This window comes from Ignavibacteriota bacterium (assembly GCA_016218045.1).
In the GTDB taxonomy this organism is placed as follows: domain Bacteria; phylum Bacteroidota; class Ignavibacteria; order SZUA-365; family SZUA-365; genus JACRFB01.
This window is the reverse complement of record JACRFB010000021.1, coordinates 1-47,319: the sequence shown is the minus strand read 5'-3', so window position 1 is coordinate 47,319 and position 47,319 is coordinate 1. Positions and strand designations below refer to the sequence as shown.

Genomic DNA, 47,319 nt, shown 5'->3' with positions numbered 1-47,319 from the left:
GGTTGATCGTCAAACGTGGGCTGTGTACGTTGCTGCATAGCAAGCCTCCGCGAGGTGTGGATGTTTTTGGGCAAACAGAAATCTAAACACCACGTGCGAGGCTTGCTATGTTAAACATCGGGTCTCTCCCGCTGTCCCGCTACGGGCTGAGGGTGCAGATGGCGAGTACGGGAAAATGATCCGAGGGCCAAAGCATGCCGCAGGAGCTGCGGATGATCTGCGCGGCGTGTGCGCGGATGTGTGGTGAGGCAAGGAGGAGATCGATGCGCTGGCTGCGCTCCTTGCCGCTGTATGCGTGATAGGTGCCGCTTGTCTCGTCCGGATGCAGGGACGCGTACATGTCGTACAGCAGCGGATCGGCTGTGCCTGGAACGCGCGCGGCCAGTATGGACGTCACTGCCGCGTTGGCGGGTCCGGCGTTAAAATCTCCGGCGACGAGCACATGCGCGGCGCTTCCGCGTCGCGCGATGCGTGCGAGCAAGGCGGCTGCGCTTTTCTCGCGCGAGGGCTGCGATTCGTGGTCGAGATGCACGTTGTACACGGTGATGTCGTTGTCGCTCTGCTCGTCGTGCAGGAGCACGAATGTGCAGATGCGCGGAATGCCGTTCCCCCAGTGCTTCGAGGCGGGCACGTCGGGTGTGTCGGAAAACCAAAAGGTGCTGTCGAATCGTTTTTCGAAACGCGCACTGCGGAACAGTATGGCCGCGTACTCCCCTTCCGTCTTGCCGTCGTCGCGTCCCACGCCCGCTTCCGCGTACTCGGGGAAGGCCGCGCGGATTTCGTCGAGCTGTCCGCGCAGCGCTTCCTGCAGACAGAGTATGTCGGGCCGTGTGTCGCGCAGCACGCCGAACAAACAGTCCTTTCTGTTCCACCACGACTGCTCTCCGTCCGGCGCAGTGCCGTAGCGGATGTTGAAAGTCATTATTCTGATGCTGTCTGCTTCGAATGAGGGTGCGTGTACTGGCACGGTCGGCGTGAGGAGACAGGAGGATGGAGACAGGAGACAGCTTGACAGACTGGCATGATGCGCGCGTGCGGCGCTTGGATTGTTGTGCGCCACGGAGCAGTGATTATTCCGGGCTGCAGGACTCACAGACAGCAGCACCACGAGCAGTACAGGTATGATAATGGAGTAACGCATCCTGTTATCCTATTCTCATTGAGGGTTGCTCAGAAATGTATGTTTACCGAGCTGAAATGCATCTAACACCCAAGGGACAGATGTGAATCAAGAAATCAATCCTTCAGTTTGTCTCCTATCTCCTATCTCCTGTCTCCAGTCTCCAGTCTCCTATCTCCTGTCTCCAGTCTCCTTTCTCCTGTCTCCAGTCTCCAGTCTCCTATCTCCTGTCTCCTCACAGGATCAATATCAACACCGTGCACTCAATCCTTCAAAAACACAACGGTCACGCCGGTCGATCCTTCATTCCACTCGCCGAGGCGGTAGTCGGCCACGAAGGGAAGATCCTTCAGATAGTCGTGCACGCGTTTGCGCAGCGCGCCCGTGCCCTTGCCGTGAATGATGTCCACGCGTTTGAAGCCGGCGGAGTACGCCTCGTAGAGATAGGTGTCGAGCGCGCGCACGGCGTCGTCGCCATACTGGCCGCGCAGATCGATTTCGTTGCGCGGACGCGATTCGGGCATGGCCGTGGCCACACGTTCACCGCCCTTCTTTTCCTCGACGGCAACGAGTGAGCGCAGTTCCACACGCATCTTCATCATGCCGAAAGCCACGGTCGCATAGCCGTCCTTCGGCCGGTCGAGCACGGTTCCGCGCGACGAGGGATTGTCGCGCATCGCGACGGTGTCGCCCATCTGTATCACACCCGCGCGCTGCGGCGCTGCGGACTTCTCCTGTTTCTGCTGCGGATCGGGCGCCGGTTTTTCGGCTGCGACACGTTCGCGAAATGTCGCAACACGTTCGCGGGCCTGTCGCACGGTTTCCTTTTCGGCCTGCGATTCACGGATGTCGCGCACGGCGCTCTCGATGGCCGCGTTCGCGTCCTCGAGCAGGGTCTCGGCCTCCTCGAGCGCGGCCTGTTTCACGCGCCGCGCCTCGGCCTTGAGCGAGGCGACTTTGTCCTGATATTCGGTCAGCAGGGCCTCGTACTTCTGTTCGGCGCTGCGTGCCGCGCGAAGATGCTCGTGGAGTTCCTGCGACTTCTTCTCGACCGCGCCGAGCAGATGCTCGAGCGCGTCGCCGCGCGTGCCGAGCAGTTCACGCGCGCGTTCGATGATACGCGGCTCCATGCCGTGCCGCCTCGTGATCTCGAACGCGTAGCTCGAGCCGGGCAGTCCGGCATGAAAGCGGTACGTCGGTTCAAGCGACTGCATGTCGAATTCCATCGCGCCGTTCACCATGCGCGGATGTTCATGCGCGAAGGCCTTGAGCATGCCGTGATGCGTGGTCGCGATCACATGTGCGCCGCGCGCGGTGAGCGCCTCGAGTATGGCCGCGCCAAGCGCGCTTCCCTCGGCGGGATCGGTGCCCGTGCCTATTTCGTCGATGAGCACGAGACTGCGCGCGTCGGCCGCCGCGGTGATGGCCGCAAGACGCCGCACATGCGAGCTGAACGTGCTGAGGTCGTTCTCCACCGACTGTTCGTCGCCGATGTCCACATACACGCCGGAATACACCGGGAAGGCGCTGGTCTCGTCGCAGGGCACGGGAATGCCGCACTGCACCATCAGCGCAAACAGTCCCACGGCCTTCATCGCGACACTTTTGCCGCCCGCGTTCGGTCCGGTGATCAGCAGTGTCGTGGCCTCGTGGCCGAGTTCGAGATCGAGCGGCACAACGGCGTCGTGTTTTTTGTGCAGCATGAGAATGGGATGGCGTCCGCGGCTCACGACCAGTGGACCGCCGGGCGACACGCTCGGGAAGGACGCCTGCACTGCGATGGCATACCGCGCGCGCGCATTGATCGCGTCGAGCTGCCCGAAAATCACGAGCGCGTCGAGCATCGGCGACGACTGCGGACGAAGCCGGTCGGTGAGTTCGGTGAGTATCTTCGCCACCTCACGCTGCTCGGCGAACTGCAGGTCGCGTATCTCGTTGTTGAGATCGAGTGTTTCGGTCGGTTCGATATAGACGGTCTGCCCCGTCGCCGATGTGCTGTGGATGAAGCCCTGCACCTGGCGCTTGTGTTCAAGCTTGACGGGCAGAACCATACGTCCGTCGCGCAGGGTCACAAGCTCTTCCTGCACGAGTTCGTCCTCCGACACGCGCTTGAGTATCACCTCCATGCGGCGTCGAAGTTGTCCCGTCTTGTCGATGATGTCGCGGCGGAGCTGGCGCAGTTCCTTGCTGGCCGTGTCCTTCACGCCCCCCTCCTCGTCGACCACGCGGTCGATGTGGAATTCGAGCACCTTGTCCACCACGAGCTGCGCGGCGAGCGCCGCAAGCATGGGCGCGCGTTCGGCGCGGCGCGTCTGGAAGATGTTCAGCTCGCGGAAGGCGGTGAGCGCCTGCAGGATCTGGCGCAGATCCTGCGAGGGGATGCTGCTGCCCGGAATGCCGGCGCGGTGCAGCGCGGCGCGGCAGTCCTCGATCTCGGCGAGCGGCGGCGGATCGTCGGCGTCGAGCAGCGCGCGGTATTCGCGCACACGCTCGAGTTCGTCGTACACTTCGGCGGGGATGGGTGAGGGTTCGAGCGCGGCCACAGCCTCGCGGCCGTACACCGTGCGGGCACCCGCGGCGATTTTCTGGAGAATGAGATCCAGTTCGAGTTTTGCGGCCGCGTCGCGGTACGGATGTGTGTCCGGCACTACACGCCTCCGAGCAGGCGCCGTATCATGGCCTGCACCGCCGCGCCGTCGGCACGTCCCTTCACGGATTTCATCAGCGGACCCATCACCTTGCCGAAGTCCTTCATATCGGCCGCTCCCGCGGCGGCGATCGCCTCCTTCGCCAAGGATTCGAGTTCCTCGCTCGTGAGCTGCTGCGGCAGGTAACGGACGATCACCTCCAGCTCGGCCTTCTCCTGCTCCGCAAGATCGTGCCTGCCCGCGCTGCTGTACGATTCGATCGCCTCGCGCCGCTTCTTTGCGGCGGCGGTCAGCACGGCCAGTTCATCGTCCTCACCCAGCACGGTGCCGATCTTTTTCTTTTCCACCTCGAGTATCGCCGCGCGTATCGTGCGCAACGTTTCGAGTTCCGTCTTGCGACCGCCTTTTAATGCGGCTTTCATATCGTCGTTTATCTTTTCTGAAAGGGTCATTGGAGGAGCTGGGAGATAGGAGTTCGGATCTGGTAGAAGGATCTAGGAGATAGGAGTTAGGATCTGGTAGAAGGATCTAGGAGATAGGAGTTAGGATCTGGTAGAAGGATCTAGGAGATAGGAGTTAGGGTATAGGAGTGTCTGGAAGGGAGCATTGTCACGCTGAGCTTGTCGAAGCGCGACGGGACTGGGGACTGGGAACTGGGTAATAGGAACTGGGAACTGTGTAATTGGAACTGGGAACTGGGTAATTGGAACTGGGAACTAGGGAGCGGAACAGCCACGCTGTGTCACGCTGAGCTTGTCGAAGCGCGACGGGACTGGGAACTTGGGACTGGGTAGTTGGAACTGGGAACTGGGGACTAGGGACTGTGTTCAACATTCAGCCTTCGACACTACTATCTCCTATCTCCTTCTACCAGATCCTAACTCCTAGATCCTAGCTCCTGCCTCAGCGTTGTCGAGGAAGGATTTGACGGCGTTGGAATACATCTGTGTGATGACGCGGGGGCGTGTGATGGCCGAGCCGACAACGACGGCATGGGCGCCGACGTGCAGTGCGTGGACGGCGTCTTCGGGCGTCCAGATACGGCCTTCCGCGATCACGGGGATGATGAGCGACATCGAGAGTTCGTGAATGAGCTGGAAGTCGGGCGTGCGATAATCCTTCACCACGGTGCCGGGCGTGTAGCCCGAAAGTGTGGTCGCGATAAAGTCGGCTCCGGCCTCGGCGGCCTTGACCCCTTCACGGAACAGCGCAACATCCGCCCAGAGCGGCTGATGGAAACGTTTGCGCGCCTCCTCGAAAAACACGAAGCCGTCCATGCCGTTTGGCCTGCGGCGCTTGGTGGCGTCGATGGCCACGATGTCGGCGCCGGCAGCGAACAGGGCCTCGACGTCGGGGAAATCGGGCGTGATGAGTTCGGCCTGATCGCCGTACTCGCCCTTCGTGTACGCGATGATCGGGAGCGACGTGCGTTTGCGCAGCGCGCCCACGGTCGCGGCGCCCTCGACGCGCAGCGCCGTAGCTCCGCCCTGCTCCGCGGCCTTCGCAAAGGCGAGCATGAGATCGAGCGGCGCGAGCGGATCCGATTCGTCCACGTGCACCGATACGATGAGGCCGTGTGGCAGCAATTCCCGCGCGTCTCTCATGGCAACACTCCACCGAGCAGTTTTCCGCAAAAAAACACAAGCGCCGCGACTCCCGCAAGCACCGGCAGCACACCCGCGGCCGCGCGTGCCGGACCTATGCCGTACACACCCGGCGCGCGCACGAGCAGCGCGGCCGACCAAAGCAGAAAGGCGCCCTCGAGACCGAGAAGAATCCAGAAGGCCGCGGGCTGCAGCATCCACGGGTAGGGATTGGCGGAGAAGAGATACCGCCCGAAAATGCCGAGCTGCACGGGCAGCAGCACCAGCGCCGACAGCGCGGCGGGAAACAGCGCGTATGCCACCAACGGCATCAGCGCGCGGAAACGCGCCTTCGGCAGCGCGCCCTCGGGAAGCAGCAGGCGTAGGACGTACGTGGCGGCCGTCCACAACAGCATGCCGAGCGGGGGTCCGGCGAGGAACACGCCGAGAAAGAGCAGTCCGAAGTGCAGGTCCGTATCCCCCGCCCCGGCGGCCGCCGCGGCGCCGGCGAGGAATAACGGACCCGTAGCTCCGAATATTCCGACCACGTAGTTCTTCTGCTCGCTGCGCGCCACACGCAGGAAGGCCTCGCGCGGACTCTCGATCACGGCCCACAGGGTCGCGAAGAGGTTCAGCGCGGGCACGCGGTCGCGCACGTACGCGCCGCACGCGGCACAGCGGAGCGCAAGCTCCGAATTGTCGGCACCACACACGGCGCAACGCACGGTGTATCCTCCGGTCTCAGCCGCCGCGGCGCATGGTCACTCCGCGCCGTGGCATTTTTTGTACTTCTTGCCGCTGCCGCAGGGACAGGGGTCGTTGCGGTCGGGCACCTTTTCCTTGCGCACGGGCGCGCGGCGTCCGGCCTGCGCCTCGGGGGCTTCGAGCTGGCCGGGCATCGCCTCGCGGTTGCCGCTGTAGCCCATGCCCGTCGTCTCCTGATGCGAGGTCACCAGATCCTGCGCGCGCGGCGCGCTGGGGCGGCGCATCATCGGTTCCTGACTGACGGGATAGAGGCGGAACACCATGCCGAGCACTTCCTGGTTGATCATCGCGGTCATCTGCACAAACAGCTCGAAGGCCTCCTTCTTATACTCGATGAGCGGATCCTTCTGGCCGTACGCGCGCATGTGTATGCCTTCCTTCATGTCGTCCATCTCGCGGAGGTGCTCCTTCCAGCGGATGTCGATCACCTGCAGCATGGCCATGCGCATCAGACTCTGCATCAACTGCGGACCGAGATCCTTCTCCTTGCGCGCGAGGAAATTCGCGGCCTCGGTGCGGATGATCTCCTGCAGTCCCGCCTTGCCGCTCACGTCCAGCTTGTCGCGGTCGAAGGGCAGATCCACCACGAGATTGCGGCGCACTTCCTCGCGGCACTCGTCGAGCGTGCCCTCGTCGTAATGCCTCTCGGCCAGATCCTCGGCGTACTGGTCGAGCATGTCGAGGATCTCGTCCTTGAGGTTCTCGCCGATCAGCGCCTGGCGCCTGCGCGCGTAGATCACGGTGCGCTGCTGGTTCATCACGTTGTCGTACTCGAGCAGCCGCTTGCGGATGCCGAAGTTGTTCTCCTCGACCTTCTTCTGCGCGCGCTCCACCGACTTGGTGATGAGCGAGTGCGAGATCACCTCGCCCTCCTGCACGCCGAAGCGGGTCATGGTTTTCGCGATGCGCTCGGATCCGAAGAGACGCATGAGATCGTCCTCGAGCGAGATAAAAAAGATCGACGCACCCGGATCGCCCTGACGGCCCGAGCGGCCGCGCAACTGGCGGTCGATACGCCGCGCCTCGTGGCGCTCGGTTCCGACGATCAGCAGACCGCCCGCCTCGCGCACGCCCGGACCGAGCTTGATGTCGGTGCCGCGGCCGGCCATGTTGGTGGCGATGGTGACGGCGCCGGGCAGACCCGCGTTGGTCACGATCTCGGCCTCGCGCTGATGCTGTTTGGCATTGAGCACGTTGTGCGGGATGTTCTTGCGCTTGAGCATGCGCGAGATCGTCTCCGACACTTCCACGTTGGTGGTACCCACGAGCACGGGCTGCCGGTTCGCGCGGCGGTCCTCGATCAGATCGATCACCGCGTTGTACTTCTCGCGCTTGGTTTTGTAGACCTGGTCCTCGTCGTCCCTTCTCACGATGGGTTTGTTGGTGGGGATCACCACCACGTCGAGTTTGTAGATCTCATAGAATTCGCCCGCCTCGGTTTCGGCGGTGCCGGTCATGCCCGCGAGTTTTTTATAGAGACGGAAGTAGTTCTGCAGCGTGATGGTGGCGAGGGTCTGCGTGTCGCCTTCCACCTTCACGTTCTCCTTCGCCTCGATGGCCTGATGCAGGCCTTCGGAATAGCGGCGGCCCGGCAGGATACGTCCGGTGAACGTGTCGACGATCATGATCTTGCCGTCCTGGATCACGTACTCGACATCCTTCTCGTAGAGGCAGTAGGCCTTGAGGAGCTGATGCACGGTGTGGATGCGGTCGCTGCGTTCCGCGTAGATCTTCTGCAGGCGGTCGCGTTCGCGCTGGAATTCCTCGGTGCTGAGGCCCTTGCCTTCGAGCATGCTCAGTTCGGTGGCGAGATCGGGCAGCACGAAGAAGTCGCTGTCCTCCTTCGACGGCGCGAGGAACTCGCGTCCCTTTTCCGTGAGGTCGACGGTGTGGTTGTTCTCCTCGATGGCGAAGTAGAGTTCCTCGATGATCTCGGGCATGCGCCGCGCGTTGTCGGAGCGGTAGAAGTTCTCGGTGCGCTGCGTGAGGGCCTTGTATTCCGGCTCGCTGAAGATCTTGAGCAGTTTGCGGTTCTTCGGCAGGCCGCGCTGCGCGCGATACAGCAGCACGCCGGCCTCCTCTGTTTTACCCGCGGCCAGCAGGCGCTCGGCCTCGGCGAGGATTTTTGCAACGAGGGCGTTCTGCGCGTTGACGAGGCGGTCGACACGCGGTTTCATTTCGTCGAACTTGTGATCGGTGTCGCCGATTGGACCCGAGATGATGAGCGGCGTGCGGGCCTCGTCGATGAGCACGGAATCGACCTCGTCCACGATGGCGAAGTGATGCGGCCGCTGCACGAGGTCGATGGGATCGATCACCATGTTGTCGCGCAGGTAGTCGAAGCCGAACTCGTTGTTCGTGCCGTAGGTGATGTCCATGTTGTAGATCTCGCGGCGCTGCTGCGAGTCCATCCAGTTCTGGATGCAACCGACGGTGATGCCGTGGAAGTTGAAGATCGGGCTCATCCACTCGCTGTCGCGTTTGGCGAGGTAGTCGTTGACGGTCACGACATGCACGCCCTTGCCCGCGAGCGCGTTGAGGTACAGCGGGAGCGTGGCGACCAGAGTCTTGCCCTCGCCCGTCGCCATTTCGGCGATCTTGCCCTGATGCAGCACGATGCCGCCCACGAGCTGCACGTCGAAGGGCACCATCTCCCACAGGAGTTTGTGACCGACCACGTCGAACTCGGTGCCCACGAAGCGGCGGCAGGTCTCCTTGACGACGGCGTAGGCCTGTGTCAGGATGTCGTCGAGCGTGTCCTGAATGGTTTCGTGCAGATCCTTGTCGAGTTGTTCGATGCGGTCGTGCAGGGCGCCGCGGTCGAGATCGGCCGAGTCGTCGCTCTGCAACTGCGCGCGCAGCGCGGCGATTTCCTCCTCGATCTCACGTGTATCCTCGGCGATGCGTGCGCGGAACTCGGCGGTTTTGCCGCGCAGTTCATCGTCGGTGAGGGACTGGTATTCTTCGAAATAGGTATTGATCTCGTCGACGAATGGTTCGATAAGCCGGACGTCGCGATCGGATTTTTTCCCGCCAAACATCTTGGCGATGAAATCGAGCATGGCGAAATTCCTCTAAGAAAAAGAGTGACGCAGGGAACGTGAAAGACGGGGTGTCTGCTGCAGAGGAAACGCTATGCGGATGCGGGCGCGCGAATCGGGCGGCAGGCCAGCGCCGCCTCGCGGAACTCCCGTGCCGGCGCCTCGACCACGGAATAGCGGTCGATATGCGGCTTCGGAGCCGTGTCGTGCGCGGGGCGCGGCGGTATCGCCACATTGTGCGAGCCCGATCGGAGCGGCAAGATGCGGCGCAGCAGTGCTGTCGCCTCCACACCATGACTGGCCTCCTTCAACACGAGCAATCCGGTCACTGCCAGCGGCTCGCCCTGATGGGCGGCGCTGCAGAGAAGGGACAGTATGAAGAAGAGATTCGTCATGAGGATCGATGCCGTTTACCGTAATTGTGGAAAATACTGCTCATTGCGGTTGGAACAAAACGTGTCACTGTGTCACCGTGTCACAAAGCACAGGAGGAACGGAGGAAACGGAGGTTTTATAAACGCGTGTTGCCTCTCTGCCGTTACGCCACGTGCCGTTCCCGCGGGCCGCGCTGTCGGTACGTGTTACGTGGATACGTGTTACGTGTCACCGTATCACAAAAGCACAGGAGGAACGGAGGAAACGGAGGTTTTATAAACACGTGTTGCCTCTCTGCCGTTACGCCACGTGCCGTTCCCGCGGGCCGCGCTGTCGGTACGTGTTACGTGGATACGTGTTACGTGTCACTGTGTCACTGTGTCACAGCACAGGAGGAACGGAGGAAACGGAGGTTTTATAAACGCGTGTTGCCGATGTGCCGTTGCGCCACGTGCCGTTCCCGCGGGCCGCGCTGTAGGTACGTGTTACGTGGATACGTGTTACGTGTCACTGTGTCACTGTGTCACTGTGTCACAGCACAGGAGGAACGGAGGAAACGGAGGTTTTATAAACGCGTGTTGCCGCTCTGTCGTTGCACCACGTGCCGTTCCCGCGGGCCGCGCTGTCGGTACGTGTTACGTGGATACGTGTTACGTGTCACCGTGTCACAGCACAGGAGGAACGGAAACGGCGTACACGCGGTACTGCCCGGCATGCTCGAGGACTGTCGGGCCGAGGCCTAGCGCAGCACTATAAAAGGGATGCTCTTCGACCCCGATTCGGTCTGCAAAACCAACCGGTACGATCCGCCGGAATACTCGTGTGTTGAAAACACGAAACTGCGGTGCGATTGCGCCAACTCGCCGTTGTATAGAACAGCGACCTCCCGCCCGAGCAGGTCATGCACCGACACACGGACGTGATCCCCGGTGTTGGTTGTCATGGTGATCCGCGCTGAGCCGTACACCACACTCGGCGAGATTTCTATTTGGCTGTCAGTTGGACTTGGCGAAGTTTCATCCGCGGTCGAGACACGCCCATCACCCGCGACATGTGTGTAATAGACATCCCAGTCATTTTTTCCTTTATGCCCATCACCCCACAGGACATGTGCTCCTCCGTTCGCGTCCGACACAGCAAATACGGGTTCCTGGTCTCCTTCAACATCACACAAGGGGCGGGCTTCTGCGCCCCATAACTTCCTCCCATTTCCGTCGAGCCGCTGCATGTAGATGTCGGATTCGTACACAACAGAATCTTTTCGTGCGTATCCGGTGTACCAGAGAACAATGACACCGCCTTCATTGTCTCGCACCAACTGCGGCCGTCCGTTCCACAGACCCATCCACCCGGACGCGAGCTGAATTCCACCCGCTCCCCAAAGGTTCCGCCCTTCTTCATCAATCCGTTGTACGCGCAAATACGATTGTTGAATGGGATCGTCGATGGTACCGGTGTACTCGTACCACGCGATGAAATGGCCGCCTGCGTCGTCGGGAAGCATCACGGCCTGATGGTTGATGTAGGACGACTGATATAGTAGCACTCCTGCGGTGTCCCATAGACGGCTCCCCGCGGGCGAAAATTTCTGAACACGAAGCCGATTCCGGTGAGGCTCCTCTGTCGCAAGCACCACGATGTTTCCCAGGCCGTCAACGCTCATACTCTCGCCGAAGGTCTCCACCCAACGACACATAAGGCGGCCAGTCGGAAACCAATGTATGCCGTCGGAACTGACACGCTGTATCCATGTGTCCGGTTGAATCCATTCGGTCCCGCCGCCGGGTGGGTTCTGGTCGAAGTACATGATGTAAACACCACCGTGCCCGTCCGGCGCCATCGAGAGCACATAGGTTCCATTCCCCTTTGTCTTCGTAGGGACCGGGAAACCGTCTGATCCCCATCCACGTGTACCACCCGCATCGATGCGATCAACAGTCAATCCCGCTCTCGTCTTTGCCGTAAAAATCCCGTCGCGGCCGTCGTTGCAGGCCGCGAACCAAATATTTTGGGGCAATATACCCTGAAATGAACGCTCGAGGCTCCAGATCCGTGCACCCCATGAATCGAATCGCTCCGCGTGCCAGACACTATCTCCGCGGTGCGCGAAGGCACCGACAAAGTCCTGCCCTGTGGCCACAGCGATAAACGAAATCCCTGATGCTGCTCGTGGTTGGACGTCCTCGGTCAATTCCACACCACCCAGCGGCAGTTGAAACATCCCGTCCGACCGGACGCGTTGCATATACATGACGTCTCGAACAAGAAACGAGGTATCACTATCCGCCTTCTGGTCGTTCCAAAAAAGAAGACACGACCCGTCAGCGTATCCGAGTATTGGTCGGTTGAACCAGTTCGTTCTGTCGATAGATTGTTTCCCCGGTCCGACACTCACTGGTATTCCACATTTGGCTGATGCCTCGTCCTGCGCGCTCAATTCTCCAGCGGCCCCAACAATGCAGAAAAATGCGATCCAGATGCTTCCAATCACTCTACGTGTGGACATCACCTGCCTCCTCATGAATGTGCGTTTGATGGATGAATGCCGTGTCATCTCTACCTCGTCTCTCGTTCCCAACCACGACGTGCCTGAGAGTGAAGCTGCCCTTTCACGTCTTAGAATACATAGCTGACAATTCTTTCGCAACCATCCTGACAACGATGTTGTACCTGCCTCCCGTCTCCTCACTCACATCGAATAGATCGATCTACCAACTACCATCTACCACCTACCACCTACCCAGCTACCAACCTCACCCCCAACAACACCAACCCAATCACCATCAACGTGCCGAAGAAACGAAACGTATACCTCGTCCAGTGCTCGGGGAGGAAAGTGTCAAACGCATACCCCTTCTCGGCGCCGTATCGGACGGCCATGGTGGTAAGCGGACATGTCCTGCCGTTGCCGAGGAAGACAACCGACTCCCCCGCCAGCAGCCCAAGCGAGATCCACAGCCAGATGCCGCTGTAGCCCGTGATGCCCGCCACAAGCAGAACAACGATGGCCGCCACCATCACGATATATATCGCGGTGTGTATAAATCTGACGAGTGCCAGTGCCTGAGGATTTGTCATGCGTATGATCCACATCGAATTCAGTAATGCGTTGGAAGAAGTCACATATCACTTTGCGATAAAACCATTTTGCCACTCTACCACCTTGCCCTTTCCTCGTTCCCCCGTTCCGTCGCCCCTCGTCCGCCAGCGGCGGATCGGGTTGACACAGCTTTGCGGTGACACGTATCCACGTAACACGTTCCTACAGCGGCCGAGCCCGCGGGAACGGCACATGGCGCTACAGCATGGCGGCAACGCGCGTTTATAAAACCTCCGCTTCCTCCGTTCCTCCTGTGCTTTGTGACACGTTCCGTCGCCCCTCGTCCGCCAGCGGCGGATCGGGTTGACACAGCTTTGTGGTGACACGTATCCACGTAACACGTTCCTACAGCGGCCGAGCCCGCGGGAACGGCACGTGGCGCTACAGCATGGCGGCAACGCGCGTTTATAAAACCTCCGTTTCCTCCGTTCCTCCTGTGTTTTGTGACACGTTCCGTCGCCCCTCGACAAGCTCGGGGTGACACAGTTTCCTCTTCCCCCTTTTCCACCTTGCTACGATAACCACCCCGCGGCCCTGTCAAATACATCGTCGAAGCACCGGTTCACATCGTCCTCCGCTGCGCCTTGTAGTGGAAAGGGCACAACGTGTGTGTACGGATACGGGAAGTCCAGCACATCCACGGTGCAGGGGATATCGCGCTGGTCGCCCTGCAGGGTGTTGATCACTTCGATGGGCGGCACCACCTCGTCGTTGTGCAGGGCCACCGCGTGAATGCGCGCGCCGCGTTCGCGCAGCCATTGCTCGCGCTGTGCTTTGTGTTTCTGATAGCTGAGGAGCATGCGGAAAACGGGACCGGCGTCATGCGCCTCACTCAGGTAATGCGCGATGCGCGGATCCAGGCGCTCCTCGGCCTCGAGTCGTACGGTGTAATAGGAATACAGCGCGATGGTTGCGTCGCTGTCGAGGATAAAACGCGAATTGGGCGCCATGCGGTCGAGCGTTGATCCGCCGCAAAAGAGAAAGGCGCGGCTGGCGTCGAAGTGTTTCCCCGGATTCGCGAGCAACAGTATTTCGCTCAGGAAACACCCTATCGAATAGGCGAAGATATCGTAGCGCGCACCGGGCGCTATGTGCAGATGTGTGTCATGTTGGATGTCTTCGATCAGGGAGACGACGTCGTACAAGGTCTGCAAGCCGGACCAGAGGAGCCGCTGCGGCCGCGTCTCGAGCCGTGTGCTGATGGCCGCGTTGGCGAAGGACGCATTGACGAGCGCGGGAGAGCGGCCACGGCGTAAGGCCGACACCGCGTTCATCGGACGCGGCTCGCCCCATGCGGACGGCGCGCGGTTCATGTGAAACGCCAGCGGGAAAAGAATCACGGTCTTCCCTGTTCGTTCAACAAGCCGGTAGGCCCAGGGCAGATACTTGTCCCATGAGCGTTCGTTGAGTCCGTGAAAGAACAGGATCACGTCCTCGGCGCGCGCGGCTCCTTCCTTGGAGAAGATGGTGTATTCGAATTCCCTGTTCTCGCGTATGTCGATATCGCCGTGGTTCAGCGGATCAGGATACGGAAGCGCGGCATCACTATTCCGGACCTGCGGGTCCTCTGAAAACTCCACCCCATGTTCGCGGCATCGATACGTGGCGGCGCCGGGCAGCAGATCCCACGCCGTCGAGGTGAAGCGCGAGCGGTGTATCGTGATATCCGATCCGGGTATGGACACCGTCGCACCGGACTGTGCGAAAGATGTTTGAAGGAGACTATGGATGGTGTGGTAGGTCATGAATCACAGATCGAGTACCGCTCCCGAGAGTTTCATCCATGCATCACCGTGAATCATGGAATAAAAATACCCTGAAAATTGAAAACTGCAATTTCAATTTTCAGTGTGCCTTACCAGTCCTGAATCAGTATGAAACTGCTCCACTGTTCCGATGTCCCGGCGCCCATTCCTCAGAAAACGGATTCAGCGACCGGGTCGGTGTCGGGCTCCCATGCCTGCTGCCGCAACGCCATGACGCCGCGACGCTCGTAGTACGAGCGTCGTGCCCAGCACGCCCGCGACCAGCAGTCCCACGTCCTCGTACACACCCATCGTGAGTGCCGCTGTGAAACCGATGAGTGACCACAGCGCGGGGATGATGAGCAAGATTTTTGGAATGTCTCGACCGAGCAGGAGAATACCGAAGGTGAAAATGACCAACGGACAGGGCGCGCCGAAGCTGGGCGCGGCGGGAAATTGGTGTCCTGCCAATGTCCCCAACAGCGGATACAAAAGCAGCGCGTAGAGCACAAGCGCCGCTCCTCCGAGGGAGTATGGGTTGAGCGAGAAACTGTAGCTTCCGGGCCTCCGCCAGGCGACGTACAGGAGTAGGAGTCCCTCGGCGATGAATGCGCCTCCGAACAGAGACGCCGCGGGGTTGACCGGCGCAAAGAAGGTGATGTGATACACCAGGCCCGACCACAGCCACAACAGCCCGAGGCACAGCGGAACGAGAAACTGCCTGCGCCCGCCACCCCGCAGCGCCACCCCCAGGGCCACGACTGCCAGCGCGTACAACACGAGCTGCATCGGCCAGATTGTATCGTTATAGGCCGTAAAAACGGCGAAAAACTGTTCCGGGGTGAATGGAAGCTGCATCGCGCACCAGAGTTGTTGCCACAAATATAGCGGTACAGGAGCAAGTACTCCATTATTTTTTGTTGCCGGAATGTGAAAAACATAGTATGGTGACACGCGATACAACTCTTGTGACCGAACTTGCGAAGTGCGGAAACACGATTGAGAGTATGTGAACGAACTTGAAGAGATCGGTGACACGATTTTTCATGACCGGAACGAACTCGCAGAGTGTTGTAACCGAAGTTGCAGAACCCGGTGACTGAACTCACACCACGCGAACACCACAAATATGTACTGAAGCGAACTCGCAGAGTACGGTAACAAAGTCGCAGAGACCGGTGACAAAGTCGCGGAGTAGTGTTACCGAAGTCACAATGTATGTGACGCCCTTGTACACTATGGTGCCGAACTCGCAGACTACGGAAGCGGTGTTTACAGGTCCTGTAACGAAGTCGCAGAGTCTGCGCACCGAAGTCACAAACACCGGTTCCACAATTGAGACTCCTGTGACAGAACTCACAAAGTGCGGAAACACGTGTGAGAGTACTCGCAACGAACCTGCACATATAGGCACCGAACTCGCGAAGTACTTTTTGTCCGCTGCAAACTCCTTTTTCGCGGAATGGAAGCACCGTTTGTCAGCCGCGAAGTACGTTTCACGGGCTGCGAAGAGCGTTTTGTCAGAGTGAAACTGCCGGCTGTCGGCGTAGAATTACCGTTTGTCGACCGCGAAGAGTGTTTCACGAACTTCGAAGAGCGTTTCGTCAGAGTGAAGGTGTTGGTTGCCGGCTTAGAAGATCCATTTGACGGCCGCGAAGAGTGTTTCACGAACTTCGAAGAGCGTATCGTCAGAGTGAAGGTGCTGGTTATCCAGCGCGGGACTCAGTTCGTCCGACGCAGACTCCGTTTTCCGCGCTTGGGTGTTCGTATTGTCGGATTTGGGTGGTGTTTTGTGCGAGTCAGGCAGCGATTTGTCCGGCTGGTACTACCGTTCGTCCGACGGTACGAGCATTTTCCTACAATAGCAGTGTGTGTTATTGGAATTGGTGGATGTGCGATGCGGATGGGAATGCCGAGCGTCCGACTCGAACACCGCTTTCGACATCTTGCATCGTGTGTTGCCGGATTCGAGCGGTGTGCTGACCTGTGGTACTGTTGTTTGTCGGTTGCGAACAGTGTATACAAACGCTAGATATCTGTGTTGTAGAAGAAAAAAAGAGAAATATCCAGTGCAGAGCTCGATTGCCGGGAAATGGCGCAAGCCGTACTCCCCTCTAGCGCTTGAAAACCGATTATCGTTCCTGTTTCACGGCATAATACCGTATTTCCCGGCTGATTGTACACGCTTGACTCTTTTGCCTCATTGGCAATATCAGCTGAGCATTTCCTCACAACCGGGCGAGAACAAGTATTTTTTTGTTCTTTTTTACAATCGTGTGTACATCATTGGATCCAGGATACGGAATTTCTCCACTTACCCATTGTACTAGATTCTTGAACCTAAGGATGGATTTCTACGCTGATGAATTTTCTCACTCGCGAAATCGAGGAGAATGGTGTAGGTTTGTGTCGGTACGGAACGTCTGAAGGAAGCAACAGGTTGAAAAAACACGTCCAGATTGTTTTGGTCCTGCTATTTCTGCTCCCGGGCAGGGCTTTCCCGCAGTATGCGGTGGGAGATCATTGGTATGATAATCCCTTGGGATTTGAGCCGCTGAAGCTCCATACGTCCATGGGATTTATAGTGCCCGCCGGTGTTGTCGGCATTTGCCTGCTGGTGACCGAAAACAATCCCGCACTTTCACAGAGACTTGAAGTGTTTAATGAATTGGGATGCTCGTGGGGATATAAATATCCCGGCACTTTCCTTTTTAAAAACAGTACGGGATTAAATTATTTATTACGTGATTTTATGTCAATGGGATTAGAGTTTAATGTTTTATATCCCACCGACAATTTCAACAGGACGCTGGGACTATCCGTTATTCCCTTTGCACGTTTCTATTTTCTCAACAACGATCGGATGACGTTGTTTTTTGAATCCGGAGGGGGTCTGTCATACTTTTTTAACGAATTTCCACAGCCGACGGACCGGGATGCACGAGTAGGAACCACAGTAAATGGTATGACCAAATATGGAATTGGTACAGAGATCCGGGCGTGTGACAGCTATTCAATTTTATTCGGGCTGAGACATGTTCATGTTTCAAATGGGAATACAAGCGGTGTGGAAAGGAATCCATCACATGACAGCAATGGATTCTATATTGGATTAGCAAAAAAGTTTCCGTAAGACGCAGGGCGCGGCTGGTGCGCAAAGAAAAAAGCACACAGGAGGAACGGAGGAAACGGAGGTTTTTTCTTGCGGCCTTCGGCCGCTCTCCCGCTACCCCGCTGTCGCACGATAGGGTGGTGCGCGTAGAAAAAAGCACACAGGAGGAACGGAGGAAACGGAGGCTTTTTCCTGCGGCCTTCGGCCGCTCTCCCGCTACCCCGCTGTCGCACGATAGGGTGGTGCGCGTAGAAAAAAGCACACAGGAGGAACGGAGGCAACGGAGGTTTTTTCCTGCGGCCTTCGGCCGCTCTCCCGCTGTTCCGCTGTCCCGCTGTCCCGCTGTCCCGTCGCGCTTCGACTCCGCTCAGCGAGACACTATTTCGCTGTCCCGCTCTCCCGCTGTCCCGCTCTCCCGCTGTCCCGCTGTCCCGCTCTCCCGTCGCGCTTCGACTCCGCTCAGCGAGACACCATTTCGTTGTCCCGCTGTCCCGCTGTCCCGCTCCCGCTGTCCGGTCGATGTGCGATTGCCGTGGCAGTGGCGTATCTTCTGATCCAGTCCGCACACGGCTGTTTCTTCCACACAGAAAGGATGTAACACCCTGAATCCATATTGCTCGTTTATCACGCACATACACGGCGTGTGTATCATTGCTGCGATCTGCGCGGCCATTTGTCTGTTGGCGCCGGACGCGGAGGCGCAGTCGCCCTACTGCCTCGGAGGCGCCACATCGTGCAATGAACACATCGCGCGGGTGGAATTTGTGGGCATCGATAAAAGCAGCGGCTGCGGCAACGCCATGGGGTACTCGAATTACTCGATTTCGGTACCGCCGGGCACCGTGGCGGTCGGGCAGTCGTATGGCGTGACGGTCACGAACGGTGCCGCTTTCGCCGCGGATTCCGTGTACATGTGGATTGACTGGGACCAGGACACGACACTTGGGAATACATCGTCCGAGGTGTACCGGCTCGCGACCGCGGATGGCGGTGCTACATTTACGACAACGATCAGCCCGCCTTCTGGTATCGCCAACGGTCCGCGGCGGGTGCGCTTCCGCCTCAACAACAGCGGAATCCGGCCGTACTGCTTCCTGCCCTGCGGTACGATCAGTGCGCCCGGCGAGGTCGAGGACTACACCGTCACGGTCACGGGCGGACGGACAATCTCGGTGACCGGTGTTCTATCGCGGCAATGCACGGGGACGACGTTCCCGATCGATTTCAGCATCAACGGCACGTACCAATCCGGCAATATCTTCACCGCGCAGGTGTCGTCCGCTTCGGGCAGCTTCGCCGCGCCTGTTGCGATCGGTTCGCTGATCGGCACCTCAGGCGGCACAATCAACGCGATGCTCTCGGGCGCGACGGTGCACGGCACAGGGTACCGCGTGCGCATCGTCGCCAGCAATCCGCCCACGGTGGGTGTGGAAAATGACAGCGACATCACGGTGTGGAACGGCTTCCCGTATGTGCTGACGTGGACCGGCACCGCCGACAGTGTCTGGACGAATCCCTCGAATTGGGACAATCCGTGCGCCATCCCGACGCCGGGAGACACCGTCTACATCCCCGCCGGCACACGGCAGCCGGACCTGGTGCCTGCGATCAGTCTCACCAAGCTCCGCCTCGACAATGCCGCGGGCATCAGTCTCAGCGGCTCCATGATAATCACACACGCCCTCGAACTCGCGGACGGCTGCATCACGCTGGGGGGCGCCAACCTCGCCTTGACGGCCACCGCCGCCATCACCGCGGCCGGCAGCAACGCGTTCGTGATCACGAACGGCGCGGGGGAGCTGCGTCAGGCGGGTCTGGGCGCGGGTCTGCGCAGCGGACCGGTTCTGTTCCCCGTCGGGACACGCGCCGGCTCGTACACGCCCGCCTGGATCGAGAACCGCGGCAGCGCCGACGAATATCGGATACGTCTATCCGATTCCGCGCGTACGCACGGCGCGACGGGATTCGGTGTGGACAGCAATGCCGTGAACCGGACCTGGCACGTGACCGAGGCCTTCGTCGGCGGGAGCGACGTGACGCTGCGACTGCAGTGGAACGCGCAGGATGAGCTTCCGGGCTTCCACCCCCTGTCGTGTTTTGTCGCACGATTCGACGGGAACGGCTGGGTGCCGCAGCGCGCACCCACACCCGCCACAGGCACGGGTCCATTCGAGGTGTCCGCATCAGGCATCACCGCATTCTCGCCCTTCGTCGTCGCAGATTCACTCTCGCGCGTGCCGGTTGACCTGCTGGTCTACACGTTGGAGCATGTCGGAGGAACGGTTCGTATGTTCTGGCGTACGGCGAACGAACGCGACAACGCCGGCTTCATCGTTGAAAGACGCTCACGGGACGAGTCGCGATGGACCGACATCGGCTACATCGCCGCAGGCAGAGCCGCCGGAGACACGTACACATTTACCGATGACCGCGCGGAGCCGGGTGCGTGGGAGTACCGCCTGGTGCAGATGGACCACGACGGAACACGCACGACGTACCGGCCGCTCTCCGTCCTTATCACAGCGGTGCCTGGTGCGCTGGAACTCGCGCAGAACCATCCGAATCCTGCGGCGACCACGACGACGTTCGGCTTCCATCTGCCCGCCGAGCGGCAGACGCGTTTCCTCGTCACGGACCTCCTCGGTCGCATCGTGGGCATCGTCGTCGATAAAACGCTTGCGGCGGGTCGACACGCGGTCACGTTCGACGTCACACAGCTTCCCGCGGGAGTGTATCGCTGCACACTTACGACCGGTGACGCGACCGTCTCGCGGTTGATGACGGTCATGCGGCGCTGAACGGAGCGCAGGGAATCGGGGCGTCCGGTCGTCTGATCGCGGCGCTGTACGCGTAGGGCGACCGCCGGTCGCCCCTGCGGATGAGATCCCTGGGTTACGCATGCGCCGAATACAACGCAGGGAATCGGGTCGGCGGGTTTTATATATTCCAATCGTCTGATCGTCTGATTCAGTGCCGTCGCGCCTCGACTCCGCTCGGCGTGACACTGCTTCGTTGTCGCGCTCCCAACTCCCTACTCCCTACTCCAAACTATCCGCCCACAACACCTGCACGCTGCATTCGGGCAAGGAGGGATCGGACGTTCAGGTTTTCACGTTCGAAGGGCACGGCGCCGGCTTCGAGGAGGTAGAGACGACCGTAGGTGGCGGGACGCGCGGGATCAAAATCGTCGGAGGTGGCGGCGACGGTGACCCACTCGGGATGCTCGGGCATGTCGATGTCGTAATAGCCCGCGCTGAAAGGAATGGAGATGGCGTCGCGCGGAAACATCTGCCGCGGCACGGTGCAGGTCACCATGTACACTCCCCCGCTTTCCTTCTCCACTTTCGCCTTGACAAGACGCGACACGGGCCGGCGGCTGTCCTTCTCTTTTTCCGCCGGGGCGGACACCATAACCACGGGAGGCATCTTTGCTCCGTCGCCCAGAAGTACGGTGATGCGCAGCAGCGTATTCTCATCCGGTACACGCGTTTTTCCCGTGCCCTCGAGTTTTTTCTGCAGGGACGGATCAAAACACAGGACCATGCGGTCGCTGTGCTCCGGATCCGCCCCGCTGAGCAGGCGGTCGTCCAGCACGCGAAAGGTCAGATACAAGTGACTCGTATCGTACACCGCGGAGGAAAAAAGTGCGCAGTCGTCGGGTCCGGACCAGCTTGAAGATCCTTTCACCAAAGACCGGTACGTGGTGTCAGCAATGGGGATAGCGTCGTCCGACGAAATTTTTGTTCCAACAGGATAGACGGGCAGCGCGGTGGCCTCGTGTTTCAGCAGCACCTTGCCGTCGCTGACCCGGTAATACGATTCGCTGCTGCGGTGTGTGCGGAAATCGGTGTGCTGTTCGAATCCGACACTCGCACCGCCGGAGCGCACACGACTCGTTTCCCAATAATCGGCCTGCCGGAAGACTCCGCCCCGCGCGGTGTACCCGGTGATCTCCCAATTGTACTCGCCGCGTTTCCGTGTGATATGACACACTCCCTCGTCGATGGAAAAGCCCACTTCGATGGGTTCGGAGATGTAGGTGCGCGCCAGTGTGCGCACGGGCCTGAAGTCTTTCCCTTCCGCAAGCAAGATGGCCACGCCCAATTCGCGCCGCGGCGCGTCGTCGGCCTTGTACGACAGCACCACGTCCGGCAGCGAATCGGAAGAGATGTCGCCGATGTCGTAGCCATAGACCTTGCACTTCGGCGGCAATTTCGATATGATGGCGCGCGCCTGTTCCTCGGTAAACACCGCGCGCAGGCGCACGGCAAACGCCGCGTATTCGAGACTGTCGGCAGCCGGAGCCGCATCCGCCCGCGGCACACACAGCATCCCACACAGAAACACCGCCGCCATGAATCCCGTCCAACGATTATCCCGCCTCGCACACATCCTGCCCGCGGCCGCGCTGCTCCTGATCATTACAACAGAGGTGTCCACACAGACGCGGGACGAGGCGGCGGAACGGCTGCGCGCCGCGGTGCAGCGCGAGCTGGCTTCGCCGCTGTTCACACGGGCGCTGGCAGCGGTGGAGATAGTGGACATGGAGTCGGGTTCGGTTTTGTTTTCGCGGAATACGGATTTGTTGCTGCGTCCGGCCTCGAACACCAAGCTGTTCACCACGGCGGCCGCACTGCTTGGGCTGCCGCGCGACTTCGCCTTCGAAACGGCCGCGTATATCGACAGCAGCGCTGGGGGCGGAGCCACGCTGTGGATCCGGGCTTCCGGCGATCCGCTGCTGCGCAGTGAAGATATTCAAAAATTGGCGGACTTGATACGCTCCGCGGGTGTGACACGTCTCGCGGCCCTCGCACTCGACGGCTCGGCGCTCGACACGCTGTCCTACGGTCCGGGTTGGATGTGGGACGATCTGCCCTCGGTGTCGGCGCCCGTGCTCAGCGCTTTTGCGAGCAACGGGGGTGTGCGCCGCCTCGCGCTCGCCGCACCCGCAAAGGACGGCGAACCCGTCTCCGTGACGGACGTCGATCCCTGCGTGTTGGGTGTGATACGGAGCAGTGCGCGCAGCGGCGCGCGCGATCGCTTCGAGATCGGCGGCGATCCGCTCGGCACCACAATCGTGATACACGGCACCGTGCAGAGAGGCACGACGGAACACGAGGACGTGGCCGACAGGCAGCCCGAACAGACCTTCGTCTGCCGCCTCCGCGCGGCGCTGAAGCGCGCGGGTGTGGAACTGCACGACGGCGGCGCGGTGCAGCGCGGGATGGTGCCCGCGCGCGCGTCGCGTGTCGGCGCGGTGACACACCGCCTGGACGAGGCCGTCGCGCAGTGTAATGTCGAGAGCGACAACCTCGCGGCCGAGCTGCTGTTGAAGCACGTTGGTGCGGTGAAACGGGGCGGCGCCGGATCAACCGCCGCGGGCATCGAGGCAGGCCGCGCGCTGTGGGCGGGTATGGGTGTGGATACCGCGGCCGTGCGCCTCGTGGACGGCTCGGGCATGTCGTTTTACAATCTGGTCTCGGCCGCGTCGATAGGCGCGCTGCTGCGCGGCATGTACCGCAGTCCGCAGCGCGACAGGTACGTGGCGTCACTCGCGGTGATGGGCACAAGCGGCACTCTGGCGCGGCGGCTTGTCAACGCCGAGGGCGCGCGCCATGTGCGCGGGAAAACCGGGACGGTGAGCGGAGTGAGTGCGCTGTCCGTGTACGTGCTCCCCCCGTCGGGCAGGCCGCTCTCCGTCGTCATGTTGATGCAGAATTTTGCAGGCGGTCACACGCCGTACCGGGCGGTGCAGGACTCGATAGTCCTGCACTGCCTGGCGTACGCCGTCAGACGGTCTCGATGAGTGTTTTATACTCGGTCTTGCCGTCTTTCACAAAATCGTTCACGATGCGGTTGATAAGCTGATCCGTCACATCATCCGAATCGTCTTCCAGCGCGTCGAATTCCTCGACGGATTTACAAATGTAGACTTCGCTGAACTGGTTCGGTTTGCCCTTGACTTCGAAGACCGAGTAGTCCTTTCCGCGTTCGAGCGTGAGGTAGTTCTTCAGCGCGCTGACGGTCTCGAGGTACTCTTCCCGGGCCTGGGGCTTTACGGCGTATGTGATCGAAAAAATCACGCGTGGCATTGTTGCTCCGGTCCTGGTTACTGTGTGATTGTTGTGTAGTTCGTGTTCATTCTGATGTTTCGGCGAACGCCGCGTCCCCGTGAAGGAACGCGGCTGTGTTCCGCCTGCGTATTAATTGCGTCGGGGCTTGCGGCCGCCGCGGTCGCCGCCGCGGTCGCGATCACGGTCGCGGTCGCCGCGGGGCGGACGCGAATCGCTTTCGGTTTCCTCGGGCATGCCTTCGGGGCGCGGGAGCAGGGCCTTGCGGCTCAGACTCATCTTGCCGTTGTCCTCGAACTTGAGAAGCTTCACGGTGACCATGTCGCCCACCTTCAGCACTTCGTCGACCGTCGCGACGCGGCGGTGTTCGAGCTGCGAGATGTGCAGGAGGCCTTCCTTGCCGGGGAGGATTTCGACGAAGGCGCCGAAGTCGGTGATCTTTTTCACCGGTCCGGTGTAGATCTCGCCTTCTTCCGGCAGGGCCGTGATGCGCGAAATCATTTCGACGGCTTTGCGCGAGGCCTCGCCGTCCACCGCCGCGATGATCACGCGGCCGTCGTCGTCGATGTTGATCTCGGCGCCGCTCTCGGCCACGATCTGTTTGATGACCTTGCCGCCCGGTCCGATCACCGCGCCGATCATGTCGACAGGCACGTAAATCGTGGTGAGGCGCGGAGCGTACTTCGAGAGATCCTCGCGGTGCACGCTGAGCGTTTCCGCCATCTTGTCGAGTATGTGCATGCGGCCTTCACGCGCCTGGTTGAGCGCGTCTTCCATGACCTGCAGCGAGATGCCCTTGATCTTGATGTCCATCTGGAACGACGTGATGCCGTCACGCGTGCCGGCGACCTTGAAGTCCATATCGCCGAGATGATCCTCGTTGCCGAGGATGTCGCTGAGCACGGCCACACGCTCGCCTTCCTTGATGAGACCCATGGCGATGCCCGCCACCGGCTTGCGCAGCGGCACGCCCGCATCCATGAGCGCGAGCGAACCCGAGCACACGGTGGCCATCGACGACGAGCCGTTGGACTCGAGGATGTCGCAGAGCAGGCGGATCGTGTACGGGAATTCCTCGTCCGGAGGCATCATCATTTTCAACGCGCGCTCGGCCAGGTTGCCGTGGCCGATTTCGCGGCGGCTGGTGGAGCCCATGCGGCCAACTTCACCGACGGAGAAATGCGGGAAGTTGTAGTGCAACATGAAACGTTTGAACTCCTTGATGAGTCCGTCGATCATCTGCTCGTCCTGCTTCGTCCCGAGCGTGCACGACATAAGCGCCTGCGTCTCGCCGCGGGTGAAGAGGGCCGAACCGTGCACACGCGGAAGCAGTCCCACTTCGGAGCTGATCGGACGAATGTCGCGGGTACCGCGACCGTCGAGGCGCTTGCCATCGGTGAGGATGGTTTCGCGCATCGCGTTTTTCTCGATCTCCTTCAAGAGCTTCTTCATCGTGCCTTCCTGCTCGGGATACTTCTCGGCAAGTTCGGTCACGACACTTTCGTACACGGCCTTGGTGGCCTCGCTGCGTTCTTCCTTGGCGAGCACAGTGCGGGCGAGTTCGACGAGGCGCGCCTCACCGAGGGCCTTCACGTCCTCATACATGCCTTCGGGAAGCACGGGCGCTTCCACCGTCTGGCGCGGCTTGCCCGCCTCGGCGGCGAGTTCCACGATGGCGGCGCAGATCTTTTTGATATACGCGTGCCCGAATTCGAGAGCGCCGAGCATATCGGACTCGGAGATCTCTTTCGATTCGCCCTCGACCATGAGGATCGAGTCGGCCGTGCCGGCCATGACGAGTTCGATGTCGGATTCCTTCAAATCGGTTGTTGTCGGGTTGATGAGATACTCGCCGTTGACACGACCGACGCGCACTTCCGCGATCGGACCGTCGAAGGGCGCGCCCGAGAGCATGAGGGCCGCGGAGGCGCCGCAGCACCCGATCACGTCGCCTTCGTTCTCCTGGTCGTGCGAGTACACGTTGCAGACGATCTGCACCTCGTTGCGGAAATCATCCGCAAACATCGGGCGGATCGGCCGGTCAATGAGGCGGGCCGTGAGGATTTCCTTTTCGGAAGGACGGCCCTCGCGCTTGAAGAAGCCACCGGGGATCTTTCCTGCGGCCGAGGTCTTTTCACGGTATTCGACCGAGAGCGGGAAGAAGTCGACCCCCTCGCGCGGCTGATCCGATGCGACCACGGCGGCCAGAACCATCGTCTCGCCATACGTGACCATCACGGCACCGCTCGCCTGTTTGGCGAAGCGCCCGGTCTCGAGCACCAACGTTCTGTTGCCTATTTCAATTTCTTTTCTTGTAATCATGATTTCGATATCCTGCGATGAATCCCTGTGGCGTGAAAGCGACTGTTATTTGCGGAGGTCAAGTTCTTTCACGATGCGGCGATACCGCTCGATGTTCACCTTCTGCAGGTACGCGAGGAGGCGGCGGCGCTTGCCGACCATTTTGAGCAGGCCGCGGCGGCTGTGATGATCTTTTTTGAATTTGTCGAAGTGTCCGGAAAGGCCGTTGATGGTTTCCGTGAGGATCGCGATCTGCACCTCGGGGCGGCCCGAGTCTTTGTCGTTGGCGCCGTGTTTCGTGATGAGTTCGGCGATCCGTTCCTTGCTGAGTGGCATGGTTGATGCTCCTGTGATTAACGGTGTTCTATGGTTTCAGTTGTAAGATGTGTCATGGACCGGACGAGGGCGCGCGCGGTGCGCTCGTCCTCGTGAAGCTGGGCGACCAGCTCGACGGCGGAGGCGAAACGGGCCTCGTCGCGCAGACGCGCAACGAGCCGCACTTCGGCGCTCATGCCGTAGAGGTCGCCATGAAAATCGAAAATATGCACCTCGACGCTCAGGTGTTCCTGATCGGAGACGGTGGGACGGCGTCCGATATTCAACATGCCGCCGCGCTCGACGCCGTCGACCACGACGGTGACGGCGTACACACCGGGCTTCGGGATGAGCTTGCGGCCGGTGTCGGAATGGATGTTCGCGGTCGGGAAACCGAGCGTGCGGCCGAGGCCGTCGCCGCGCCGCACGATTCCTTCGAAGGAATAGGGGCGCCCGAGCAGCGCCGCCGCGCGGGCCGCGTCGCCGTCGAGCAGCGCGGTACGAACCGAGGTGCTGCTCACTTTTACACCGTCCTCGACGAGTTCGGGAACGACGGTGACACCGACGCCCGATGCGACACCCATTGCGCGCAGCGCGTCGAGACGTCCTCCGCGGCCGCGCCCGAAGGCGTGATCCACACCCACAACAACCTCGCGCGCGCCGAGCGCGCCGACGATGATGTCGCGGAAGAATTCGTCGGCCTCGAGCATGGAGAGATCGCGTGTAAACGGCAGCACGATGCAGAGGTCCAGACCGTGTCCGGCAAAGATGCGCAGGCGTTCATCGATGGTGGTGAGCAGGTGGACGGGCGCGTTGTCGGGCCGCAGCACTTCGCGCGGATGCGGATCGAAGGTGAGCAGGACCGAGCGCAGACCGGTGCGCCGCGCTTCGGCGCGCACAGTGTCGATGATGGCCGCGTGTCCGCGGTGCACCCCGTCGAAGGTGCCGAGTGTGAGCACCGAGGGAGTGGCGCCGGCCTCGCGGAGGGAGTTAACGACCCGCATCGACCGCCTCCGTCTGCGCCGGGCGCAGCAGTTCCGCCGCGGCCGAGAGTTGTTCGAGCGTCCACGCATTCTCCACGCGGTACTCCCCTATCGCCTCGCGCCGGAGCGTTTCGAGATAGGCGCCACAGCCGAGTGCCTGGCCCAGATCATGCGCCAGCGAGCGCACGTAGGTGCCCTTCGAACATTCTACCGTGAATGTGACACGCGGCAATTCCACCGCCTCGATTTCGAAACGGTGTATGTGCACGGCGCGCGGTTCACGCGCCACGTCGATGCCCGCGCGGGCAAGCGTGTAGAGCCGGCGGCCGCCCTGCTTCAGCGCCGCGAACATCGGCGGCACCTGCATCTGCGCGCCGACAAATGTCGCTGCGGCGCCGCGGATGGTGGTCTCGTCGATGCCGTCGAGCGGGCGCTCGTCGACGGGCGGCGTGGCCGCGTCGTAACTGGCTGTCACTGCACCCAGCAGCAGCGTGCCGCTGTAGATCTTTTGCTGCGCCTGATAGCCGTCGATGGACTTTGTATGCCTGCCTGAAGCGAGAATGAGCAGTCCGGTGGCAAGAGGATCGAGCGTGCCCGCATGGCCGATCTTACGCACGCGCAACATACCACGCACCTTGCGCACCACGTCGAAGGACGTCCACTCGCGCGGTTTGTCGACGAGCAGCATGCCTCCGTCGTCCGACCGGAAGGCCATGAGGGAGTCCATGTCGCCGTGTGCCGTCACCGGTTCTTTTCTTCCTCGTGGATGCGGCCGAGCAACTGTTCGAGGCGCTCGACGCGGTTCAGCGTTTCGTCGATGTAGAAGCGCAGTTCGGGCGTGAACTTGAGCCGCACCGAGCGGCCGATTTCCATACGAATGGCCTTGTGATGCTCCTCGAAGAAGGCCAGCACCTGTTCGTTCGTCTTGTCGGAATGGTAGTGGCTGATGTAGATCTTCGCGAGTTTCAGATCGGGCGCCATGATGACGTCGGTGACGGTCAGCAGACCGTAGCCCGACGTATCGATATCGCGCTGCAGCATGCCGCCGATCACCTCGCGGATCAGACCCGCCACTCGTTCCGTACGGATAGACATGACCGCTCCGTCTTAGGCCAGGGTTCTCTTCGTTTCGACCCGTTCGTAGGCCTCGATGATGTCGCCGACTTTGATGTCGTTGAATCCGTCGAGACTGATGCCGCACTCGAAGTTTGTGTCCACTTCGCGCACATCTTCCTTGAATCGCTTCAGGGAGCTGATCGAGCCGTTGAACATCGTCATGCCGTCGCGCACGAGGCGGACGCGGTTGTTGCGCGTGATCTTGCCGTCCTGCACGTAACATCCCGCGATGGTGCCGAGGCGCGAGATCTTGAACGTTTCGCGCACCAGCACGGTGGCGAGGATGCGCTCGCTGACCTCGGGCGAGAGCAGGCCTTCGAGGGCCTTCTTCACGTCGTCGATCGCGTCGTAGATGATCTCGTACAGGCGGATGTCGACGTTCTCGGCCTCGGCGAGCTTGCGCGCGTTGAGGTTCGGACGGACGTGGAAGCCGATGATGATCGCGTTCGAGGCCGACGCGAGCAGCACGTCGGATTCGGAGATGGCGCCGACGTTGGCGAGGATGACGCGCACGCGCACCTCGTCGGTCGACAGCCGCTGCAACGAATCGGAGAGCGCTTCAACCGAACCGTCCACATCGCCCTTGACGACGAGCGACAGTTCCTCGACGCCGCCGAGTTTGATCTGGGCCGAGATGTCGTCGAGCGTCTGACGGCGCTGGCTGCGGAATTCGGATTCGCGCTTGATCTGCTGGCGTTCGCTGGCGATGAGGCGCGCCTCGCGGTCGGATTCGACAGCCACAAAAAGATCGCCCGCCTGCGGCATGCCGTTGAAGCCGAGCACCTGCACAGGCGTGGCCGGAGTGGCAATCTGCACCTTCTTGTCGCGCTCGTCCATGAGCGAGCGCACGCGGCCGTATTCATTGCCCGCGACGAAGGCGTCGCCGACACGCAGCGTGCCCTTCTGCACGAGCACCGTGGCCACGATGCCCTTCTTGTCGAGTTTCGATTCGATGACGACACCGCGGGCGAGACGGTCTTCATTCGCCTTGAGATCGAGGATGTCGGCCTCGAGCGTGATACGCTCGAGCAGCATGTCGATGTTGGTGCCCTGTTTGGCCGATATCGGAATCGCGCCGTACTTGCCGCCCCACTCCTCGATGAGCACATTGCGCTCGCTGAGCTGCTGCTTGATGCGGTCGATGTTCGCGTTCGGTTTGTCGATCTTGTTGATGGCGACGATGATGGGCACCTTCGCGGCCAGCGCGTGGCTGATTGCCTCGAGGGTCTGCGGCATGACGCTGTCGTCGGCCGCCACCACCAGCACGACGATGTCGGTGGCCTGGGCGCCGCGGGCGCGCATGGCGGTGAAGGCCTCGTGACCCGGGGTGTCGAGGAAGGTGATCCTGCGGCCCGAATCGAGTTCCACCGTGTAGGCGCCGATGTGCTGCGTGATACCGCCGCTCTCGCCCGCCACCACGTTGGTCTTGCGGATGTAATCGAGCAGCGAGGTCTTGCCGTGATCGACGTGACCCATGATGGTGACGATGGGCGGACGCGTAACGAGCGTCTCCTCCTCGTCCACCAGATCCTCGGTGAGATCCGTTTCGGTGAGTTCGACGGTCTGCACCTCGAAGCCGAATTCGGACGACACGAGTGTGATGGTGTCGAGATCGAGGCGCTGGTTGATCGACGCCATGACACCGAGGCCGATCAGCGACGAGATGATCTCGGGCACACTGACGTTCATGAGGCCGGCGATTTCGCTCACCGTCGCGTACTCGTAGATCTTGAGCACGCGGTTTTCGGTCTCCGCGCGTTCCACTTCGCGGCGCACGTTCTCCTCGCGGCGTGCGCGTTTTTTCTTGCGCACCGACGCGCGCGCCGACGAGGCGCCGTAATCGCCCATCGCGGCGATGGTGCGTTTGATGGCGCCGGCCACTTCCTCGGCGTCGACTTCCTTCGCCTTGCCGCGTTTACCGACGACCTTCTTCGCAACGACCTTTTTCTTGTCGGCGTCGGTGGTCTCCTCGGTGGGCGCGGGCGCGCCGGCGACGATTTTTTTCTTGAGCTTCTTCTTGTGTTTCGGCTTGTCGTCGTCGCCTTCCTTGCCGGCGGCGTCCTTCGACTTCTCGCCGCGCGCCTTGGTTTCGGCGAGCGCCTTGAGGTCGATCATGCCGCGCACCTTGAGTCCCATCTTCGGCACACTGGCCTGGATGGAGACGTCGAGTTCGGGCTTTTTCACCACGACGGGTTCTTCAGGTACATCGGCCGCAACTTCGGTCGCAGCGGTTTCCTCGGCGACGGGAGCCGTTTCGTCAGCGGGCGTCTCGACTGCCTCGGGCACGGTTTCAACAGGTGCCGTGGTGTCGGCCGGCGGCGTGGCTTCCGCGACAGGCGCGGTCTCCGCGACAGGGGGTGCGGGCACGACCTCGGGCATTTCGGCCACGGGAGGCGTCTCCACAACAACCGCCGCGGGGGCTTCCGCGTGCACGGTCTCGACCACCTCGGCCGCGGGCGTGGTCTCCTGTTCCATCACCACCGGTTCCGTCTCGACAGCGGCGGTCTCGGCTTCGACGGGAAGCTCGGCGGAAGGCGCCGCGACTGGCTCGACCTCCGCTGCGGGCGGTTGTACGACCGTGTCGGCCGGCGGAGCGGGCTGTTCCTCGCTCTCGGGCTTCTCGTCCTCGCCCCGGCGCTTCCGGTCCTGCTCGTCGAATTCCCGGCGCTTGCGCGCGTGGCGTTCGGCTTCGGCCTTGTCCTTCTTGTAATGCTTCGAAACGACTTCAAGCATTTCGTCGTCGACGATGGACATGTGATTCTTGACGTCGAACCCCTTCTTCGAGAGAAAGTCGATCAACGTGTCGTGCGAAATGTTGAAATCCTTCGCGACCTTGTAGAGCCGGATTTTATTCTGTTTTTCTGAAACAGCCATGCGTTGCGACGTCCTGCCTAATTCTTCGTGATCCTGCTATTCGGAATCGTCCGATCCTTCTTCGTTGAAGGCGTTTTTCATTTCGACGACGATGTCGTTGAGTTGTTCGATGGTCATGCCGGGAATCTTCGAGAGAAGTTCCGAGACCGGGGCCTGGATCACATCGTTCGCCGTGCGGTAGCCCGCGGTTTTGAAGCGTTCGATGAGTTCGGCGCCGAAATCGTCGACGAATTCGTCGAGTTCGATTTCGTATTCGTCAAGCGCGGTGGTGGCGGGTTCCTCGCCTTCCTTCACGATCTCGATCTTGAAGCCCGTCAGTTCCGACGCGAGGCGGATGTTTTGTCCGTTGCGTCCGATCGCGAGCGAGGCCTGATCGGGATTCACGTGCACCTTCGCCACGCGCGAGATCTTGTCGAGCCGCACTTCGAGCAGCTTGGCCGGCGCGAGGGCGCGCTGTATGAAGAGCTGCGGGTCCTCGGTGAAGTTGATGACGTCGATGTTCTCGTTGTTGAGTTCGCGCACGATCGAGTGGATGCGCACGCCCTTCATGCCGACACATGCGCCGACGGCGTCGATGCGGTCGTCGTGCGACTGCACGGCCACCTTCGCGCGCTCGCCCGGCTCGCGGGCGATCTTGCGGATCGAGATGATGCCGTCGTACACTTCCGGGATCTCGTGTTCAAACAGTTTCTGGAGAAAGAGCTTGTCGGCGCGCGAGACGACAACCACCGGCATGCCGCTGCCCTTGCGCTGCACGTCCTTGATCACGCAACGGATCACGTCGCCCTTGCGGTAGCGTTCCTTGCCGATCTGCTCGCTCTTGGGGAGGAGGAGTTCGGTGCGGTTGTGGTTGATCAGCACGTCGTTCTTGCGCACCTGATACACGTCGCCCACAACGATGTCTCCCACTTTCTCGGAGTACTCGTCGTAGATGAGGTCCTTCTCGATTTCCTTGATGCGCTGGTTCAGGTTCTGCTTCGCGGTGGAAACGAGGCGGCGGCCGAAATCGTCGAGGGGAATGACCTCGACCAGTTCCTCGCCCACATCCAGATCCTCGCCCGACACTTCGCGCGCGGTGGCGACGTCGATTTCAATCGCGGGATTCTCGACCGTTTCGACGATCTGGCGGATGAGGAAGATTTCGATCTCCCCCTTCTCCATGTTCGCGATGATTTCGAAGTTCGCATCGGCGCCGTAGCGCTTGCGCACCATCATGCCGAAAATGTCTTCGACTATGGACGAAAGGCGGTCGCGATCGATGCCTTTCTCGCGAACCATCTGGCTGAACGAATCGACTATATCCGATCTCCGTTCGGCCTCTTTTTCCTTTTTTACTGCCTTGCTGCTCATGGAATCCGGTATTCCTCCGCTTGACGATCGTTGCGTGTCAGACTTTTTTCGATTTCAAACTCGCGCGCACCAGGGCGCTGCGAATATTCGCACATGGTATTTCGAGCGTCCTGCCGCCTTTCGACAGCGAGACAACGCCCTCGTGTTCGCCTTCACAGACGGCCTCGATCGATGTTTCGACCGCGCCGTCGAGATACACCACCTGCATTTCGTACCCCTTGTGGCGGTTGTATTGCCAGGGGAAACGCAGCGTATTGTCGAGACCCGGCGAGGAAACCTCGAGCCGGACGCTCTCGGCCAATTCGGGATGCTCTTCCAGCAGGGGCAGCACAGATTGAGTGATGCGGCTCAGCAGATCGATGGTGATGCCGTCCAGCGTGTCGGCGGCCACCGACAACACCTCGCCGCCCTTTTCCTTCTGCCAGTCCATGGACACGAGCAGGGCGCCGTGTTCGTGAATGATTTTTTCGATTCCTTTTTCGATCTCTTTACGCATCTCGAGGGCCATATAAACAAAAATGCGGGATTGCCCCACATTTACAGAACACCAATATACCCGTCGGATGGGAAAGATGCAATGAAAAATGACGAATTATTGTAAAGAGCCGCTGCAGCGGTGGAAATATCCCCGGGACCGGCTCGAGAAAGCAGGACGCGGAAAACGCAGCGGTTTGGCCCGGGTCCGGCCGGAGTAGTCCCCTGATCCCGGCTCTTAAAGCAATGCGTTCTGGGCTTCCCTGGTCATGTCGCGCGGTCCGAGTACGATGCCGACGCTGGTGAGGAAGTCGTTGGGCGGAATACCGCCGGCAAAAATCCACACATAGTCGTTGTCCAGCGTTTCTGGCCGCCCGTTGATGTCGAGAAGCACGGCTGTTTCGGTGATTTCGACCGGGGCGGACTCGAAGAGCACACGCACCGTCCCGTTATCCATACACTCCTTGATCCTCTGCGTGTTTCTTTCTTTGATGCGCGAAAATGCGTCCTTCCGGTACGAGAGTGTGACCTGATTCCCCTTTTGATGTGCGAGCCCCATGGCCGCCTCGACGGCGGAATCACCTCCGCCGACGATGAGGATGCGCGCATGTGTGTACGCGTCGGCCTCGATGAGACTGTACATCACTTTCGGAAGCTGCTCACCCGGGACGCCGAGTGTGCGCGGCGTACCGCGGCGGCCCAGTGCCAGAACCACGGTGCGCGCGCGGAATTCGCCCTTTATGCTGCGGATGGTAAAGATGCCCGCGTCGTCGCGGTGTATCGTTTCGACACGCTCCTGTGTGCGCACCTCGAGACCCGACTTCGCGGCGACCTCATGCCAGAACGCGAGAAGTTCCTCCTTGCTCAGCTCCAGCTTGCGGAATTTGCCGTGCAGGGGAAATTCGACGGGACTCGTCATCACGAGCTTCTGCCGTGGATACTTGGCAACAGTGCCGCCCAGCTCGTCCTGTTCGAGCGTGACATACGAGAGTTTATTTTCGATGGCGCGGAGAGAGGCCGAGATACCTCCCGGTCCGGCTCCGACAATACACACATCGGCGACGTCCGCACCGCCCGTCCGACCTGTACTCTCGAGCCGACGATGTATGCCGTCGATACAGTCGCGGCCCTGATTCACCGCATTTTTCACAAGGGCGAGACCGCCGAGTTCGCCGATGATATACATACCGGGAACATTGGTCTCGAATTCCTCCGTGAGCTGCGGCATATCGGCGCCGATGCTGGGCGACGCCATGACGATGGTGATGGCGCCGACCGGGCAGGCGTCCGCGCAGAGACTGTGCCCGATACACTTGTGACCGTTTATGATGGCGGCCTTGCCCGCGATCACACCCAGCACATCACCCTCGGGGCAGGCGTCCACACAGGCGCCGCAGCCGATACATTGACTGATATCGATGCGCGGGTGCTGCGCGCGGGGTCCGCTGCTGTGCAGCGCTCCGAGACCGGCTGCCTCTCGCGCCTTGGCCTCCTTGCGTTTCACCACCCGCATATACGGGATGACTGTGGCAAAAACCAAAATCACAAAAACGAGAAAAATGAAGAAGCTTTCCATGACGCAGACCGGGTTGATTGTGAAAGTGGGAATATATAACAGAATTCTGAAGGTAGAAGGTGAAAAATGAAAGATGAAAGATGGATTGTGAAGAGTGGAAGATATATGGTGTGAAGTGGAAGGTGAAAAGTGGAAAGTGGAAGGTGAATTTTGTGAACAGGTCCCGCTCTCCCGCTGTCCCGCTCTCCCGCTGTCCCTCTCTCCCGCTGTCCCTCTCTCCCGCTGTCCCTCTCTCCCGCTGTCCCGCTGTCCCGCTCTCCCGCTGTCCCGCTGTCCCGCTCTTCCGCTATCCCGCTGATGGAAATCCGGTTCAGAGTTCGTATACTGTATGATCGCTTCGCGAATTATTCACGCCACAACACGCCAGACACTATGTCTCCATCCGTGCATCGGATCTGGATCGTTTCCCTTTTTACGCTTGGTATCGTTACAACATCGTGGTACGGATACCAGGGTTTCCGCTACTTCATCACCCCGCAGAGCGAAATCGACGTACTCGAAGCGGATCTCGACTCGAAAATGTCCGAAATCGACGTCGAACTCGAGATGCGCGCGCAAGGACTGAGTTCCTCCGAAAAATCGGAGGCGGAGTTGCTTGCGGAGAAGGAGCGTCTCGGAGCGCAGCTCCGCTATTGGCTCGACTGGCAGGCCGGCGGTCCGATCGGGCACGGTCTTGGCGTGATCGGATCGCTGATGATGACCGTCGGTGTGGCGATGTACTCGACGCGCAAACGGCTGAGGCGCCTGCGCTTCGCGGGCAAGATCCGTCACTGGCTCGAGGCGCACATATTCCTCTGCCTGCTCGGCCCGTCCCTGGTGCTTCTCCACACCACATTCAAGTTCGGCGGACTCGTTTCGATCGCCGCGTGGAGCATGATCTTCGTGGCGCTGAGCGGACTGCTCGGCCGCTACGTGTACACCCAGATTCCGCGCACCATCGAGGGCAACGAGCGCGGCATGGACGAACTTGCCGCCGAGGACGAGGCCCTGCGCGAAGAATTGCAGAACACCTACGGACTCGACGCAGCCACCATGGCCTGGATCGACGGCTTAAACACCATACGCCGGAGTGACACGAGCGTACTCCGCGCATTATTCGCCGTGTTGAGGGACGACTCTACCCGCTGGCTGCGCACACGCGCATTGCGTGCACACCTCCGCGAGCGCGGCGTGGAGCACGACCGCGCAGCCGCCATCATGCGGGTGGCGCGGAAGCGCTCCCTACTCGAGCGGCGCATCGCCTTCCTCGACAGCGCGCGTGAAATCTTCCACTACTGGCACGTCATACATCTGCCCTTTGCGATCATCATGTTCGTGATTCTCGCGATTCACGTGGGTGTCACCGTCTCGCTGGGATACAAGTGGATATTCTGAGAACAGGATGCGCGGATCCGATATAACTCTGCGACCGCTGCCGGCGGTTCTGCTCGCTTTCCTGCTGGCCGGATACGCGCCAACGCTGCATAGCCAGCTCGTTTCACCAGGGAAACTCTCAACCGTTCACGCTGCACTCGACGGAGTGAACGACTGCGCGAAGTGCCATAACTTCGGCGACAAGAGCGTGCGCGTCAACTGCCTCGCCTGTCATGCGGAGATCCGTTCACGTGTGGAGCGCGGACTCGGGTATCACGCCTTCACAAAAAAACTCGAGTGTTCGGCCTGCCACAAGGAACATCACGGACGCGACTTCAAGCTGATCCGTTGGGACCCCGCAAAATTCGATCACCGGCAAGCGGGTTTTGAACTCGTTGGAAAACATGCCGGAAAGGAATGCCGCGCCTGCCACATCCCAAAAAACATTGTGCAGAAGGAGATCCGCGGCAAGAGCGCGGCGGCGAAGCAGCGCACATACCTGGGCCTCGAACCCGCGTGCATCAACTGCCATACCGACGGACACGCCGGACAGCTCGGCAGCGACTGCGCGCGCTGCCACACGCCCGCGGACTGGAAGCAGAACAGCTTCACACATTCCCGCGCACGTTTCCCTCTGCTTGGAAAACATGCCGACGTGGCCTGCACAAAATGCCATCCTCCCCTGCCGGGAGCCACGGGCACGGGCATGGCGGCCATGAAATTACACGGACTCGCCTTCAAAACGTGCGGCGACTGCCACGAAGACAAACACAAGGGGCAGTTCGGGAAGGACTGCGCACAGTGTCACACGCCGGAGAGCTGGAAGTCCGTACGCCTGTCCTCGAACGCGGGGTTCGACCATTCAAAGACTCGCTTCGCGCTGCAAGGCCGGCACGCGTCGCTGGCCTGCGCCAAGTGTCACGTTGGCGGAGATATCGCGAAATACCGCAACAAGGAACTCGGATCGTGCCTGCTGTGCCATGCGGACGCGCATGCCGGGCAATTCGCCCAGGCGCGAGGCGGCACGGAATGTTCACGATGCCATACGGTGGACGGTTTCCACCCCTCGCGCTTCGAGCAGCCGGACCATGCCACCACACGATTCCCCCTCGAAGGCGCACATGCCGCGGTGGCCTGCGACCGTTGTCACACAACGGAGACTCGAGACGGCACACCCGTGCGGCGATTCCGCTGGACCGACCTCGCGTGTACATCCTGTCACAGCGATTATCACGCGGGACAATTCCTGAAACGTCCCGACAAGGGCGCCTGCAACGGCTGCCACAGCACCGCGAGCTGGCACTCGATGGAATTCGATCATGCCGCGACCGACTTCCCCCTGCGCGGCAAACACCTGGCCGTGCCCTGCGACAAGTGCCACGGCAGCGTGGAAATAGGCGGCGCGCAAACACGCCGCTTCACCTTCGACAGCATCACCTGCGCGAGCTGCCACACCGATCCGCACGGCGGACAGTTTGTTGTGAACGGAACCGTGACCTGCGAACGCTGCCACAGCACCGGTGAATGGAAACCGAGCACCTTCGACCACACCCGCGACTCGCGTTTCCAGCTCAACGGGCGCCACGCGGCGCTTGCCTGCTCCGCCTGTCACCGAGCCACTGCCGGTGAATCCGGCGGCATTGTGCGCTACAAACCCATCGATCCGGATTGCGCAACCTGTCATCCGGCATCCGACACAGAGAAAAAAATGCAATGAGGAATACTTTTCCCCTCACCGGCGACACAATAAATGGATATTTTCACTCCATTGCATCCAGAATTACGAGGACCGCCATGACGAGGAAAGGTACGGCACACTTGCGGACATACGCCCTGACGGCGCTGGGGATACTCCTCCTCGGCTCCTTTTTGCTGTCGGTTCGCACGGCGGCGCAGACACCCGCGGGTGCGAGTCCACATCGCAGTTTCGGCATCCCGTGCATGAATTGTCACACCACCGAGTCGTGGAAGACGATCAAAAAATCCGCCGAATTTGATCACAAACTCACCGGCTACGTGCTCAACGGGCGACACGCGTCCGTGCCCTGCGCCTCGTGCCATGGTGCCGTGTCATTCAAGGATCTGAAAAAGGACTGCCTGTCCTGCCACAAGGATTTCCACAAGGGCGAGTTCGGCAACCGCTGCCGCGACTGTCACACGCCTGCCGGATGGCGCGCGCCGAACGAGCAGGTGGCCAAACATCAGCTCACACGTTTCCCCCTGCTCGGCGCGCATGCCGCGGCCGACTGTGCTGCGTGTCATGCGACACAGCAGACACGCGAGTACGCGGGGACACCCACCGATTGTTATGAATGCCACAAGGCCGAGTACGCGGCCGTGGGTGAACCCGATCACGCCAAGAACAATTTCGACCATCAGTGCGCGCGCTGCCACGATGCCGCGGCAGGGTCATGGAGCGGCAGTTTCACCCATCCGCCCGTGCCCTTCATGAGCACACCCGCGCATCTGCGGCTCGCCTGCGGCCAGTGTCACACCTCCGGGTATCGGAACACACCCACCGACTGCTACGGCTGTCACCAGCGCGACTACGCATCGGTAAAACAGCCCGATCACGCTGCGGGCAGTTTCGACCGGAACTGCACCGTGTGCCATGATCCGGTGCACTGGAAACCAGCGCGTTTCGACCACAACAAAAGCGGCTTCCCCCTGCAGGGCGCGCATGCCGCAACACCCTGCGCACAGTGCCACACGAGCGGCTACGGCAAGCTGCCGAAGGACTGCTGGAGCTGCCATCAGAACGACTACCGCGGCACGACCTTCCCGAATCACGCGCAGGGGCAGTTCTCGCAGCAGTGCACCGACTGCCACACACTCACCGCGTGGAAGCCGGCCGCCTTCAAACACGACAACACGAACTTTCCGCTCACGGGCGCGCACCGGCAGACCTTCTGCGAGAAATGCCACATCGGCGGGAAATACTCGGGCCTGCCGCTCGACTGTCAGGGTTGTCACGAACAGAACTTCCTTCAGACCAGCAAACCAAAACACGACCAGGTCGGTTTCACGCGGCAGTGCGCGCTGTGCCACAACACCACCGCCTGGCAGCCCGTCGAAACAATGCCGCGCAGCATCGATCACAACCGCACGCGTTTCCCGCTCGAGGGAGCGCACGCCGCGGTGGCCTGCGACCGCTGCCATGTGAACAAGGTGTTCGGCGGCACACCCACCGAGTGTTTCGTCTGTCATGAGCGCGATTTCCGGGGAGCCACAAATCCCGATCACGCGGCGGGAATGTTCGAACACGACTGCCTCTCCTGCCACACCATGGCCGGCTGGAAACCCGCGACCTTCGATCATGGCAGCACCAAGTTTCCGCTGCGCGGCGCGCACAGCACCGTGCCATGCGCCAACTGTCACGTGGGCGGCAACTACCGGCTCGCCTACACCGACTGCTGGCAGTGTCACGAGAAGGACTACACCGCGTCGCTGCAGCCCGCGCATGTGAAGGCGCAGTTCCCGCACGACTGCACGCGCTGTCACACCGAAACCGCGTGGAAGCCCGCGACACTGGACCATGCCAAGACGCAGTTCCCGCTGCGTGGCGCGCACGCCGCGGTGCCCTGCGAAAGTTGCCATCCCGCCGGAGCATACACGGGCAGACCTCTCGAATGCGCGGGCTGCCACCAACCCGATTACGACAAGGTGACGGCGCCCGATCACAAGGCCGGGCAGTTCCCGCGCGAGTGCTGGAAATGCCACTCCGAGACCGCGTGGAAACCCGCGCTGTTCGACCATGCCACCACCCGTTTCCCGCTGCAGGGTGCACACACCGCGGCTCCGTGCCAGGACTGCCACACAAACGGCGTGTTCACCGGCACGCCCATGGACTGCTGGTCCTGCCATAAAAAGGACTTCGACGCCGTTGTCACACCCAGCCACGTCTCGGGGCAGTTCGATCACGACTGCACGCGCTGCCACGGCAACGCAGCGTGGAAACCCTCGACCGTGAACCACGACAACACACGATTCCCGCTGCTCGGCAAACACAAAACCGCGGCCTGTGAACAGTGCCACATCAACGGCAAGTACAGCGGCATGGCAACCGACTGCTGGTCGTGTCACGAGAAGAACTACACGGGAGTGACGCAGCCGAATCACGTGCAGGGCCAGTTCAACCACGACTGTACCATGTGCCACGGCGTCGACGCATGGAAACCCACACGCCTCGATCACGACCGCACGCGATTCCCGCTCACAGGCCTGCACCGCACCGTTGCCTGCGAGAAGTGCCATACCAACGGACAGTATGGCGTGCCGCTGCCCACCGACTGTTTCACCTGCCATCAGACCACCTTCCAGCAGACACGCAATCCCGATCACACCACGGGACAGTTCCCGCACAGTTGCCAGGATTGCCACACCACCGCAGGATGGAAACCCGCGAGCTTCGATCACACAACGACAAAGTTTCCGCTCGAGGGCGCGCATCGCGCAGAGCCCTGCCAGTCGTGCCACGTCAACGGCAATTACACACTCACCTACACTGATTGTTTCCAGTGTCACGAGCGCGACTTCACCGCGACACGCACGCCCGATCACACCGCCGCGCGCTTCGATCACGACTGCACCAAATGTCATGGCGTGAGCGCGTGGAAGCCGTCCACTTTCAACCATGCGACAACAAAATTCCCGCTGACCGGAGCGCACAGCGCCGAGCCCTGCCAGTCGTGCCATATCAACGGGAATTACTCGCTCACGTACACCGACTGCGCGCAGTGCCATCTCTCCGACTACAACGCCACCACCGCCCCGAATCACAGCACTGCACAATTCCCGCGCGACTGTCAGCAGTGCCATACCGTCTCGGCTTGGAAGCCCTCGACGTTCGATCACACAAGCACGAATTTCCGTCTCGAGGGCGCGCATAACACGGTCCCGTGCCAGAGCTGCCACACAAACGGCAACTACACGCTGAAATACACCGACTGCCTGCAGTGTCATCAGCAGGATTTTTCGGGCGCGAAACAGCCCGACCATACGGCCGGAGGCTTCCCGCGCGACTGCAAGACCTGCCACACGAACACCGCTTGGAAACCCGCGACTTTCGACCACGCCGCGACCGCCTTCCCGCTCACGGGCCGACATCAGACCGAGCCCTGCCAGAGCTGCCACACAAACGGCAATTACACGCTGAAGTACACGGATTGTTTTGCGTGCCACACTCAGGAGTTCAACACGGCGCTGACGCCCAATCACGTGTCGAGCAAGTTCTCGCACGATTGCTCCATCTGCCACACCACCAGTGCGTGGAAACCGTCGGTGCTGGACCACAACAAAACGCGCTTCCCTCTGAGCGGCAAACACACGGGAGTCGCGTGTGAACGCTGCCATGTGAACGGCAACTACCAGCTCACCTACACCGACTGCGCGCAGTGCCACAACACCGATTTTGTCAACGCGAAAAATCCCGATCACACCGCGGGCAAATTCCCGAACGACTGTACGAAGTGCCACAGCAGCAACGGCTGGAAACCCGCCACATTCAGCCATGGCAGCACGGCCTTCCCACTCGAGGGGGCGCACACGCCGCTGGCCTGCGAGCGCTGCCACATCAACGGCAATTACCAGCTCACCTATACCGGGTGTTACACCTGCCACAGCACTTCGTTCCAGCAGACCAAAACGCCGGATCATGTGGCCGGTCAATTCAGCCATGACTGTCTGAAGTGCCACACACAGATCTCGTACAAACCGTCGACATTCAACCACAACAGCACCGCGTTCCCGCTGCAGGGCGGACATGTGGCCGTCCCCTGCCAGCAATGCCATGTGAACGGCAATTACACGCTGAAGTATCAGGACTGCTGGCAGTGCCATCAGACAACATTCAACGCGACCACAAATCCGAGTCACAGCGCCGGACAGTTCAGCCACGACTGTCTCTCGTGTCACACGCAGTCCGCGTGGAAACCGGCCACCTTCGACCACGCCACAACGGCCTTCCCGCTGCAGGGCGCGCATCAATCGAAGCCCTGCCAGGACTGCCATGTCGGCGGAAATTACCAGCTCGTGTATTCCGGCTGTATCACCTGCCATCAGTCCGCATACAATTCAACGACCAATCCCGCGCATGTGACAAATCAATTCCCGACGACCTGCCTCACCTGCCACACACAGATCACGTGGACGCCGTCGACATTTTCACACGCCGCGACAAACTTCCCGCTGCAGGGAGCGCATCAGGCACAGCCGTGCAACGCGTGTCACACCAACGGCAATTACACGCTGACCTACACCGACTGTTGGCAGTGTCATCAGAGCGACTATCAATCTGTGACGAATCCGAACCACGTGACGGCGCAATTCTCGCACACCTGCACACAATGCCACACGCAGAGCGCGTGGAAACCATCCACCTTCAATCACGCCAACACCGCCTTCCCGCTGGCGGGCGCACACATCGGCAAACCCTGCGCCGACTGCCACATCAACGGCAATTACTCGCTGACGTACACGGGCTGCTGGCAATGCCATCAGTCGGACTTCACCGGCGCGACGACTCCGGCGAATCACTCCGCTCTGAACCTCAGCCACACGTGCACGACCTGTCACACGCAGACCGCATGGTCGCCCGCGACGCCGTTCCGCACATCACACAACGTGAACGCGCCGACGGGATTCCCGATATACACGGGATCAAAACACGCGTACCCGAACCGTTGGTCCAACTGCAACCAGTGCCACACCACCAACGTCACCAGCACCTTCTGCTGCACCGGCTGTCACAACAATCAGTCGAGTCTGAACGGTGATCATCAGGGCGTCAGCGGCTACACGTACAACTGCACCGCCTGCGCCAACAGCGGCTGCCATCCCGACGGGAGGGAACCGTAACAATGCGGGTTCCTGCGATACCGGCACGGCGCGCGGCACGATACGCGCGCCGCGTCTTCCCGGTTGTGTGCCTGTGTGTGCTGTTCGCCACGCGCGCCGCTGCGCAGCCCTCACGGGTGTCGGGTGAGATCACCTATGTGACAAGCGCGTCCGTGTACGTCAGTATGGGCACCAATCAGGGTTTCGATGTCGGCGACACATTACGCGTGACAAAGAAGGAAACAACGCTGGCGGTGCTGGTGGTGACCAGCGTGTCGTCGCGGTCGATGGCGACGCGTATACTGGTGAAGAACGGTCCACTGGCGGACGGCGACAAGGTGGACGGGACACCGCGTCGCGCAGCGCCCGACATGCGTCCGCGCGTCCCGCTCGACACCGCGGCCGCCGGGACGGTGCGAGACGACACAACCCGCGCGGGTGGTACACAGACGATCCCCGCCGTGGCATCCCCTCTCGCGCAGCGCCCACGGCAGGAGGCACCGGCCGACAACACCGTGCGCGGAAGGGTCTCAGTGCAATACTACGCGTTGCGCGGCAGCGGCACGACGGCGCTCGCCTTCAGCCAGCCCGCGCTCTCGCTTCAGTTCTCGGCGGACCATCTCTTCGCGCTGCCCCTGCAGTTCACCCTGTACTCGAATCACCGCTACGACGCGCGCGACGCCGCGCTGCGCTCGAGCAACGCAGGTGCGCGTCTGACGAACCGCATCTTCCAGCTCGCGGCCGAATACGGCGGCATGGACGCGCCCTTCTCCGCGACACTCGGACGTTTCCTTGCGCCGCAGGTCGGCGGCGTCGGCACCTTCGACGGCGCGATGATGATCGGCCGCAGCGCCGGCTGGGAAGCGGGTATCGCGGCCGGATCACAACCCGGCTACCGCGAATCAGAAGTCAACACCGACGACCCTAAGGCCGCCCTGTTTGTGTCGTACACGCGGGGCGACTGGCAGAGCACGCGATATCAGGGCGGCGCGGCTTTTGCGCAGACCTACAAAGGCGGCGCGCTCGACCGCGGTTTCATCTATCTGCAGAACACCCTCGCGTTCGCCGAGGGCATCTCGATATACCAGAACGCCTCCATCGACATGTACGACAGCGCGCCGCAGGGTGTCGCCTCGTCGCCGCATCTCAGCGACATCTTCCTTTCCGCGAGCTGGCGGGCGTTGCGCTGGCTGTCGTTAAACGGCTCGGTGGCCTCGCGACGCAACGTGTACTACCTGCGCAGCTTTGGCGCAATCCCCGACAGCAGTTTCGACAAGCGTCGGCAGCACGACACGCAGGTGAGCGCGGGCGTGAATCTGCCGATGGCGATGTTTGTGTCGGCCACGGGATCGTTGCGCGCGCGTGACGGCGAAGCCGGCACGGCCAACGCGCTGTCGCTGCGGTACACCTGGGCCGACGTGCTGTCGTCCGAAACGAATCTCTACGCAAACGCCTCCATCGCCGACAACATCCTGAGCACATCGCGTTCCGTCGGTTTCGAGCTGAACCGCGAGATACTCCAGGCGCTGACGCTGTCGGTGCGTGTGCAGACCTTTTCGTATTCGTTCACATCACCCGCGCGCGCCATCACACGCTCGACTCTCGGCATCGACCTCTACGCGCGCATCGGCCGCGTGGTCTTCGGCACCGCCGGCTTCGAACAGGCCTGGGAAAGCAGCGGCGCCACCGCGCGCCTGTTCACCGACATCAGCGTGCGCTTCTGAACAGCGGGACAGCAGGACAGCGGGACAGCAGGACAGCGGGACAGCGGCCGAAGGCCGCAAGGAAAAACCTCCTTTCCTCCGTTCCTCCTGTGTGCTTTTTGCTTCGCGTAACAGGCTAATCCGGGACAGACGGACAGCGGGATTGTTCAAGTCTCCGGGTCTGCGTATACTTGTGGTTCGGTTCGAACAGCATTGACAGATGAAAAACACATACAGGTCGCAGCCACAAATCGACGCGCACGGTACGAGTACCACGTACTTCAGACGCTCGAGGTCGGCATCGCGCTTCGAGGCACGGAAGTGAAATCCATCCGGGCCGGGAACGTCAATTTCCAGGATTCGTATGCGCTGGTGCGCGACGGCGAACTGTATCTCGTGAGTCTGCACATCAGTCCTTTCGAGAAAGGCAACATCTTCAATCACGATCCCGTGCGGCAGCGCAAACTGCTCGCGAAGAAACGCGAGATACGCAAGCTGGCGCAGAGCGTCAACGAGAAAGGCCTTACACTCATCCCGCTGCAACTGTATTTCAAGGGCAGGCATCTGAAAATCGAACTCGGTGTCTGCAAAGGAAAAAAGACCTACGACAAACGCGAGACCGTAAAGGCCCGCGACGCCCAGCGCGACATGCGCAGGCAGGACGACTGACATGACGACACGTTACCCCTCCGTCAACGAGCAAATGGATCTGCTGCGCCGCGGCGCAGCGGAGATCATCCCCGAGGAAGAGCTGGTCCGCAAGCTCGAGCGCTCCCTCGCCACCGGCACACCGCTGCGTGTAAAACTCGGGTGCGATCCGAGCCGGCCCGACCTGCACCTCGGCCACTCGGTGGTGCTGCGCAAGCTGCGCCAGTTCCAGGATCTCGGGCACGACGCGATACTCATCGTCGGCGATTTCACCGGCATGATCGGCGATCCTTCCGGCCGCAACAAGACGCGTCCGCCGCTCACACTCGACGACACGCGCGCCAACGGTCGCTCGTATTTCGAGCAGGCCTCACGCGTGCTCAAGGCCGACGCGGTCGAGATCCGTTTCAATTCCGACTGGCTGGGTACGATGCAGTTCGAGGACGTGATCAAACTCGCCGCGAAGTACACCGTGGCGCAGATGCTCGAGCGCGACGAGTTCGACAAACGATTCACTGCGCGCGAGCCCATCAGCATACACGAGTTCCTTTACCCTCTTGCGCAGGCCATGGATTCGGTCGCGATACGGTCGGACGTGGAGCTAGGCGGGACGGATCAGAAGTTCAACCTGCTCGTCGGCCGCGAGATTCAGCGCGAGTACGGGCAGGAGCCGCAGGTGATCCTCACCATGCCGCTGCTCGTGGGCACGGACGGCGTCGAGAAGATGAGCAAGTCGTACGACAATTACGTGGCGTTCACCGACACGCCCCAGGATATGTACGGCAAGGTGCTGTCGATTCCCGACAACGTGATACTCACCTACTACACGCTGGTGACGGACGTCGACGAACAGCGCATCGCCGCGATACGCGCGCACATCGAGTCGGGCGCGAATCCGCGCGACGCGAAGCGCGAACTCGCGCGCGCCGTGGTCGCGATGTACTACACTCCCGCCGACGCGCAAGCCGCGGAGGAACATTTTGACCGCGTCTTTCGCGACAAACTTCCACCGGAAGAAATGGACACGTATATTTTCACCGGCGTCGAGAACACCCTGCTCGACGTCCTCGTCGCCGCGACCGTGGTACCCTCGAAGGGAGAAGGCCGGCGCCTGATTCAGCAGTCCGCGGTCAGCATTGACGGGCGCAAGATCACCGATCCTCTCGAGCCCGTCCCCGCGGCCGGCGAGTGCATCGTCAAGGTCGGCAAGCGCCGCTTTCTGCGAATCACGCGCGAATCGTAATTCACTTTCGCACTCACTTTTCAGCCAACGGAGTACGCCCGTGTTTGTCCCGACCAAGATGTTTTTCGTCAAAGGCGCAGGCCGCCACAAAGAGTATCTGCAGTCGTTCGAGCTTGCGCTGCGCGCAGCCGACATCGAACAGCAGAATCTCGTCACCGTGTCGAGCATCTACCCGGCCGGTTGCAAGATCATTAGCAAACACGACGGCCTCAAGCTGATCCAACCCGGACAAATCACGTTCTGCGTGATGGCGCGCAACGCCACCAACGAGGCCAACCGTCTCGTGGCCGCGTCGATCGGCGCCGCCATCCCCGGCGACGGCGATTCGTACGGCTATCTGTCGGAACATCATCCCTTCGGCGAAACACAGAAAGTGGCCGGCGACTATGCGGAGGACCTCGCCGCGACCATGCTCGCCACCACGCTCGGCATCAAGTTCGATCCCGAGACGGCATGGGACGCGCGCGAAAAAGTGTACAAAAAGGACAACAAAATCTTCCGCACCTTCAACGTCACACAGTCCGCCGAAGGAAAAAAAGGCCTGTGGACAACTGTCGTCGCGGCCGCGATACTTCTGCCGTAGCAACTGTTTTTACGTTACACGTTACATGTATCCACGTGGCACGTGACACGTTTCACGAGGACGTGTGGAAAGTGGCAAGGTAGCAAAGTAGCCAGGTAGCGTAGCCACCACGGCATACGTTACACGTATCCACGTTACACGTGACACGATTCACGAGGGCGTGTGGAAGGTGGAAAGGTAGGAAGGGTGCGGGATGTCGTAGGGCTCTCCCGCTGTCCCGTCGCGCTTCGACTCCGCTCAGCGAGACACCATTTCGTTGTCCCGCTGTCTCGTTGTCCCGCTGTCCCGTCGCGCTTCGACTCCGCTCAGCGAGACACCATTTCGTTGTCCCGCTGTCTCGTTGTCCCGCTGTCCCGTCGCGCTTCGACTCCGCTCAGCGAGACACCATTTCGTTGTCCCGCTGTCC

At 60.9% G+C, this 47,319-nt stretch carries 32 protein-coding genes; 10 read left to right on the top strand and 22 right to left on the bottom strand.

Going from position 1 to position 47,319, the window contains the following annotated elements:
- Positions 1-139: 139 nt before the first annotated feature.
- The 11 genes from HY962_06710 to HY962_06660 all read right to left on the bottom strand — a co-directional run bounded on the left by HY962_06710 (position 140) and on the right by HY962_06660 (position 15,235).
- Positions 140-922: an endonuclease/exonuclease/phosphatase family protein gene (locus HY962_06710; GenBank protein ID MBI5646606.1), complete on the bottom strand. Its 783-nt coding sequence runs from the start codon at positions 920-922 to the stop codon at positions 140-142.
- A 461-nt stretch (positions 923-1,383) separates the two neighbouring features.
- A complete protein-coding gene (locus tag HY962_06705) occupies positions 1,384-3,768 on the bottom strand; it encodes an endonuclease MutS2 (GenBank protein MBI5646605.1) in 2,385 nt (794 codons plus the stop codon).
- Positions 3,768-4,220: a GatB/YqeY domain-containing protein gene (locus tag HY962_06700; GenBank protein ID MBI5646604.1), complete on the bottom strand. Its 453-nt coding sequence runs from the start codon at positions 4,218-4,220 to the stop codon at positions 3,768-3,770. The genes HY962_06705 and HY962_06700 overlap by 1 nt, the downstream gene beginning before the upstream one ends.
- Before the next feature lie 432 nt (positions 4,221-4,652).
- Positions 4,653-5,372, bottom strand: a complete 720-nt coding sequence (locus HY962_06695; GenBank protein ID MBI5646603.1) for an N-acetylmannosamine-6-phosphate 2-epimerase — start codon at positions 5,370-5,372, stop codon at positions 4,653-4,655.
- A complete protein-coding gene (locus HY962_06690; protein ID MBI5646602.1) occupies positions 5,369-6,076 on the bottom strand; it encodes a hypothetical protein in 708 nt (235 codons plus the stop codon). Before HY962_06690 ends, HY962_06695 begins: the two co-directional genes overlap by 4 nt.
- A gap of 36 nt (positions 6,077-6,112) precedes the next feature.
- Positions 6,113-9,178 carry a preprotein translocase subunit SecA gene (secA, locus tag HY962_06685; GenBank protein MBI5646601.1) on the bottom strand — a complete coding sequence of 1,022 codons (3,066 nt, stop codon included), beginning with the start codon at positions 9,176-9,178 and terminating at the stop codon, positions 6,113-6,115.
- 71 nt (positions 9,179-9,249) lie between these two features.
- Entirely contained in the window at positions 9,250-9,552 is a 303-nt protein-coding gene (locus HY962_06680; GenBank protein ID MBI5646600.1) for a hypothetical protein, read from the bottom strand.
- Positions 9,553-10,271: 719 nt separating this feature from the next.
- The gene (locus tag HY962_06675; protein MBI5646599.1) at positions 10,272-11,783 is read right to left on the bottom strand and encodes a hypothetical protein; all 1,512 of its coding nucleotides are present in this window, start codon (positions 11,781-11,783) and stop codon (positions 10,272-10,274) included.
- Positions 11,784-12,268: 485 nt separating this feature from the next.
- Entirely contained in the window at positions 12,269-12,610 is a 342-nt protein-coding gene (locus HY962_06670) for a hypothetical protein (GenBank protein ID MBI5646598.1), read from the bottom strand.
- A 534-nt stretch (positions 12,611-13,144) separates the two neighbouring features.
- On the bottom strand, positions 13,145-14,317 hold the full coding sequence (locus HY962_06665; protein ID MBI5646597.1) for a hypothetical protein: 1,173 nt from the start codon (positions 14,315-14,317) through the stop codon (positions 13,145-13,147).
- 243 nt (positions 14,318-14,560) lie between these two features.
- Positions 14,561-15,235 (bottom strand): hypothetical protein, encoded by a 675-nt coding sequence (locus tag HY962_06660; GenBank protein MBI5646596.1) that lies wholly within the window; start codon positions 15,233-15,235, stop codon positions 14,561-14,563.
- Positions 15,236-16,739: 1,504 nt separating this feature from the next.
- Here HY962_06660 and HY962_06655 point away from each other — a divergent pair.
- Both HY962_06655 and HY962_06650 read left to right on the top strand, forming a co-directional pair.
- Entirely contained in the window at positions 16,740-17,510 is a 771-nt protein-coding gene (locus tag HY962_06655; protein ID MBI5646595.1) for an acyloxyacyl hydrolase, read from the top strand.
- Positions 17,511-18,130: 620 nt separating this feature from the next.
- Positions 18,131-20,287, top strand: a complete 2,157-nt coding sequence (locus HY962_06650; GenBank protein MBI5646594.1) for a T9SS type A sorting domain-containing protein — start codon at positions 18,131-18,133, stop codon at positions 20,285-20,287.
- Positions 20,288-20,537: 250 nt separating this feature from the next.
- On the opposite strand, the gene HY962_06645 is transcribed toward HY962_06650, so the two are convergent.
- Positions 20,538-21,845, bottom strand: a complete 1,308-nt coding sequence (locus HY962_06645; GenBank protein ID MBI5646593.1) for a hypothetical protein — start codon at positions 21,843-21,845, stop codon at positions 20,538-20,540.
- On the opposite strand from HY962_06645, the gene dacB reads away from it, so the two are divergent.
- Complete coding sequence (dacB, locus tag HY962_06640; protein MBI5646592.1) at positions 21,844-23,295, top strand: D-alanyl-D-alanine carboxypeptidase/D-alanyl-D-alanine-endopeptidase; 1,452 nt, start codon at positions 21,844-21,846, stop codon at positions 23,293-23,295. The genes HY962_06645 and dacB overlap by 2 nt on opposite strands.
- Here the strand turns inward: dacB and HY962_06635 are convergent.
- The 10 genes from HY962_06635 to HY962_06590 all read right to left on the bottom strand — a co-directional run bounded on the left by HY962_06635 (position 23,279) and on the right by HY962_06590 (position 34,549).
- The gene (locus HY962_06635) at positions 23,279-23,581 is read right to left on the bottom strand and encodes a hypothetical protein (protein MBI5646591.1); all 303 of its coding nucleotides are present in this window, start codon (positions 23,579-23,581) and stop codon (positions 23,279-23,281) included. The two genes, dacB and HY962_06635, sit on opposite strands and share 17 nt — an antisense overlap.
- Before the next feature lie 111 nt (positions 23,582-23,692).
- On the bottom strand, positions 23,693-25,882 hold the full coding sequence (gene pnp / locus HY962_06630; protein MBI5646590.1) for a polyribonucleotide nucleotidyltransferase: 2,190 nt from the start codon (positions 25,880-25,882) through the stop codon (positions 23,693-23,695).
- Between the two features lie 45 nt (positions 25,883-25,927).
- Entirely contained in the window at positions 25,928-26,197 is a 270-nt protein-coding gene (rpsO, locus tag HY962_06625) for a 30S ribosomal protein S15 (GenBank protein MBI5646589.1), read from the bottom strand.
- A gap of 17 nt (positions 26,198-26,214) precedes the next feature.
- Positions 26,215-27,180: a bifunctional riboflavin kinase/FAD synthetase gene (locus tag HY962_06620; GenBank protein ID MBI5646588.1), complete on the bottom strand. Its 966-nt coding sequence runs from the start codon at positions 27,178-27,180 to the stop codon at positions 26,215-26,217.
- Positions 27,167-27,874 (bottom strand): tRNA pseudouridine(55) synthase TruB, encoded by a 708-nt coding sequence (gene truB, locus HY962_06615; protein ID MBI5646587.1) that lies wholly within the window; start codon positions 27,872-27,874, stop codon positions 27,167-27,169. The genes HY962_06620 and truB overlap by 14 nt, the downstream gene beginning before the upstream one ends.
- A 26-nt stretch (positions 27,875-27,900) precedes the next feature.
- Entirely contained in the window at positions 27,901-28,254 is a 354-nt protein-coding gene (rbfA, locus tag HY962_06610) for a 30S ribosome-binding factor RbfA (protein ID MBI5646586.1), read from the bottom strand.
- 12 nt (positions 28,255-28,266) lie between these two features.
- Entirely contained in the window at positions 28,267-31,149 is a 2,883-nt protein-coding gene (gene infB, locus HY962_06605) for a translation initiation factor IF-2 (GenBank protein MBI5646585.1), read from the bottom strand.
- A 36-nt stretch (positions 31,150-31,185) separates the two neighbouring features.
- On the bottom strand, positions 31,186-32,499 hold the full coding sequence (nusA, locus tag HY962_06600; protein MBI5646584.1) for a transcription termination/antitermination protein NusA: 1,314 nt from the start codon (positions 32,497-32,499) through the stop codon (positions 31,186-31,188).
- Between the two features lie 37 nt (positions 32,500-32,536).
- Positions 32,537-32,995, bottom strand: a complete 459-nt coding sequence (locus HY962_06595; GenBank protein ID MBI5646583.1) for a hypothetical protein — start codon at positions 32,993-32,995, stop codon at positions 32,537-32,539.
- Between the two features lie 216 nt (positions 32,996-33,211).
- Entirely contained in the window at positions 33,212-34,549 is a 1,338-nt protein-coding gene (locus tag HY962_06590; protein ID MBI5646582.1) for an NAD(P)-binding domain-containing protein, read from the bottom strand.
- A gap of 372 nt (positions 34,550-34,921) precedes the next feature.
- Here HY962_06590 and HY962_06585 point away from each other — a divergent pair, with 372 nt between their 5' ends.
- From HY962_06585 to HY962_06555, 7 genes are all read left to right on the top strand, one after another.
- The gene (locus HY962_06585; protein MBI5646581.1) at positions 34,922-35,923 is read left to right on the top strand and encodes a hypothetical protein; all 1,002 of its coding nucleotides are present in this window, start codon (positions 34,922-34,924) and stop codon (positions 35,921-35,923) included.
- 7 nt (positions 35,924-35,930) lie between these two features.
- The gene (locus tag HY962_06580; GenBank protein MBI5646580.1) at positions 35,931-37,619 is read left to right on the top strand and encodes a cytochrome C; all 1,689 of its coding nucleotides are present in this window, start codon (positions 35,931-35,933) and stop codon (positions 37,617-37,619) included.
- Positions 37,620-37,696: 77 nt separating this feature from the next.
- Positions 37,697-42,757, top strand: coding sequence for a hypothetical protein (locus HY962_06575; GenBank protein MBI5646579.1), 5,061 nt, complete (start codon positions 37,697-37,699; stop codon positions 42,755-42,757).
- Between the two features lie 2 nt (positions 42,758-42,759).
- Positions 42,760-44,460 carry a hypothetical protein gene (locus HY962_06570; GenBank protein MBI5646578.1) on the top strand — a complete coding sequence of 567 codons (1,701 nt, stop codon included), beginning with the start codon at positions 42,760-42,762 and terminating at the stop codon, positions 44,458-44,460.
- Positions 44,461-44,652: 192 nt separating this feature from the next.
- Complete coding sequence (gene smpB, locus HY962_06565) at positions 44,653-45,108, top strand: SsrA-binding protein SmpB (GenBank protein ID MBI5646577.1); 456 nt, start codon at positions 44,653-44,655, stop codon at positions 45,106-45,108.
- 1 nt (position 45,109) lies between these two features.
- A complete protein-coding gene (locus tag HY962_06560) occupies positions 45,110-46,330 on the top strand; it encodes a tyrosine--tRNA ligase (GenBank protein MBI5646576.1) in 1,221 nt (406 codons plus the stop codon).
- 58 nt (positions 46,331-46,388) lie between these two features.
- Entirely contained in the window at positions 46,389-46,913 is a 525-nt protein-coding gene (locus tag HY962_06555) for an arginine decarboxylase, pyruvoyl-dependent (protein MBI5646575.1), read from the top strand.
- Positions 46,914-47,319: the final 406 nt, after the last annotated feature.

Bases quoted from the DNA above. Each gene is read 5' to 3' on its own strand.
- HY962_06670 (MBI5646598.1), bottom strand. From the start codon at position 12,610: ATGACAAATCCTCAGGCACTGGCACTCGTCAGATTTATACACACCGCG.
- HY962_06575 (MBI5646579.1), top strand. From the start codon at position 37,697: ATGACGAGGAAAGGTACGGCACACTTGCGGACATACGCCCTGACGGCG.
- HY962_06710 (MBI5646606.1), bottom strand. From the start codon at position 922: ATGACTTTCAACATCCGCTACGGCACTGCGCCGGACGGAGAGCAGTCG.
- HY962_06580 (MBI5646580.1), top strand. From the start codon at position 35,931: ATGCGCGGATCCGATATAACTCTGCGACCGCTGCCGGCGGTTCTGCTC.
- secA (MBI5646601.1), bottom strand. From the start codon at position 9,178: ATGCTCGATTTCATCGCCAAGATGTTTGGCGGGAAAAAATCCGATCGC.
- HY962_06570 (MBI5646578.1), top strand. From the start codon at position 42,760: ATGCGGGTTCCTGCGATACCGGCACGGCGCGCGGCACGATACGCGCGC.
- HY962_06635 (MBI5646591.1), bottom strand. From the start codon at position 23,581: ATGCCACGCGTGATTTTTTCGATCACATACGCCGTAAAGCCCCAGGCC.
- HY962_06560 (MBI5646576.1), top strand. From the start codon at position 45,110: ATGACGACACGTTACCCCTCCGTCAACGAGCAAATGGATCTGCTGCGC.
- infB (MBI5646585.1), bottom strand. From the start codon at position 31,149: ATGGCTGTTTCAGAAAAACAGAATAAAATCCGGCTCTACAAGGTCGCG.
- HY962_06695 (MBI5646603.1), bottom strand. From the start codon at position 5,372: ATGAGAGACGCGCGGGAATTGCTGCCACACGGCCTCATCGTATCGGTG.
- HY962_06620 (MBI5646588.1), bottom strand. From the start codon at position 27,180: ATGCGGGTCGTTAACTCCCTCCGCGAGGCCGGCGCCACTCCCTCGGTG.
- HY962_06675 (MBI5646599.1), bottom strand. From the start codon at position 11,783: ATGTATATGCAACGCGTCCGGTCGGACGGGATGTTTCAACTGCCGCTG.
- HY962_06555 (MBI5646575.1), top strand. From the start codon at position 46,389: ATGTTTTTCGTCAAAGGCGCAGGCCGCCACAAAGAGTATCTGCAGTCG.
- rbfA (MBI5646586.1), bottom strand. From the start codon at position 28,254: ATGTCTATCCGTACGGAACGAGTGGCGGGTCTGATCCGCGAGGTGATC.
- truB (MBI5646587.1), bottom strand. From the start codon at position 27,874: ATGGCCTTCCGGTCGGACGACGGAGGCATGCTGCTCGTCGACAAACCG.
- pnp (MBI5646590.1), bottom strand. From the start codon at position 25,882: ATGATTACAAGAAAAGAAATTGAAATAGGCAACAGAACGTTGGTGCTC.
- HY962_06700 (MBI5646604.1), bottom strand. From the start codon at position 4,220: ATGACCCTTTCAGAAAAGATAAACGACGATATGAAAGCCGCATTAAAA.
- HY962_06590 (MBI5646582.1), bottom strand. From the start codon at position 34,549: ATGGAAAGCTTCTTCATTTTTCTCGTTTTTGTGATTTTGGTTTTTGCC.
- HY962_06655 (MBI5646595.1), top strand. From the start codon at position 16,740: ATGAATTTTCTCACTCGCGAAATCGAGGAGAATGGTGTAGGTTTGTGT.
- HY962_06660 (MBI5646596.1), bottom strand. From the start codon at position 15,235: ATGCAGCTTCCATTCACCCCGGAACAGTTTTTCGCCGTTTTTACGGCC.
- nusA (MBI5646584.1), bottom strand. From the start codon at position 32,499: ATGAGCAGCAAGGCAGTAAAAAAGGAAAAAGAGGCCGAACGGAGATCG.
- dacB (MBI5646592.1), top strand. From the start codon at position 21,844: ATGAATCCCGTCCAACGATTATCCCGCCTCGCACACATCCTGCCCGCG.
- rpsO (MBI5646589.1), bottom strand. From the start codon at position 26,197: ATGCCACTCAGCAAGGAACGGATCGCCGAACTCATCACGAAACACGGC.
- HY962_06585 (MBI5646581.1), top strand. From the start codon at position 34,922: ATGTCTCCATCCGTGCATCGGATCTGGATCGTTTCCCTTTTTACGCTT.
- HY962_06680 (MBI5646600.1), bottom strand. From the start codon at position 9,552: ATGACGAATCTCTTCTTCATACTGTCCCTTCTCTGCAGCGCCGCCCAT.
- HY962_06645 (MBI5646593.1), bottom strand. From the start codon at position 21,845: ATGGCGGCGGTGTTTCTGTGTGGGATGCTGTGTGTGCCGCGGGCGGAT.
- HY962_06595 (MBI5646583.1), bottom strand. From the start codon at position 32,995: ATGCGTAAAGAGATCGAAAAAGGAATCGAAAAAATCATTCACGAACAC.